This window comes from Rhodovulum imhoffii, assembly GCF_003046545.1.
GTDB lineage: Bacteria > Pseudomonadota > Alphaproteobacteria > Rhodobacterales > Rhodobacteraceae > Rhodovulum > Rhodovulum imhoffii.
Window position 1 is genome coordinate 221,232 of record NZ_QAAA01000001.1, and the last position, 54,627, is coordinate 275,858.

Annotated in this window: 60 protein-coding genes, 1 pseudogene and 1 riboswitch (2 of these 62 running past the window's edge); of the genes and pseudogenes, 42 read left to right on the forward strand and 19 right to left on the reverse strand. The window is 62.9% G+C overall.

Annotation, left to right across the window (positions count from 1 at the left end):
* The 10 genes from tatA to C8N32_RS01125 all read left to right on the forward strand — a co-directional run.
* Positions 1-97, forward strand: the 3' portion of a protein-coding gene (gene tatA, locus C8N32_RS01080; RefSeq protein ID WP_107890620.1) for a twin-arginine translocase TatA/TatE family subunit. 125 nt of this gene lie to the left of the window's left edge; 97 of the gene's 222 nt are visible here — the last part of the coding sequence; the start codon falls outside the window, past its left edge; the stop codon is at positions 95-97.
* Between the two features lie 15 nt (positions 98-112).
* On the forward strand, positions 113-529 hold the full coding sequence (tatB, locus tag C8N32_RS01085) for a Sec-independent protein translocase protein TatB (protein ID WP_107890621.1): 417 nt from the start codon (positions 113-115) through the stop codon (positions 527-529).
* Entirely contained in the window at positions 526-1,380 is an 855-nt protein-coding gene (gene tatC / locus C8N32_RS01090; protein ID WP_107890622.1) for a twin-arginine translocase subunit TatC, read from the forward strand. The genes tatB and tatC overlap by 4 nt, the downstream gene beginning before the upstream one ends.
* Positions 1,377-2,213 (forward strand): ATP-binding protein, encoded by an 837-nt coding sequence (locus C8N32_RS01095; protein WP_107890623.1) that lies wholly within the window; start codon positions 1,377-1,379, stop codon positions 2,211-2,213. Before tatC ends, C8N32_RS01095 begins: the two co-directional genes overlap by 4 nt.
* Positions 2,214-2,242: 29 nt before the next feature.
* Positions 2,243-2,431: riboswitch (cobalamin riboswitch) on the forward strand.
* 90 nt (positions 2,432-2,521) lie between these two features.
* Positions 2,522-3,535: a FecCD family ABC transporter permease gene (locus C8N32_RS01100; RefSeq protein ID WP_107890624.1), complete on the forward strand. Its 1,014-nt coding sequence runs from the start codon at positions 2,522-2,524 to the stop codon at positions 3,533-3,535.
* The gene (locus C8N32_RS01105; protein ID WP_107890625.1) at positions 3,532-4,290 is read left to right on the forward strand and encodes an ABC transporter ATP-binding protein; all 759 of its coding nucleotides are present in this window, start codon (positions 3,532-3,534) and stop codon (positions 4,288-4,290) included. The genes C8N32_RS01100 and C8N32_RS01105 overlap by 4 nt, the downstream gene beginning before the upstream one ends.
* A 196-nt stretch (positions 4,291-4,486) precedes the next feature.
* Positions 4,487-4,888: a MotA/TolQ/ExbB proton channel family protein gene (locus C8N32_RS01110; protein ID WP_425319725.1), complete on the forward strand. Its 402-nt coding sequence runs from the start codon at positions 4,487-4,489 to the stop codon at positions 4,886-4,888.
* Entirely contained in the window at positions 4,888-5,274 is a 387-nt protein-coding gene (locus C8N32_RS01115; protein WP_107890627.1) for an ExbD/TolR family protein, read from the forward strand. Before C8N32_RS01110 ends, C8N32_RS01115 begins: the two co-directional genes overlap by 1 nt.
* Positions 5,274-5,639, forward strand: coding sequence for an ExbD/TolR family protein (locus C8N32_RS01120; RefSeq protein ID WP_244905883.1), 366 nt, complete (start codon positions 5,274-5,276; stop codon positions 5,637-5,639). The genes C8N32_RS01115 and C8N32_RS01120 overlap by 1 nt, the downstream gene beginning before the upstream one ends.
* Positions 5,636-6,418, forward strand: coding sequence for an energy transducer TonB (locus tag C8N32_RS01125; protein WP_107890628.1), 783 nt, complete (start codon positions 5,636-5,638; stop codon positions 6,416-6,418). Before C8N32_RS01120 ends, C8N32_RS01125 begins: the two co-directional genes overlap by 4 nt.
* On the opposite strand, the gene C8N32_RS01130 is transcribed toward C8N32_RS01125, so the two are convergent.
* From C8N32_RS01130 to C8N32_RS01150, 5 genes are read right to left on the reverse strand one after another with little or no spacing between them, the layout of a single operon-like run.
* Positions 6,357-6,599, reverse strand: coding sequence for a formate dehydrogenase subunit delta (locus C8N32_RS01130; protein ID WP_107890629.1), 243 nt, complete (start codon positions 6,597-6,599; stop codon positions 6,357-6,359). The genes C8N32_RS01125 and C8N32_RS01130 overlap by 62 nt on opposite strands.
* Positions 6,589-7,341, reverse strand: coding sequence for a formate dehydrogenase accessory sulfurtransferase FdhD (fdhD, locus tag C8N32_RS01135; RefSeq protein WP_107890630.1), 753 nt, complete (start codon positions 7,339-7,341; stop codon positions 6,589-6,591). Before fdhD ends, C8N32_RS01130 begins: the two co-directional genes overlap by 11 nt.
* The gene (fdhF, locus tag C8N32_RS01140; protein WP_107890631.1) at positions 7,338-10,181 is read right to left on the reverse strand and encodes a formate dehydrogenase subunit alpha; all 2,844 of its coding nucleotides are present in this window, start codon (positions 10,179-10,181) and stop codon (positions 7,338-7,340) included. Before fdhF ends, fdhD begins: the two co-directional genes overlap by 4 nt.
* Entirely contained in the window at positions 10,178-11,683 is a 1,506-nt protein-coding gene (locus C8N32_RS01145; protein WP_107890766.1) for an NADH-ubiquinone oxidoreductase-F iron-sulfur binding region domain-containing protein, read from the reverse strand. Before C8N32_RS01145 ends, fdhF begins: the two co-directional genes overlap by 4 nt.
* Positions 11,680-12,147, reverse strand: a complete 468-nt coding sequence (locus C8N32_RS01150; RefSeq protein ID WP_107890765.1) for a formate dehydrogenase subunit gamma — start codon at positions 12,145-12,147, stop codon at positions 11,680-11,682. The genes C8N32_RS01145 and C8N32_RS01150 overlap by 4 nt, the downstream gene beginning before the upstream one ends.
* Before the next feature lie 223 nt (positions 12,148-12,370).
* Between C8N32_RS01150 and nadA the strand changes: the two genes are divergently transcribed.
* The 6 genes from nadA to C8N32_RS14825 all read left to right on the forward strand — a co-directional run bounded on the left by nadA (position 12,371) and on the right by C8N32_RS14825 (position 18,722).
* A complete protein-coding gene (gene nadA / locus C8N32_RS01155) occupies positions 12,371-13,405 on the forward strand; it encodes a quinolinate synthase NadA (protein ID WP_107890632.1) in 1,035 nt (344 codons plus the stop codon).
* A 2-nt stretch (positions 13,406-13,407) separates the two neighbouring features.
* Positions 13,408-14,964: an L-aspartate oxidase gene (locus tag C8N32_RS01160; protein WP_107890633.1), complete on the forward strand. Its 1,557-nt coding sequence runs from the start codon at positions 13,408-13,410 to the stop codon at positions 14,962-14,964.
* Positions 14,961-15,806: a carboxylating nicotinate-nucleotide diphosphorylase gene (gene nadC, locus C8N32_RS01165; protein ID WP_107890634.1), complete on the forward strand. Its 846-nt coding sequence runs from the start codon at positions 14,961-14,963 to the stop codon at positions 15,804-15,806. Before C8N32_RS01160 ends, nadC begins: the two co-directional genes overlap by 4 nt.
* A 110-nt stretch (positions 15,807-15,916) precedes the next feature.
* Positions 15,917-16,936: a GSCFA domain-containing protein gene (locus tag C8N32_RS01170; RefSeq protein WP_107890635.1), complete on the forward strand. Its 1,020-nt coding sequence runs from the start codon at positions 15,917-15,919 to the stop codon at positions 16,934-16,936.
* Positions 16,933-17,724 carry an SGNH/GDSL hydrolase family protein gene (locus tag C8N32_RS01175; RefSeq protein ID WP_107890636.1) on the forward strand — a complete coding sequence of 264 codons (792 nt, stop codon included), beginning with the start codon at positions 16,933-16,935 and terminating at the stop codon, positions 17,722-17,724. The genes C8N32_RS01170 and C8N32_RS01175 overlap by 4 nt, the downstream gene beginning before the upstream one ends.
* A 335-nt stretch (positions 17,725-18,059) precedes the next feature.
* Complete coding sequence (locus C8N32_RS14825; protein WP_146159665.1) at positions 18,060-18,722, forward strand: hypothetical protein; 663 nt, start codon at positions 18,060-18,062, stop codon at positions 18,720-18,722.
* Between the two features lie 392 nt (positions 18,723-19,114).
* Here the strand turns inward: C8N32_RS14825 and C8N32_RS01190 are convergent, their stop codons facing one another.
* From C8N32_RS01190 to C8N32_RS01205, 4 genes are all read right to left on the reverse strand, one after another.
* Positions 19,115-19,798, reverse strand: a complete 684-nt coding sequence (locus C8N32_RS01190; RefSeq protein WP_107890639.1) for a response regulator transcription factor — start codon at positions 19,796-19,798, stop codon at positions 19,115-19,117.
* Entirely contained in the window at positions 19,795-21,450 is a 1,656-nt protein-coding gene (locus C8N32_RS01195; protein WP_107890640.1) for a sensor histidine kinase, read from the reverse strand. The genes C8N32_RS01190 and C8N32_RS01195 overlap by 4 nt, the downstream gene beginning before the upstream one ends.
* Positions 21,451-21,643: 193 nt before the next feature.
* Positions 21,644-22,435 (reverse strand): ABC transporter permease, encoded by a 792-nt coding sequence (locus C8N32_RS01200; RefSeq protein ID WP_107890641.1) that lies wholly within the window; start codon positions 22,433-22,435, stop codon positions 21,644-21,646.
* Positions 22,432-23,178: an ABC transporter ATP-binding protein gene (locus tag C8N32_RS01205; protein WP_107890642.1), complete on the reverse strand. Its 747-nt coding sequence runs from the start codon at positions 23,176-23,178 to the stop codon at positions 22,432-22,434. The genes C8N32_RS01200 and C8N32_RS01205 overlap by 4 nt, the downstream gene beginning before the upstream one ends.
* Positions 23,179-23,302: 124 nt before the next feature.
* Between C8N32_RS01205 and C8N32_RS01210 the strand changes: the two genes are divergently transcribed.
* The 6 genes from C8N32_RS01210 to C8N32_RS01235 all read left to right on the forward strand — a co-directional run bounded on the left by C8N32_RS01210 (position 23,303) and on the right by C8N32_RS01235 (position 29,206).
* Positions 23,303-23,743 carry a GFA family protein gene (locus C8N32_RS01210; protein ID WP_107890643.1) on the forward strand — a complete coding sequence of 147 codons (441 nt, stop codon included), beginning with the start codon at positions 23,303-23,305 and terminating at the stop codon, positions 23,741-23,743.
* A 231-nt stretch (positions 23,744-23,974) separates the two neighbouring features.
* Positions 23,975-24,703 carry a response regulator gene (locus tag C8N32_RS01215; protein ID WP_107890644.1) on the forward strand — a complete coding sequence of 243 codons (729 nt, stop codon included), beginning with the start codon at positions 23,975-23,977 and terminating at the stop codon, positions 24,701-24,703.
* 10 nt (positions 24,704-24,713) lie between these two features.
* The gene (locus C8N32_RS01220) at positions 24,714-25,880 is read left to right on the forward strand and encodes an FIST N-terminal domain-containing protein (protein ID WP_244905884.1); all 1,167 of its coding nucleotides are present in this window, start codon (positions 24,714-24,716) and stop codon (positions 25,878-25,880) included.
* A gap of 5 nt (positions 25,881-25,885) precedes the next feature.
* Positions 25,886-28,138: a PAS domain-containing hybrid sensor histidine kinase/response regulator gene (locus C8N32_RS01225; protein ID WP_107890645.1), complete on the forward strand. Its 2,253-nt coding sequence runs from the start codon at positions 25,886-25,888 to the stop codon at positions 28,136-28,138.
* A 46-nt stretch (positions 28,139-28,184) separates the two neighbouring features.
* Positions 28,185-28,859 (forward strand): hypothetical protein, encoded by a 675-nt coding sequence (locus C8N32_RS01230; protein WP_107890768.1) that lies wholly within the window; start codon positions 28,185-28,187, stop codon positions 28,857-28,859.
* A complete protein-coding gene (locus tag C8N32_RS01235) occupies positions 28,856-29,206 on the forward strand; it encodes a hypothetical protein (protein WP_107890646.1) in 351 nt (116 codons plus the stop codon). The genes C8N32_RS01230 and C8N32_RS01235 overlap by 4 nt, the downstream gene beginning before the upstream one ends.
* A gap of 13 nt (positions 29,207-29,219) precedes the next feature.
* Here the strand turns inward: C8N32_RS01235 and C8N32_RS01240 are convergent, their stop codons facing one another.
* Positions 29,220-30,032, reverse strand: a complete 813-nt coding sequence (locus tag C8N32_RS01240) for a quinoprotein dehydrogenase-associated SoxYZ-like carrier (RefSeq protein WP_107890647.1) — start codon at positions 30,030-30,032, stop codon at positions 29,220-29,222.
* 124 nt (positions 30,033-30,156) lie between these two features.
* Between C8N32_RS01240 and C8N32_RS01245 the strand changes: the two genes are divergently transcribed.
* Complete coding sequence (locus C8N32_RS01245; RefSeq protein WP_107890648.1) at positions 30,157-31,194, forward strand: quinoprotein relay system zinc metallohydrolase 2; 1,038 nt, start codon at positions 30,157-30,159, stop codon at positions 31,192-31,194.
* Positions 31,195-31,203: 9 nt separating this feature from the next.
* Here C8N32_RS01245 and C8N32_RS01250 read toward each other — a convergent pair whose 3' ends face one another.
* Complete coding sequence (locus C8N32_RS01250; RefSeq protein WP_107890649.1) at positions 31,204-31,821, reverse strand: hypothetical protein; 618 nt, start codon at positions 31,819-31,821, stop codon at positions 31,204-31,206.
* A 146-nt stretch (positions 31,822-31,967) separates the two neighbouring features.
* Here C8N32_RS01250 and C8N32_RS01255 point away from each other — a divergent pair, with 146 nt between their 5' ends.
* From C8N32_RS01255 to C8N32_RS01285, 7 genes are all read left to right on the forward strand, one after another.
* Positions 31,968-33,080: an S-(hydroxymethyl)glutathione dehydrogenase/class III alcohol dehydrogenase gene (locus tag C8N32_RS01255; protein ID WP_107890650.1), complete on the forward strand. Its 1,113-nt coding sequence runs from the start codon at positions 31,968-31,970 to the stop codon at positions 33,078-33,080.
* Positions 33,081-33,084: 4 nt separating this feature from the next.
* The gene (gene fghA, locus C8N32_RS01260) at positions 33,085-33,915 is read left to right on the forward strand and encodes an S-formylglutathione hydrolase (RefSeq protein WP_107890651.1); all 831 of its coding nucleotides are present in this window, start codon (positions 33,085-33,087) and stop codon (positions 33,913-33,915) included.
* Between the two features lie 18 nt (positions 33,916-33,933).
* Positions 33,934-34,335 carry a c-type cytochrome gene (locus C8N32_RS01265; RefSeq protein WP_107890652.1) on the forward strand — a complete coding sequence of 134 codons (402 nt, stop codon included), beginning with the start codon at positions 33,934-33,936 and terminating at the stop codon, positions 34,333-34,335.
* Positions 34,336-34,452: 117 nt separating this feature from the next.
* Positions 34,453-36,255 (forward strand): lanthanide-dependent methanol dehydrogenase XoxF5, encoded by a 1,803-nt coding sequence (gene xoxF5, locus C8N32_RS01270; protein ID WP_107890653.1) that lies wholly within the window; start codon positions 34,453-34,455, stop codon positions 36,253-36,255.
* An 83-nt stretch (positions 36,256-36,338) separates the two neighbouring features.
* Positions 36,339-36,854: a c-type cytochrome, methanol metabolism-related gene (locus tag C8N32_RS01275; RefSeq protein ID WP_107890654.1), complete on the forward strand. Its 516-nt coding sequence runs from the start codon at positions 36,339-36,341 to the stop codon at positions 36,852-36,854.
* Positions 36,835-37,674 carry a substrate-binding domain-containing protein gene (locus C8N32_RS01280; protein WP_107890655.1) on the forward strand — a complete coding sequence of 280 codons (840 nt, stop codon included), beginning with the start codon at positions 36,835-36,837 and terminating at the stop codon, positions 37,672-37,674. The genes C8N32_RS01275 and C8N32_RS01280 overlap by 20 nt, the downstream gene beginning before the upstream one ends.
* The gene (locus tag C8N32_RS01285; protein WP_107890656.1) at positions 37,671-38,219 is read left to right on the forward strand and encodes a PQQ-dependent catabolism-associated CXXCW motif protein; all 549 of its coding nucleotides are present in this window, start codon (positions 37,671-37,673) and stop codon (positions 38,217-38,219) included. Before C8N32_RS01280 ends, C8N32_RS01285 begins: the two co-directional genes overlap by 4 nt.
* A gap of 12 nt (positions 38,220-38,231) precedes the next feature.
* On the opposite strand, the gene C8N32_RS01290 is transcribed toward C8N32_RS01285, so the two are convergent.
* Genes C8N32_RS01290 through C8N32_RS01305 form a run of 4 tightly spaced genes read right to left on the reverse strand, consistent with a single transcriptional unit; the run spans position 38,232 to position 41,002 of the window.
* Positions 38,232-39,041: a quinoprotein dehydrogenase-associated SoxYZ-like carrier gene (locus tag C8N32_RS01290; RefSeq protein WP_107890657.1), complete on the reverse strand. Its 810-nt coding sequence runs from the start codon at positions 39,039-39,041 to the stop codon at positions 38,232-38,234.
* Positions 39,038-40,003, reverse strand: coding sequence for a YncE family protein (locus tag C8N32_RS01295; protein ID WP_107890658.1), 966 nt, complete (start codon positions 40,001-40,003; stop codon positions 39,038-39,040). The genes C8N32_RS01290 and C8N32_RS01295 overlap by 4 nt, the downstream gene beginning before the upstream one ends.
* Positions 39,966-40,511 carry an SRPBCC family protein gene (locus tag C8N32_RS01300; RefSeq protein WP_107890659.1) on the reverse strand — a complete coding sequence of 182 codons (546 nt, stop codon included), beginning with the start codon at positions 40,509-40,511 and terminating at the stop codon, positions 39,966-39,968. Before C8N32_RS01300 ends, C8N32_RS01295 begins: the two co-directional genes overlap by 38 nt.
* The gene (locus C8N32_RS01305; protein WP_107890660.1) at positions 40,508-41,002 is read right to left on the reverse strand and encodes a DUF3280 domain-containing protein; all 495 of its coding nucleotides are present in this window, start codon (positions 41,000-41,002) and stop codon (positions 40,508-40,510) included. Before C8N32_RS01305 ends, C8N32_RS01300 begins: the two co-directional genes overlap by 4 nt.
* Before the next feature lie 132 nt (positions 41,003-41,134).
* Here C8N32_RS01305 and C8N32_RS01310 point away from each other — a divergent pair, with 132 nt between their 5' ends.
* The 12 genes and pseudogenes from C8N32_RS01310 to C8N32_RS01365 all read left to right on the forward strand — a co-directional run.
* Positions 41,135-42,328 (forward strand): ABC transporter substrate-binding protein, encoded by a 1,194-nt coding sequence (locus C8N32_RS01310; protein ID WP_107890661.1) that lies wholly within the window; start codon positions 41,135-41,137, stop codon positions 42,326-42,328.
* Between the two features lie 13 nt (positions 42,329-42,341).
* Positions 42,342-43,313, forward strand: coding sequence for a YVTN family beta-propeller repeat protein (locus C8N32_RS01315; RefSeq protein WP_107890662.1), 972 nt, complete (start codon positions 42,342-42,344; stop codon positions 43,311-43,313).
* Positions 43,314-43,330: 17 nt separating this feature from the next.
* Positions 43,331-43,768 carry a cupredoxin domain-containing protein gene (locus C8N32_RS01320; RefSeq protein ID WP_107890663.1) on the forward strand — a complete coding sequence of 146 codons (438 nt, stop codon included), beginning with the start codon at positions 43,331-43,333 and terminating at the stop codon, positions 43,766-43,768.
* A gap of 13 nt (positions 43,769-43,781) precedes the next feature.
* Positions 43,782-44,030 (forward strand): hypothetical protein, encoded by a 249-nt coding sequence (locus C8N32_RS01325; RefSeq protein WP_107890664.1) that lies wholly within the window; start codon positions 43,782-43,784, stop codon positions 44,028-44,030.
* Between the two features lie 28 nt (positions 44,031-44,058).
* Positions 44,059-45,021, forward strand: a complete 963-nt coding sequence (locus C8N32_RS01330) for an ABC transporter substrate-binding protein (RefSeq protein ID WP_107890769.1) — start codon at positions 44,059-44,061, stop codon at positions 45,019-45,021.
* A gap of 6 nt (positions 45,022-45,027) precedes the next feature.
* Positions 45,028-45,777, forward strand: a complete 750-nt coding sequence (locus C8N32_RS01335; protein ID WP_107890665.1) for an ABC transporter permease — start codon at positions 45,028-45,030, stop codon at positions 45,775-45,777.
* On the forward strand, positions 45,774-46,415 hold the full coding sequence (locus tag C8N32_RS01340) for an ABC transporter ATP-binding protein (RefSeq protein ID WP_170106703.1): 642 nt from the start codon (positions 45,774-45,776) through the stop codon (positions 46,413-46,415). Before C8N32_RS01335 ends, C8N32_RS01340 begins: the two co-directional genes overlap by 4 nt.
* A gap of 273 nt (positions 46,416-46,688) precedes the next feature.
* Positions 46,689-47,783, forward strand: a complete 1,095-nt coding sequence (locus C8N32_RS01345) for an ABC transporter ATP-binding protein (RefSeq protein WP_244905885.1) — start codon at positions 46,689-46,691, stop codon at positions 47,781-47,783.
* Positions 47,784-47,845: 62 nt separating this feature from the next.
* Positions 47,846-48,949 carry an extracellular solute-binding protein gene (locus C8N32_RS01350; RefSeq protein ID WP_107890667.1) on the forward strand — a complete coding sequence of 368 codons (1,104 nt, stop codon included), beginning with the start codon at positions 47,846-47,848 and terminating at the stop codon, positions 48,947-48,949.
* Positions 48,950-48,999: 50 nt separating this feature from the next.
* A complete protein-coding gene (locus C8N32_RS01355) occupies positions 49,000-49,287 on the forward strand; it encodes a DUF1330 domain-containing protein (protein ID WP_107890668.1) in 288 nt (95 codons plus the stop codon).
* A complete protein-coding gene (locus C8N32_RS01360) occupies positions 49,284-50,861 on the forward strand; it encodes an ABC transporter permease (protein ID WP_107890669.1) in 1,578 nt (525 codons plus the stop codon). The genes C8N32_RS01355 and C8N32_RS01360 overlap by 4 nt, the downstream gene beginning before the upstream one ends.
* Before the next feature lie 19 nt (positions 50,862-50,880).
* A pseudogene (locus C8N32_RS01365) lies at positions 50,881-51,726 on the forward strand (ABC transporter permease); the annotation flags it as partial.
* Here the strand turns inward: C8N32_RS01365 and C8N32_RS01370 are convergent.
* The 4 genes in view from C8N32_RS01370 to C8N32_RS01385 are tightly spaced (at most 9 nt apart) and all read right to left on the reverse strand, a layout consistent with a single transcriptional unit that may run on beyond the window.
* Positions 51,723-52,652, reverse strand: coding sequence for an AEC family transporter (locus tag C8N32_RS01370; protein ID WP_107890671.1), 930 nt, complete (start codon positions 52,650-52,652; stop codon positions 51,723-51,725). The pseudogene C8N32_RS01365 and the gene C8N32_RS01370 overlap by 4 nt on opposite strands.
* Positions 52,652-53,452 carry an MBL fold metallo-hydrolase gene (locus tag C8N32_RS01375; protein WP_107890672.1) on the reverse strand — a complete coding sequence of 267 codons (801 nt, stop codon included), beginning with the start codon at positions 53,450-53,452 and terminating at the stop codon, positions 52,652-52,654. The genes C8N32_RS01370 and C8N32_RS01375 overlap by 1 nt, the downstream gene beginning before the upstream one ends.
* Positions 53,449-54,258, reverse strand: a complete 810-nt coding sequence (locus C8N32_RS01380; RefSeq protein WP_107890673.1) for a TatD family hydrolase — start codon at positions 54,256-54,258, stop codon at positions 53,449-53,451. The genes C8N32_RS01375 and C8N32_RS01380 overlap by 4 nt, the downstream gene beginning before the upstream one ends.
* A gap of 9 nt (positions 54,259-54,267) precedes the next feature.
* A protein-coding gene (locus C8N32_RS01385) for a DNA polymerase III subunit delta' (protein WP_107890674.1) crosses the window boundary here: on the reverse strand, positions 54,268-54,627 show its end. 741 nt of this gene lie beyond the right edge of the window; 360 of the gene's 1,101 nt are visible here — the last part of the coding sequence; its start codon lies beyond the right edge, outside the window; the stop codon is at positions 54,268-54,270.

Genomic DNA, 54,627 nt, shown 5'->3' on the forward strand with positions numbered 1-54,627 from the left:
GGGCGTGCGCGAAGAAACGGAAGAGGCGGCGAAAAGTCTCGAAAGCGCACGAGACGTGACGCCCGAGGAAACCGGCAGGCAGAAAGACGAGGCGTAAGCCCCGGGGCATCTCATGTTTGATCTTGGCTGGACCGAACTTCTGGTCATCGGCATTGTCGCGCTGATCGTGGTGGGGCCGAAAGACCTGCCGGGGCTGTTTCGAACGCTGGGGCGGTTCACCGCCAAGGCGCGCAATATGGCGCGTGAATTTCAGCGCGCGATGGATCAGGCCGCCGACGAGGCGGGTGTCAAGGAAACCGCGGAGGAGTTGCGCGATATCGCCGACCCCCGCAAGATGGGACTCAACGCGCTGGGCGATGCGGCCGAGAAATTCGAAAAATGGCAGCCACCCAACCCGGCCCGTGGCCCCGCCACCGCCGAGATGACCGAGGAACGCGCTGCCAAGGCCGAAAAAATCCGCGCTGCCGCCGCCGAGAAAGCCGCCGCCCGTCAGGCCGCCGATGCCGCCGATCCCGAGAGAGACGCATGAGCGAAGACGATCTGGACCAAAGCGCGGCGCCGCTGATTGAGCATCTGGCTGAACTGCGTACCCGGCTGATTTATTCCGTCGCGGGGTTCGTTGTGGCGATGGTGGCGTGTTTCACGGTCTGGAACCCGGCGTTCAACATCCTCACCCGACCGATCTGCGGCGCGCTGGCAGAGCGGGGTCAGGATTGCGGGCTTTACCTCATCAAGTTGCAGGAGGGGTTCTTCGTCGCCATCCAGATTTCGCTTCTGGGCGGTTTCGCGCTCGCCTTTCCGTTGATCGCGTTCCAGATGTGGCGTTTCGTGGCGCCGGGGCTTTACAGGTCCGAAAAGCAGGCCTTCCTGCCCTTTTTGCTGGCCTCTCCGTTGATGTTCTTTCTTGGGGCGTCTTTCGCTTATTTTGTGGTCATCCCGCTGGCATTCGATTTTTTCTTGAACTTCCAGCAGGTTGGGCAGCTTGAAGCCGGGGGCGAAAGTGCCACCGCGGGTATCACCTTTCAGGGGTCCGTGCAGGAATACCTGTCTTTGACCATCAAGTTCATCCTGGCCTTCGGGCTGTGTTTTCAGCTTCCGGTGCTTCTGACGTTGATGGGGAAGGCGGGGTTGGTCTCTGCACTGGGGCTTGCGACGGTCCGCAAATACGCGGTTGTCGGGATCCTGGTGCTGGCGGCTCTGGTGACGCCGCCGGACGTGATTACTCAGGTCATCCTGTTCGTGGTGGTTTACGGCCTGTATGAGGTCTCGATCCTGTTGGTCCGCCGGGTGGAACGCAAGCGTGAGGCGGAACTGCGCGCGCAAGGCCTTTGGTTCGATGATGAAGAGGATCTCGAAGAATCCGGGGCCGAGCGCCGATGACGGACCCGCTGATCCGCATCGCCCAGGCGCTGGAGCGACTTCGCCCCGCGCCCGCCAGTGTCCCCGATTTCGAGGCCGCCGAGGCCTTCGTGTGGCGCACTTTTCCCGATGGCCTTGCACCTGTTGCACAGGTAAACCGGGTGGATCTGGCGTTGTTGCGGGGCATCGACCGCGCCCGGGATACGCTTCTGGCCAATACCCGCCATTTCGCGCAAGGGCTTCCGGCCAACAATGCGCTGCTGTGGGGCGCGCGGGGTATGGGGAAGTCCAGCCTCGTCAAGGCTGCGCACGCGCAGATATTGGACGAGGGGCACGCGGTGAAGCTGGTTGAGATCCAGCGTGAGGATCTGCCGTCGATCGGGCGTCTTCTGGGGCTTTTGCGCGCGGCGCCGCATCGCTTCGTGTTGTTTTGCGATGATCTTTCGTTTTCTCATGATGACCAGCATTACAAGTCGCTCAAGGCGGTACTGGACGGTGGGGTGGAGGGGCGCCCGGGGAACGTGGTGTTCTACGCCACCTCGAACCGGCGTCACCTGATGCCCCGCGACATGATCGAGAATGAGCGCGGCTCCGCCATCAACCCATCCGAGGCGGTGGAAGAGAAAGTTTCCCTTTCGGACAGGTTCGGTCTCTGGCTGGGCTTTCACGCCTGCGACCAGGATGAATTCCTCGCCATGATCGAAGGTTACTGTCTGGCCTATGGGGTTGAGATCGAGCCTGCCGTGTTGCGCTCCGAGGCGATCGAGTGGCAGGCCACGCGCGGCGCGCGCTCTGGCCGGGTGGCGTGGCAGTATTTCACCGATCTTGCGGCGCGCAGGGGCGTACGGCTTTAATCCGGTGTTTTCTTCGCTGACGAATTCAGCTAATCACAAAGGGCTTTGGTGTCCGGCGTTGCCGGACGAAAAGGGAACGCGGTGCGCCTTTGGCAATTCCGCGGCTGCCCCCGCAACTGTAGGCGGAGAGCGCGGCTGACAACGCCACTGGGAAACCGGGAAGGCCAGCCAAGCGACGACCCGCAAGCCAGGAGACCTGCCAGGGCATTCACCCTTTCCGGGCGCGGGGCGCGCCAAGGAAGCGGCCAGACCGCAGAGGTGATACACACCGTCTGCGGGGAATCCCGCTGAATGTCACAGGGGGAAACATGGCTGGCAAACCTTCCCTGCTCAGATCCGGGTCCGCCGTGCCGCTGGCGCTGGGCGGGGGCGTGGCGTTTTTGTTTGTGGCCTCGCTTCTGGTCGGGCCAGCGGGGCTGCGGGTGGACCAAAGCCTGACGGCGCTGATATCCGGACAGGGGGATGCCGCCGTTCTGGTGATGCGCGAAATCCGCCTGCCGCGTGCCATTCTCGCGGTCCTGGTGGGGGCAAGCCTGGGGCTTTCGGGGGCGGCGCTGCAAGGGTATCTGCGCAACCCGCTGGCGGAGCCGGGCCTGATCGGCGTTTCTGCCTCGGCGGCGCTGGGCGCGGTTCTGGCGCTGCAAACCGGGCTCGCAGCCAGTTTCGTGCTGGCCTTGCCCTTGATGGCGCTTGCCGGGGCGTTGGGGGCGGTGCTGTTGCTGGTGCTTTTGGCGGGTCCGCGCGGGGGGGCGTTCACGCTGATCCTTGCGGGGATTGCCCTCTCGGCGCTGGCGGGTGCGCTGACGTCTTTGGTGCTGAACCTTTCGCCCAATCCCTATGCCGCTTCGGAAATCGTATTCTGGATGATGGGGTCCCTTGCGGACCGGTCCTTTACCCATGTCTGGCTGGCGCTGCCGCTGACGCTTTTGGGCTGGTCGCTGTTGCTGCCGCTGGGGCGTGGGCTGGAGGCGCTGACCCTTGGGGAGGATGCGGCGGAGGCGCTTGGCGTCCGTCTGACCCGCCTGCGGCTGCGGATGGTGCTTGGGGTCTCGGCTTGCGTCGGGGCGGGGGTGGCGGTGGCCGGGGCGATCGGCTTTGTCGGGCTGATCGTACCGCATGTGCTGCGTCCGCTGGTGGGGGCACGTCCGGGGCGGCTTCTGGGGGTCTCGGCGTTGGGGGGGGCGGCGCTTTTGCTGGCCGCCGACCTGGCCGTGCGCCTGATTGTGCCGGAGCGGGATCTGAAGCTGGGCGTTTTGACGGCGCTTCTGGGGGCCCCGCTTTTCCTGCACCTGATCTTTAGAACCCGGGTGAGGGCGGAATGACCGTTCTGGAGCTTTCCGATCTTTCCGTCCGGCGGCAGGCACGCGAGGTGCTGAGCGGTATCAGCGTGACGCTGCGTCCGGGGGAGTGCGTGGGCCTTGTCGGTCCGAATGGTGCTGGCAAGACGACGCTGATGCGCGCGGCGCTGGGATTGTTGCCGCATGAGGGGCGTTCCAGCCTTGCGATTCTGCCGCAGCACACGCGCGCGCGCACCGCAGCATGGCTGCCCCAGATGCGGGAAATCGCCTGGCCCGTCAGCGTGGAAACCGTGGTCGGGCTGGGGCGCACGCCGCATTTTCGCACCCGCCCCGCTGCGCAGGACAGGGCGGCGGTTGCGGATGCTCTGGCGCGGATGGGTCTGGCCGCCTACGCCGAACGAACCGCGCTCCGCCTTTCGGGGGGGGAGCAGGCGCGGGTTCTGATCGCCCGTGCATTGGCGCAGGAGGCCCCGGTTCTGTTGGCCGATGAACCGATTGCCGGGCTCGACCCGGCCCATCAGTTGTCGACGATGCGGATTTTTGCCGATCTCGCGGGCGAGGGGCGCGTGGTTTTGGTTTCACTGCACGATCTCGGCCTTGCGGCGCGGTTCTGCACACGGCTTTTGCTGCTTTCTGGCGGGCGGCTGGTGGCCGATGGGCCGCCGGGGGCGGTCCTGACCCCGCAAAACCTTGCGCATGTGTTCGGGGTGCGCGCCTTCATGGCGGAAACTCCGGACGGACCTGTGTTTCAGCCCCTGGAGGTGGTGGAAATTGATTGAGTTCTTGCATCAGGGCGGCCCGGTTCTGTGGGGGATTGCCGGCCTTTCGGTCATTACGCTGACGCTGATCATATGGAAGCTTTGGCGCCTTCTGCTTTGTGGGGCCTGGGCGGGGGGGGGCGCGGAACGCGCGGTTGCGCTTTGGCAGGCGGGGCAGGCGGATGCGGCGCAACAGGCGGTTGCGGGCCGGGCGGGGATGCGGGCACGTCTGGTGCGTGCGGCTGTCACGGCGCGGCAGACGCGGCCCGAGGCAAAGGCGCGGGAGGAAACGACCCGCGTTGCCCGTGCCCTGCTGGCCGAGGCCCGCACCGGCCTGCGCGCACTGGAGGTCATCGCGACGGTTGCGCCCCTTCTTGGCCTTCTGGGTACCGTTCTTGGCATGATAGAGGCCTTTCGTGTGCTGGAAGCTTCAGGCGCACGGGCCGATCCGTCCGCGCTTGCGGGGGGGATATGGGAAGCCCTGCTGACCACAGCGGCGGGGATGGCTGTTGCGATTCCCGCCGCGCTGGCGCTGAGCTGGTTCGAGTCGGTGATCGACCGGGCCGGGCATGAGATGGAAGATCTCGCCACCCGGATCTTTCTGGGCGGAGAGGCGTGATGTTCAGTTTTGTCATGCCGCGTCCGCCCCGCCGGTCGAGCCTGACGCCGATGATCGATGTGGTGTTCCTGTTGCTGGTGTTTTTCATGCTTGCGGCGCGGTTCGGTATGGAAACCGGGCTGGAGATACGCCTGTCCGGGGCGCCGGGGCCGTGGCAAGGTCCGCCCCGGCTGGTTTCGGTTCTGCCCAGGGGGGTGGAACTGAACGGCGTTCCGGTCGGGGCGGAGGCCTTGCCGGGCGCGCTTGACGACCTGACCGGCAGCCGAGCCGACACGGTGGTCTTGCGCCCTGCGCCGGGTGTGGATGTGCAGCGGTTGGTGACAGTGATGGCGGCCTTGTCCGGGGCCGGGTTCACCGGGCTCGCGGTCATGGAGGGGGCACGATGATGAAATTTACTCAGCCCCGCCCGCGCCGTGTGGCGGAAAGCGTTGTGCCGATGATTAACGTCGTGTTCCTGTTGCTGATCTTTTTCCTGATGAGCGCGCAGATCGCCCCCCCCGATATGGGGCAGGTTTCGCCCCCCGAAGGGCCGGGGGAGAATCTGCCCGAGGCAGGCGATGTCCTGGTCGTGGATGCGTCCGGTCGCATGACGTATGGCCCGCTACAGGGGGACGCGGCGCTGGCCGCTCTTGAGGGGGGGGTGATCTTGCGCGCCGATGCGGCCTTGCCCGCGCAGGATCTGGCACGTCTTCTGGCACGCCTGGCCGCGGCGGGGCATGGAGACCTGCGCCTTGTGACGGTGACCCCATGAGGACTGTTGCCGAGATCGTGCTGATCCTGCCGGTTGCCGCCGGGTTGCACATGGCGGCGTTTGGGTTGGCGGGGACGCCGGGGGGGGGAGCGCGCGGGGGGGAACGGGGGGAAAGTGTTCTATCGCTGGCCGCCGTGACACCTGGACTGCGGCAGCTTGCCGAAAGTTGGGAAACCGCACCCCCTGTTCGGGCAGATCCGCCGGCCATGCGTGTCCCGGCTGTGGCGGATGTGGCGCCGATGCCTCAAACGGGGAGTGCCCGTCCGAAAACGGCAGAACCGGTCGTCCTCGCGCCCGGGCAGCCAGACACCACGCCGCAGATTGCACCGCCTTTGCGGGCGAAACCCGCCCCCGTCAGGCCGCAGGCCGGGCAGGTCGCGCGTGGGACGGGCGGTGCGCCCAGGGCCGCCCTTGCCACGCCCGCCCCGCAGGCAGGGTTGTCGCCCGGACAAGAGAAAAGTCTGCGTGTCGATTGGGGCCGGGCGATTCTGACCCGGGTCAGCCGCAGCCATCGTTATCCGCAGGGTGCGGTACGGGATCGCATGCAGGGGCGCGCGTTGGTGGAACTGGTGGTGGCCCGCGATGGCCGGCTGGTGTCCGTGCGCCTGGTGCAAAGCACGGGGGCGGCGGTGCTGGACAAGGCCGCGCTTGCGGCGGTGCGCGGTGCGGGGCGTTTTCCGCCCGCGCCCAAAGGGCTGACGCAGGGGCGTTACAGTTTTACGATTCCGCTTCGGTTTGCCCCGCCGCGCCAGGCGGGCGGATCAGCGGCCCGGCCCTGAGAACTGCGGGCGGCAGGCGGCTGTCCTGGGTTTCGACCAGGCTCAGCAACGTTCCGCGCATCTGTGGAGGCCAGAAATCATTGATATGGCCGGCAACGGCCCTGGCCTGTGCGTCAGGCGATAAATGGGCGAAGGCGTCCACGATCTGCCCGGCCATGCGAATGAGCTTTTCAGACGACATGACTTGCCCCTCCCGAGATTCGCTCTGGGTGTGTGAAGACCTCAAGCGTGCCGTTCGCGCGGCAGGCAAGGGTCAGGCCGCAGGCCTGTGCCACGCTGACGGCCAGTGCCGTGGGGCGGGAGATCGACACCAGAACCGGTGCGCGGGCCAGAACCGCCTTTTGCACCATTTCGATCGAGACCCGGCTGCTGAGCAGCACCGCGCCTTCTGCGCAGGTCTGCCCGACCCGGGCGCGGGCGCGGGCGCCGATCAGCTTGTCCAGCGCGTTGTGGCGGCCGATATCCTCGCGCAGCAAGAATGTGCCGGACGCGTGAAAGGCCGCCGCGTGGGTCGCACGGGTAGAGGTATGGAGCGGTTGGAAGCGGCGCATGCTGTTCAGCGCGTGCATCAGGGCGGATCTGTCGAACCTCGTGTCGCCGGAAAGGGCCGGCAATGGGCGCAGGGCGGCTTCGAGACTTTCCACCCCGCACAGGCCGCAGCCCACAGGGCCGGCCATTGTGCGGCGGCGTGTGCCAAGGGTGGCCTTGGCTTCCGGCGAAAGCCACAGGCGCATCTCCACTCCCAAGGGCTGGTCGTGGCGCTCCAACCGCGTGATCTGGGCTGGTGAGGACACGATCTGCTCGGACAGGGAAAAGCCGATGGCAAAATCGGTCAGATCGCTGGGCGTGGCCATCATTACCGCCTGCGTCGTTCCGTCATAGACCAGTGCGACGGGGGTTTCCTCGGCCAGCGCGCGCGTCACTGGCCGGGTTCCAGCATCTTGCGTAGGCCGGCACTTTCCCTGTCATAGCGGCGCTGCCAGTCGCTGGGGCCGTTGGCTGGACGGACCTGCACGGCGGTCACCTTGTATTCGGGGCAATTGGTGGCCCAATCGGAATTGTCGGTGGTCACCACGTTGGTCTGGGTCTGCGGGTGGTGGAAGGTGGTATAGACCACTCCTGGCGCGATGCGATCGCTCAGCGTTGCCCGCAGGGTGGTTTCGCCGCTGCGCGAGGCCAGGTTCACCAGCATACCTTCCGAGATACCTCTCTGTTCCGCGTCGTGGGGGTGAATCTCAAGCACATCTTCGTCATGCCAGGCGGTATTGGCGGTGCGTCGCGTCTGGGCGCCGACATTGTACTGTGTCAGCACCCGGCCCGTGGTCAGGAGAAGCGGAAAGCGCGGGCCGGTCCGTTCATCCGTGGGAATATATTCGGTGACCATGAAGTGCCCGCTTCCGCCTGCAAACCCGGCTTCGTGCATCACCGGCGTACCCAGGGGAGCATCGGCGTTGCAGGGCCACTGGAGAGAGCCTTCGCGCTCCAACAGGTCATAGCTGACACCGGCAAAGGCCGGAACGCTTGCGGCGATCTCGTCCATGATCTCGCTGGGGTGGGTATAGGCCCAGCCCGCGCCCATCGCGTTGGCCAGCGCCTGTGTGGCCTGCCAGTCCGCCAACCCGCCCTTCGGTGCCATCGCCCGGCGTATGCGGTTGATGCGGCGCTCGGCGTTGGTAAAGGTGCCGTCCTTTTCGAGAAAGCTCGCGCCGGGAAGGAACACATGGGCATAGTTCGCGGTCTCGTTCAGGAACAGGTCGTGGACGATGACACACTCCATCGCGGCCAGCGCCTCCGCTACGTGGGAGGTGTCCGGATCCGATTGCAGGATATCCTCGCCCTGAATGTAGATCCCCTTGAACTCCCCTGCACGTGCCGCGTCCAGCATGTTGGGCAGGCGCAGGCCGGGTTCATCGGAGAGCGAAACCTGCCAGAGCCGCTCGTAGGTTTCCCGTGCGGTGCGGTCGCGCACATGGCGATAGCCGGGAAGTTCGTGCGGAAAGCTGCCCATGTCGCAACTGCCCTGCACGTTGTTCTGGCCGCGCAGGGGGTTAACCCCCACGCCGGGACGCCCGATATTTCCGGTTGCCATGGCGAGGTTGGCAATCGCCATCACTGTGGTTGATCCTTGTGCATGCTCTGTTACGCCCAGACCGTAATAGATCGCCGCGTTGCCATTGGCATAGGCGCGGGCGGCGGCGCGCAGGTCTGCCGCAGGCACGCCCGTCAACTGCGCGGTCGCCTCGGGGGCGTGGCGGGGTTCGCGCACGAAGGCGGCCCAGTCGGCATAACTCTCGCCATCGCAGCGGGTCCGCACGAAGGCTTCATCGGTCAGGTCTTCGGTCACCAGAACATGTGCGAGCGAGGTCAGGACGGCGACGTTCGTCCCCGGTCTCAGGGCAAGGTGATAGGCCGCGTCGATATGGGGGCTGCGGACCATGTCGATCCGTCGCGGGTCGATCACGATCAGGGTTGCGCCCTGACGCAGCCGCCGCTTCAGCCGGCTGGCGAAAACCGGGTGTCCGTCGGTTGGATTGGCACCGATCAGCATGACCACGTCGGCGTGTTCGATGCTGTCGAAATCCTGTGTGCCGGCCGAAGTGCCGAAAGCCGTTTTCAACCCATAACCGGTCGGGGCGTGGCAAACCCGCGCGCAGGTGTCCACGTTGTTGGTCGCAAAGACCGCCCGCACGAGCTTTTGCACAAGATAGGTTTCCTCGTTCGTGCAGCGCGAAGAGGTCAGCCCGCCCAACGATTGTGCCCCGTAAGCGCTCCGGATGCGGGTCAGCCGCGCGGCGGCGAAGGAAAGGGCCTCATCCCAGCCGACCTTGCGCCACGGGTCGCTGACGGTCTCGCGGATCATTGGGTCCAGAATGCGGTCGGGGTGGGTGGCGTAGCCAAGGGCGAAACGGCCCTTGACGCAACTGTGGCCGCGATTGGCCTTTCCATCCTTCGCGGGCACCATACGTACCAGGGTGTCGCCCTTCATCTCGGCCCGGAAGGAACAGCCGACCCCGCAATAGGCACAGGTGGTCAGGACGGTATGATCCGGCAGCCCTTGTTCGATAACCTCGTTTTCCATCAGCGTTGCGGTGGGGCAGGCCTGTACGCAGGCGCCACAGCTGACACATTCGGAGGACAGGAAGTTCGGCCCGCCCGTTGCGACGCGGCTGTCGAAACCACGCCCGGTGATCGTCAGGGCAAAGCTGCCCTGGATTTCCGCGCAGGCACGCACGCAGCGGGAGCATACGATACATTTCGACGGGTCATAGGTGAAATAGGGGTTTGAGCAATCGGGGGCCTGATAGCGCGGGCTTTCCGGTGTCGTATGGGAGGCGCCCGGCGCATACCGCACCTCGCGCAGACCGACGGTTCCGGCCATGTCCTGCAACTCGCAATCGCCGTTCGCCGAACAGGTCAGGCAGTCCAGCGAGTGGTCGGAGATGTAAAGCTCCATCACGTTGCGGCGCAAATGGGCAAGACGCTTTGTCTGGGTGCGCACCTGCATGCCCTCGGCCACGGGCGTGGTACAGGAGGCGGGCGTGCCGCGCCGCCCCTCGATTTCGACCAGGCAGAGGCGGCAGGAGCCGAACGGCTCCAGCCGGTCGGTCGCGCAGAGCCGGGGGATGTTGATGCCCGCCAATGCCGCCGCCCGCAGGATGGGGGTGCCTTCGGGCGCCGATACGGGCAGGCCGTCGATCGTCAGTCTTACGAAGGAGCCGCAGGTCGGGGGTGTGCCGAGGTCCGGCTCTTTGCGGGGGGTCATTGGGCGGCCTCCTGCACAGGCGTGAAGTCTTCGGGGAAGTGGCGCAGGGCCGAAAGCACCGGGTAGGGGGTAAACCCGCCCAATGCGCATAGCGAGCCTTCGCGCATGGTTTCGCACAGATCTTCGATCAGGGGCCGCGCCGCGGGGTCGCCCGCGCGCAGACGGTCGAGCGTTTCTGTCCCGCGCACAGCCCCGATCCGGCAAGGCGTGCACTTTCCGCAGCTTTCCAGCGCGCAGAACTCCATGGCGAAGCGCGCCAGCGCCAGCATGTCGGCCGTTTCATCGAACACCACCATGCCCGCGTGCCCGATCAGCCCGCCCTGATCGTCGAACGCTTCATAGCACAAAGGCGTGGTAAACTTGTAGGGCGGGAAATAGGCCCCCAGAGGCCCGCCCACCTGAACGGCCTTTACCGGACGGCCGGTGGCGGTCCCGCCGGCGATGTCGGTCACAAGCTCTGCCAGTGTCATGCCGAAAGCGGTTTCGAACAGTCCGCCCCGGCGGACATTCCCGGCAATTTGAACCGGAATCGTGCCGCGCGACCGGCCCAGTCCGAAATCACGGTAGAACCCGGCCCCCCTGGCCATGATCGTGGGGGCTGCGGCCAGAGTCAGCACGTTGTTGACGACCGTCGGGCAGTTCAGGAAACCTGCATGCGCGGGCAGCGGGGGTTTGGCGCGCACCACGCCGCGCTTGCCCTCCATCGAATTGAGCAGCGCGGTTTCCTCGCCGCATACGTAGGCACCCGCGCCGAGGCGGATCTCAATGTCGAAGGCTCGGTTCAGCACTCCGGCGCGGCGGGCAATTTGCAACGCCTGCGATAATGTGGCGTGGGCCTGGGGATATTCGGAGCGCAGATAAACATAACCTCGCGCCGCCCCCACGGCACGCGCGGCGATGGCCATTCCTTCAATCAGCAAGAAGGGGTCGCCCTCGATCAGCATGCGATCGGCAAAGGTGCCGCTGTCGCCTTCGTCGGCGTTGCAAACAATGTATTTTCGCGTCCCATTGGCCTTGTAGACGGTTTCCCATTTGATGCCGGTGGGAAAGCCCGCGCCGCCGCGCCCGCGCAGACCGCTTTCGGTAATGTCGCGGATGATTTCTTCGGGGGAGAGACGCAGGGCGTGCTCCAGCCCGTTCAGCCCCCCGGCCGCGCGATAGGCGTCGAGATTCAGGGGGTCGTTCACGCCGCATCGGGCGAAGGTCAGCCGGGTCTGGCGGTTGAAGAACGGTATTTCATCGATTTTTCCAAGGCTTTTTGGGTGGGTGTCGAAGTTGTCCAGCAGTTCCGGGACATCTTCCGGCGCCAGAGGGCCAAAGCCGAGCCGTTCCCCCTCCTGTTCCATTTCCAGTAAAGGTTCCAGCCATGCCATCCCGCGCGATCCGGTTCGGATCAGGCGTATCTCCACCCCCCGGCGCGCGGCCTCGTCCTTGAGGGCACGGGCCACGGCATTGGCGCCAACCGCCAGCGCGGCGGCGTCCCGGGGCAGGTAGAGCGTCAGCATTGCGGCTCCTCCAGCGCGGTGCGCAGGGCGGCATCAGTCAGCCGCCCGAGGGGCAGACCATCCAGCAGGGCCGCCGGGGCGCAGGCACAAAGGCCAAGGCAATAGGCGAACTCCACCGTCAGCGCGCCATCGTCGGTGGTGCCGGGCCGCTCCAGTCCGAGATGGGCGAGAATACGTTCGATCAGCGCCGGCGCCCCCATCGCCTGACAGGCTTCGGCCCGGCACAGACGCAAAATGCGCCGCCCCGGCGGCGCATCGCGGAAATCGTGGTAAAAGCTTATCACGCCGCGCAGTTCCGCATCTGAGATGTTCAGAACCTGGGCAATTTCAGGCAGGGCTTCTGCGGGGATGTGGCCGAACCGATCCTGTACCGCGTGCAGAAGGGGCAAAAGGGGGCCTTCCGCCTGCGCATGGCTCATGGCGATCGCGCGAATCTGCGCGAGTGTATCAGTTTGGGTCATGGCACCCCCTCCCTTGGGCGGCATGAGACGTTCTGCGTGGCGGGGTGCGGGAAATCAACTCCCACCATGGTCGTAAGTTTGTAGCAGGTTCGGCCCTTCATATTGTCAAAAAACGACTCCGGAAGACCTGAAAGGGAAACTTTGCTGCGTCTGCGGCAAGAGAAGGTCTGGACGCCGGGGGAGGATTGAGTTAGCGCTAACGATCCGTTTGGAAGGGGAGCCCATGCTCGATACCGACAGCGCCGCTGACGATCTGGCGGAAATCTACGACCTTGCGCCCAGCCTTGAAAAGGCCGAAGCCACCCGCGATATCCACGCCCGCGTGGCGCATGTGATCCCATGGGCGGACTGGGCCATCCACGCCCCCTACATCGTTGCGATCAATGCGCTTAAGAAAACGCGCAACGCCGTCATTCTCGGCCATAACTACATGGCCCCGGAGATCTTCCACGGCGTTTCGGATTTCGTTGGCGACAGCCTGCAACTGGCCATCGAAGCCACGCGTACCGAGGCGGAGGTGATCGTTCAGTGCGGCGTGCATTTCATGGCGGAAACATCCAAGGTGCTGAACCCGTCCAGAACGGTCCTGATTCCCGACATGGGGGCGGGTTGCTCCCTGGCCGAGTCCGTCACGCCGGAAGACATCGCCGCCCTGCGTGCGCGCCACCCAGGCGCGCCGGTGGTGAGCTACGTGAACACTTCGGCGGCTGTGAAGGCGGTTTCCGATATCTGCTGCACCTCCGCCAATGCGCTGCGGGTTGTGGACGCGATGGAAGGCGACACCGTCATCATGGCCCCGGACCGGTTCCTGGCCCAGAACGTGGCGCGGGAAAGTTCCAAGAAGGTGGTCTGGGCCGAAGGCGCCTGTATGGTCCATGAGCTGTTTACCCCCGAAGACCTGCGCGAATGGCGCGCGCAGGAACCCGACGGCAAGATCATTGCCCATCCCGAGTGCCCGCCCGAAGTCGTGGCGGAGGCCGACTTTTCCGGCTCCACCAGCGGTATGGTGACCTGGTTGCGCGATCACCGTGCGCAAAAGGCCCTGTTGGTTACGGAGTGTTCCATGGCCGCCAATGTTGCGGGGGACCTGCCCGAGGTCAGCTTTGCCAAGCCCTGCAACCTGTGCCCGCACATGCAAAAAATCACCCTTCCGAAGATCCTGCACGCCTTGCATTACGGTGAGGATGAAGTGACGGTGGATCCGGCGCTGGCCGAAAAGGCGGCCCGCGCGGTGCAACGCATGATCGACCTGGGCTGAGAATGACCGCCTTTGATACGGACCGTGTCGTGATTGTCGGCGCGGGGATAGCCGGTTTGACGGCGGCGCTGACTCTGGCGCCACGCCGGGTTCTTGTGATCTCGCCTGCGCCGCTGGGGCAGGGGGCGGGCTCGGCCTGGGCGCAGGGGGGGGTTGCGGCGGCGGTGGGGCCCGGCGACACGCCAGAGGCCCATGCCCGCGATACGGTTGCCGCAGGCGCGGGCGTGGTGCGCCCGGATGTCGCCCTGCATATCGTCGGCGCGGCCGGTGAGATGATCGAGACGCTCGCCGGTCTTGGCACACCGTTCGACCGTGACGAAGCCGGGCAATTCCTGCTGAACCGTGAGGCCGCCCATGCGGTGGCCCGCGTGGTCCGTGTCCAGGGGGACCAGGCGGGGCGGGCGATCATGACGGCGCTGGTGAGGGCGGTGCGGGCGCAACCTTCCGTGCAGGTAATGGAGGGGGCCTTTGCCGAACGGCTGTACCTGGACAAGGGGCATGTTTGCGGGGTTTGGCTGGCCCCCGAGGGCGCGCGCCCGGTTCTGGTGCGCACCCCGGCGGTGATCCTGGCGGGCGGCGGCGCGGCAGGGCTTTATGCCGCGACGACCAATCCCCCGGCGATACGCGGCCAGATGCTTGGCATGGCAGCGCGCGCGGGAGCGCAGATCGCCGATGCCGAGTTCGTGCAGTTTCACCCGACCGCGATCGATACCGGCGGAATCGGCACCCTGCCCCTGGCGACGGAGGCGTTGCGGGGCGCGGGGGCGGTGCTGATCGATTCCGAGGGCCGCCGCATCATGGAGGGCCGGCATGACCTGGCGGATCTTGCGCCGCGTGATATCGTGGCGCGCGCGGTTTTCGCCTGTCACCGTGCCGGGGGGCGTCCGATGCTGGATACACGCGGTGCGCTGGGCCAGCGCCTGCTGCGCGATTTTCCCACCGTGGCCGAAGGGTGCGCGAAGGCGGGCATCGACCCGGTGACACACCCCATCCCGGTGGTTCCGGCGGCGCATTACCACATGGGGGGAATCGCGGTGGATGTCAGGGGGCGCTCCAGCTTGCCGGGGCTGTGGGCCTGTGGGGAGGCGGCGCATACGGGGATGCACGGTGCGAATCGGCTGGCTTCGAACGGGTTGCTGGAGGCGCTCGTACTGGGCCGGGCCGCCGCGCGTGACGTGGCCGGGCAGGTGCCTGAAACCCCGGCCGGGCCGGTGGACCTGTGCTTTGCCCCCGGCGGTGCGGTCCTGCCCGCCGCCGCCATCGACGGGTTGCGTGCGGTGATGAGCGCCGAGGTCGGTGTCTTGCGCGCCGGCGGTGGCTTGCGCCGCGCGTTGTCCCGTATCGCCGCGCTGGAGACCGAAGCCTCCGAAGCCGACTCCTTCCTGAACATGACCGCAGCGGCAACGCTGATCGCGGCTGCCGCGCTGTGCCGCATGGAATCGCGGGGCGCACATTTCCGCACCGATTTGCCGGATTCCGACCCGGCACAGGCCCGCTCCGTGCGGATGACCCTGACCGAAGCCCTTTCCCATCGCCGTCAAGCCGAGGACCTCGCATGACCCTGCCGCTGCCCGCCCTGATCGTTGAACCTATCGTGCGCGCTGCACTGCTGGAGGACCTTGGCCGCCAGGGTGACGTAACCAGCCGCGCGGTTCTTCCGCCGGGCGCTGTCTGCACCGCTTCCATGAAGGCGCGGGCGGCCGGGGTCGTCTCTGGCGTCTCCGTCGCGGCACTGGCGTTTCGACTCGTCGATCCGGGGCTGGAGTTGACCGTGCTTCGCCCCGATGGCAGTTCCTGCGCCGCGGGAGAGGCTGTCCTGACGGTTTCGGGCAATGCGGTTTCCGTTCTGACCGGGGAGCGGGTGGCGCTGAATTTTGCCGCCCGCCTGTCCGGCATCGCGACGGTGACGGCCGCCCATGTGGCGCAGACGCGCGGGACCGGCGCGCGGGTGGCCTGTTCGCGCAAGACGACGCCAGGGCTGCGGGCGCTGGAAAAACAGGCCGTGCTGCACGGGGGCGGGGTGAACCATCGCTACGACCTGTCGGATGCGATGCTGATCAAGGACAATCATATTGCGGTCGGGGGCGGGGTGGCACAGGTTTTGCGCGCGGCGCGGGCGCGGGCTTCTCACATGATGCGGATCGAGATCGAGGTGGACAGCCTTGCCCAGCTTGAGGACGTTCTGACCACCGGCGGTGCCGATGCCGTGCTGCTGGACAACATGGACAGCGCGACTCTGCGTGAGGCCGTGGCGATGGTCGGCGGTCGTCTGATCACCGAGGCGTCCGGTGGTATGACGCTGGCGCGCATTGCGGAGGTCGCGGCGACGGGCGTGGATTATATTTCATGCGGGGGATTGACCCATTCCGCCCCCGCCCTCGACCTGGGCCTTGACATCTGACTTTTGTGGACGGAAAAATTTTAAGCAAAATCAGTCTTCTGGGCGGTTTCGCGCCGTGTTAGCTCGCCTGACGGGTGGCGCAAAGGGCCGCCCGGGAGAGTGCCCGCGCGATGTCTTATACCGATCTTCCCGACCGATCTTTCTGGAAACGCTGTCGGAGCCGGCCGGATTTCCGCTTTGGCGAAATCTGGCAGCCCGCTTTCGCGATTGATCCCGGTATGCCGGTCAGCACGGCGGGGAGTTGTTTCGCTCAGCATATCGGGCGGGAATTGCGCGCCTCGGACGCCGCTTTCGTCGACATGGAGCCGACCCCTCCGGGTATGTCCGGGGCCACCGCCGCGCGGTTCGGTTTTGGGCTTTATTCGGCGCGCTACGGAAACGTTTATACCACGGCCCAGCTTTTGCAGCTGGCCGGGGATGCCTTTGCCGCCCGTTTGCGCCCGGAGACGTTTTTCGAAAAGGACGGCGCGTGGTTTGACGGTTTGCGCCCGCGGATCGAGCCGGGCGGGTATGCCACCCGCGATCTTCTGGAAGCCGCGCGCCTGTCGCATTTGCGCAAGGTGCGGCAGATGTTTGAAAACAGTGCCGTTTTCATTTTCACTCTTGGCCTGACCGAGCGGTGGGAAGATGGCGAAACGGGCAGTGTTTTTCCCCTTTTTCCGGGTGCGGTGGATGGGGCTTTCGCCCGGCCTGCCCATCGGTTTCATAACGCCCGCGTGACGGAGGTGATCGCCGAGCTGGACCGCTTCATCACATTGGTGCGGGGTCACAATCCTGAATTGCGCTTTCTCTTCACCGTGTCCCCGGTGCCGCTTGTCGCGACGGCGACCGGAGGGCACGTCTTGCCTGCCACGGTCGGTGCGAAGGCGGTTCTGCGCACGGCTGCCGGGGAGGTTCAGGCGTGTCACAAGGGTTGCGATTATTTTCCCGCCTATGAGATCGTGACCGCCAGCCCGTTTTGCGGCGACGCCTTTGAAGCGGACCGGCGCAGCGTCAAGCCCGAGGTCGTGCGGCGTGTCATTCGGGTTTTCCTGACCGCGCAGGGGCTGACGCCATGCTGTGCGGAACCGGGCCCCGACGCCTTTGATGCAGTGTGCGAGGAAATCCTGCTGGATGCGGTGCGGCGATGAAAATCTGTGTTTTCGGAAATTCCCACACCGCCTGCCTGATCGAGGCGTGGCGGGCCGTGCGCTTGGGGGGTGAAATGGATTTCTTCGTTCAGGCCGGGACGGGGCCCGCAGGCATGCAGCTTGCCGATGGCCGGATCGAACCGGAGAGCGCCCGCCACCGTGCCTTTCTGGAACGTCTGGGCCTGCCGGTCCGGCTTGATCTGACGCACTATGATGCGCTGGCGGTTGTGGGGTGTGGGATCAGCAAGTTCCGGCTGACCGATGTGCTCAACTGCTGTCACGTGCTGGGGTGGCCCTGTCCGAACCCTTCGGACCTGCCCGTGATTACGGAGCCTTGCCTGCGTGCGGCTTTGTCCGACGCGCTTGCCGGGACGACAGGCGCTTCTCTGGTGCGCCGATTGCGGGCGGCGCGGGCCGATGTGCCCGTTTTCGCGATTCCCCAACCCGCCCCGTCGGAACGTTTGCTGAAAATGAGGTGTACCGGTGGGGGGTTTCGTCGTTTGATCCGGCAGGGGCTGGCGCTGCACGCGGCGGAGGTGTTCCGGCAGGTTGCGCGCGCGGTCTGCTCGGCGGAGGGGGCGGTGTTCCTGCCTCAGCCGGACGCTACGATGACCCACGGGATTCTGACGACCGGGTCGTTTTCCACCGCCGCGACGCGGCTGGTCGATCTGAAAACGCCGCACCCGGATCAGGATATCCTGCACGCCAACGGGGCCTACGGTGCCGTTGTGCTTGAGGCGCTGCAAGCCGCCCTGAGGCAGGGTGGGAAGCCCTGTATTCCCCGCTGAAACAGGCAAGGCGGTTACCCTGTCTTTACCGGCCTTTGGCAGTCTGGCATGTGGAGGTGCCGCATGCCGAATGTTTACCTGATTGCCGGGCAAAGCAACGCCGTCAACCTGTCCGATGACCTGCGGGCGGAGATCGAAGCGCATGATCCGGGCAGCATCGTCATATCGGTGGCCGCGGCCGGAGCCCCGCTGACCTGGGCGCGTGCCGGCGCCGACTGGGCGCAGGACGATGATCTGCGGGATGCGTTGTACAGCGCACTTGAGGGGGCGCTTGCCGCGCCCGATGCGCAGTTCAAGGGGATAATCTGGGTACATGGGGAGGCCGATACGCTGGAATGCGCGCGCAGCGGGTCCTATGCCGAAATGGCGGACGAACTTTTCAATGGACTCGGGAATCATCTGCGCGCCACCTTTCCCGACCGGCGGAGGCGCTGGGCGCGTTCGATATCTCTGTCCTGCAACTTTCCGGTCAGGCTCCGGCGGGCCCGAGCCGCGAGAACTGGAAGCGCATCATCGAAGAACAGCAGGATCTCGCCGAAATCCATGACCGTATCAGCCTGGTCGACCCTGATGGCGTGGCCCGCGATCACGCCATTTCCCCGGATCGGATGTTTCGCGACGATCTTCATTACAGTGATGCGCTTTTGGATGCTCTGGCGGGGGAGCTTGTCGGCAACTTGTCGGGGCGTGTGGAAGCGGAGCCTTTGCCGGATGCAGAGACCGTTTTGCACATCATGTCCCGGCTCTTCGCCTATGGCGGACGCCGTCTGGAGGAAGAGAGCGACTCGCCGGAGCCGGGCGCCCTTGCGGGCGATAGGGAAGGAGAAGTGTTTCACTTCCGCAGTGATATCGGCCCTGAACACGTGCAAGATCCCTACATAAGTGAGAGTGCTGCTCTCCAGCCCGCGATGTATTTGTCTGCGACACTGTTCGAGACGCCGGATTTCATGGCATCTGCGGAGGCCGACTTCTATGCCGAGGATGTCTTTTTGATCTGATCTGTACACCCATGGCAAATGTGCGGGCTGTTTTGTTTGTCCCGCTTCTGTCCGATGGCTGCGGTATAGGAAACCGGGGGGTGGCGGGCCGCGCGTCACGCGCGATTATCCCCGCAAGTGGGAAATGGCCTCTCAGGGGCGGCTTGTCATGACGGTGGGCACGCGGTGTAATTTCTTCAGGAAAAGAATATTTACATGGTGCAAGCCATCTTTGCCCAGAGTCCAGATCCTGTCGGATTTCCCGACAGGGGATTCGATGCGGGCGTACCGCCTGATCGGGTGCAATCTAAGCGGAACCGGGGGACAGGGCTGGCCGCCTGTGCCCGTAAGGTTGCCGGGGGTGGGCGATACCCGGCAGGTGCGCTGCGGGCCTTTTCCCGGCCGGGCCGGGCTTAGCCCCGGTCGCAGCGGGGGATCAGGCCGTCGATCTGAAAACCCTGATTGCGCAGGGTTCTGATCTCAAAGCCAAAATCGTCACGTTTCAGCTTTTTGCGCAGATAGCCGATATAAACATCTACAACGTTCTCGCTGACCGAGCCGTCGACCGCCCAGAGCGCGTCGAAAATCGTCCCGCGAGGCAGGGGGCTTCCGGCGTTACGGATCAGCAGCACCAGCAGCGCGGTTTCGCGTTCGGTCAGGTCCGCCCGGGCCCTCCCGCGCGACAGGGAACGCGCGCTCAGGCATAGCGTGGCGGGCAATGGCTGGGTCTGTTCTGCCCGCAGTTCCTGCACCTTGAGCCTGGCCACCAATTCATCGAGGCTGAAGGGCTTGACTACATAATCGTTTGCGCCAGCCTCCAGCCCCGCGGCCCGGTCTTCGACATCGGACAGGGCGGACAACATCAGGATCGGCAGTGTTGCGCCCCGTGCGCGCGCGTTGCGCACCAGGTCCTGCCCACTGTCGGCGCCCAGCATGACATCGACGATCGCCACGGAAAACGTACCGCTTTCCAAAAGCTCAAGCGCATGGTCGGCCCGGTTAGAGGCCTCTGCCTCATACCCGAAAAGGTGAAGGCCCCGCACCAGCGCCGAGGTGATTTCCGGGTCGTCGTCGACGATCAGAATACGGTTTTTCATGCGTTACTCTCTGGCTTCGCGCGGGGCAGGCGCACCGTGATTTTCGTGCCCGCGCCATTGCCCAGGGCGTCTTCACGGGGCAGGGGGCTGGTCAGGATGATCTCGCCGCCATGTTCCTCGACCACCCAACGGGCAAGCGCCAGGCCGATCCCGAATCCCTGCGGCCCACCGTTTCCACCTTGGGCAAAACGGTCGAAAATGCGTGCCTGGTCCGCCGGAGCGATTCCGTTTCCATTGTCGATGACGGAGATTTCAACGCTATGCGTTTCGTACGCGGCGCTCAGGGCAATACGACCGCCGGGGCGGGCGTGACGGATGGCATTGCGGATCAGGCTCACCAGCACCTGACGGATCCAGTTCGCATCGGCGCTCAGCCGGAGGGGGGGCGGGGTGCCGATGACGAATTTCATCCCGGCACTGTCGATTTCGGCGGCGACGTCTTGCTGTATCTCATCGAAAAGGCGCGTCAGGAGAACCGGCTGGGGATCCAGTTGCAACCTTCCGCTTTCGGATCGGGCCACTCGCAGCAGATCCTCGATACGGCGTGTCAGGCGTGCCGCGCGGGACTCGATCGTTGCGAAGGCGCTGCGCGGATCTTCTGTTCCCTCGGCTCCGATCCGGGCTTCCATCAGGATGACGGTCAGAGGGGTCCGAAGCTCGTGGCTGACATCGGCAAAGAACCGGCGGCGGTTTTCGTCAATTTCAGCCAGACGGGCATTGGCGGTGCGCAACGCTTCGGTACGCCGGGCGATGGTTTCGTTCAGGCGCAACCATTCAGCCTGAACCGCGCTGTGCCTTACAGACAGGGCAGAGGCCATGCGGTTGGTTTCCGCGTAGAGGTCCCCGATCTCGTCGATGTCGCCGGCGGGCAGACTGATGGCAAAGTTTTCCTGCCCGATCTGGTGCGCGGCCCGGCGCAGGGTGTCCAGCCGTGCGAATTGGGGCCGGATCAGGGCAAAATAAAAGGCAGCCACGGCCAAAACCGTCAGGGTGGCGATGGCAATGGCCGTCAGCCTGAGTACTGTGCGCTGGCTTTCGAGACCTGTCAGGATTTCATTACGTAACAGGAGTTCCGTATTGACGGCCTGCGCCAGCAATGGATCGAAACCCGCAGAAAAAACATCGATCGTGGTGCGCAACGCTGCGGAGTCGCGCCCTTCCGCCGCCAGCGCGCGGGTTGTGTTTTCCAAAAGTGCTTCCATCCGGGCAAGGCCGAGCGATTGCGTGCCGTAACGGGACTGGTCGTCCAGGCTCATCGTTTGGGATTTTGCAAGCGCATGTTCGAGGTCACGGTGCAGCGCGGCAAATGTCGTGTGCAACAGGCCGGAGATTGGTTGAATCCGCTCCTCGCGGGCCGCGGCGGGCAGGTCGCTCTGGACCGCCTCGCTCGCGATGACCAGATAGGTTGCCGCCTGGGCGGACAGCGTGGCATAGGCATCGATGCGGGCTTCTGCGGCCAGTGCCTTGTCCAGATGTGTCGCGACCTCCTCCATCCCGATCCACAGAATCGCTGCGGTCAGGAGTGTGCCGCCCCCCAGAAGCGCGGCCCCCAGCGCCAGCCGTGCCTTGAGGGACCGGAGCCAGGGAAGCCGGCGGCGCGAAAGCCCGGTTGCGCCGGCGTTGTGGGCGCTGTGGGGAGATGTCTCGTCCATACGTGCTCCCAGGTCCGCATATCGGGTTTGAGGTCATCGGGTTTGCTGGCCGCGCGTGCGAAGGGCGGCACGGGAGGAATGCAAGAAACCATACTGGCCGGATTTTTGTTTGTCGCCTGCGATGTCCGTGCCGCGTACACTGGCGGAAACTGGCGGTAAAGCCCGGCCCCTGCTGAAAAGCCGCGGGTGAGGGTCAGGGTTTGCGCCTGTTCAGGCCGCGGGCAGGGTCATACGCCCAGACTGCCAGCGCGGTGAACACCAGCGCGGATGTGGCCACCCATGCCAGCGCCCCCCAGTCGACCTGAAGATACAACGAGAACCGGATCAGTTCCACGACATGTGTAAACGGATTGCCTGCGCAGATATCGCGCAGCAATGACGAGCTTTCGGCCATTTTCCACAGTGGATAGAGGGCCGATGACAGGAAGAACATTGGAAAGATGACGAAGTTCATGATGCCGGCAAAGTTTTCCAGTTGCCGGATGAAACTGGACAGCAGCAACCCCAGTGCGCCCAGCATCATCCCGCCCAGGGCCAGTGCGGGCAGAACGGCGGCATATCCGAGGGGCGGCATGACAATGCCAAACAAGGCGGCTATCGCAAGGAACACGTATACCTGGAGGATGGAGATCGCCGTTGCGCCTGCCAACCGCGAGACCAGCAACCACCAGCGTGGGAAAGGGCTGGTCAACAGAAGCCGCATGGATCCCATCTCACGGTCGTAAACCAGGCTGAGCGAGCTTTGCATCCCGTTGAACAAGAGCATCATCGCGCAAAGACCGGGCATGATATAGGTCTCATAGGTGATATAGGTCTGGTATGGCGGGATGATTGACAGCCCCAATGCGGCGCGAAACCCCGAGGCGAACACCAAAAGCCAGACCAGAGGGCGCACAAGCGCGGCAAAAAACCGTTCCCGCTGATGGACGAAGCGCAGGAATTCGCGTGCGATAATGGCCCGGCTTACCCCCCAATACCCGTTCATTCCGCCCCCCCGGTTCGTTTGAGGAACCAGTCTGACAGGGGGGCGCCCTGGCGGATATCTCCGGTTATGCCCGCGGCGACGATCCGCCCCCGATGCAGTACCAGGAGGCGGTCCTCATCGCGGACCTCATCTGTGAGATGCGTTGTCCACAGGACGCAAAGCCCCTGGAGGGCGAGGTCGTGCACATGATCGGTGATGGACCGGCGTGCGGCGGCATCCAGCCCGACTGTCGGTTCATCCAGCAACAGCACTTTTGGGTCGTGCAGCAGCGCGCGGGCCAGTTCCATCCGGCGACGGTGCCCGCCGTTGAGGTCCCGGGCCTTTTCATCAGCCCGTTCGCGCATGCCCAGACGGTCGAGCGCGGCGTCGATACGGGGTGCCATCTGCGCCGGTGACAGGCCGTGGAGGGCCGCGAAATAGGCCAGATTTTGCCGCACCGACAGATTCAGATCCAGGGTCGGCTGTTGAAACACCACCCCAAGCCTGGTTAACGCGGCCCGCGGTGTCCGGGCCAGGTCATGCCCGCAGATGACGATCCGGCCTTCCCGTGTGACCAGAAGACGGGTCAACAAGGCGATAAGCGTGGATTTCCCTGCCCCATTGGGGCCTAGCAACGCAGTGAACGCGCCCGCTCGTACGTCAAGCGACAGGTTATCCAGCGCCACCTTCGCACCGTAGCGAAAGGTCACGTTGCGCACGCTCAGCCCGCTGTCCGCATTTTCGGTTTTATTCGGTCCGGTCATATCGATGTCAGAGCTTGCCCGGCGTGCCCGGCCTTTTCAAGCAAGGTGCGATACACACCTTAGTACGAATTGACGGGAATCACCGCAGGGTCTGAACTTGGAATCTCAAAAAAGGGGGAGTTTCATGGCGGATCATAAGTATCAGGGGGGCTGCGCCCATGTCACCGTCTATGCGGACGCGGAACCCATCGACAACCATGAGTGCCATTGCAACGTCTGCAAGTCGGTCACCAATCAGCAAACGACTCATGTGGTGTTTTTCAACCATGCCGAACTGAAGGCTTCGGATGAAAGTAACATGAAACGTGTACCGTTCAATGCAGCCAATCCCGACGGGCCGCTTGAAATCTGCCTGTGCAAGGATTGCGATGCCGTGCTGATGCTTGATGACAGGCAGAAACGCATTCGTGTCGCGGTGCCGAACATCATGGGATACAATCCAGCGCCGCCCGCCGCTTCTTATCACGCGTTCTGGGACCCTTCGAAAGGGTATCCGAAACCCGATGACGGGCGGCCGGTCTACGATGGCTTGCGTCCGGATTTCGTATGGCCTCCGGGCGCCTGACGCCTTGGCATGCGTTCCCGTGGCGGTCCTTCGCGGAGGGGGTGCCACGATACAGGCAAAGCGCGTGCGCGTGTCCGGGGCCGGAACGATTGAGGCTGATGGTCTGGTTCCCTTGCCGGAATGTATGTTCCGGGAGGGGGCTGTCGGCGGGCCACCGATCGGGGGGAGCCACATACTTGTTGGAAACAACGATCGGTTCCGATAGCCTTGCGCGTGGGAGGATCAACTGTCATGGCGCTTACAAACCCGTCTTTGACAGGGCGGCCGACGTGCATCCTGATCATCGACGACCATCCGCTCTACAGCGATGCGCTGGCCTCTGCCTTGCAGATGTGCTTCGAGGGATGTGCAATGCACCGCGCCTCCAGCATGGAGGAAACCGTTGCGGTTCTGGAAAGCGGTGTTGCGCCGGATCTGATCATGCTGGATTTGAAGCTGCCTGACGTGAACGGGATTTCAGGCTTCGAAAAGTTGCGGCAGCGGATGCCAAGGGCGCGTATCCTGGTAATTTCGTCCCTGGCCTCGGTGGAACTTGTGCAATCTCTTCTGGATCGTGGCGCGATGGGGTTTTTGCCCAAGGAAAGCCCGGCTTCGACCCTGCGCCATGCGGTCTCGGAAATCGCTTCGGGCCGACGCTACGTGCCCAGGGAATACCTTGCGCGCTTCGGCGGGCAAAGCGCCCGTTTCGACAACGGTGCCGATGTGTTCCAAACCAGCCAGGTGCTTGCCAGCCTGACGCCACAGCAAACCCGGATTCTGAAACTGATCCGCGCGGGGAAGCCGAACAAGCAGATCGCGTATGAACTTTCCCTGGCCGAGGCCACGGTCAAGGCTCACATCACGGCATTGTTGCGGCGACTGGGGGTACGCAACCGAACCCAGGCCGCCGTGATGGTCGAGGAACTCGAGGCACAACAGGCGGGCAATGAACAAGAGGTTCGGACTTTTTTGAGAAACTGACGGGGCCAAGGTGAACGAAAGGGTAAAAGAGGGAAAACCGCATTATCTCTCGATCGGGCGTGCTGTTTCGCAGGTGGCCGAAGATGCGGTCGTCAGGGCTGTAGAGGGCCTGGAAGGATCGCAGGCCTGTTTCGTTCTGGCCTTTGTCCCGGCCCATCTGGACATCGACGAAACCGTTGCGGCGCTGGGGCGCCATTTGCGGGGAATCCCCGTGTATGGTTGTACCACTGCCGGGCAGATCACGACGCAAGGATACGAAAGTGATGCGCTGCTGTTGCTGGCTTTTCCGAAGGAACATTTTCGCTGCGCATCGCTCCTTTTCTCGGATCTGGCACCGATTTCGGCGCCTGCAATTGGCGCGGCCGCCCAGAAACTGGCAGAGAAATTCCGCCATACAGTTGGCTGGAACCGCCTGGCCCTGATTTTCGCGGACGGCCTTTGCAAGCAGGAAGACCTTTTGGCCTCGACGCTGGAAACCGCTCTGGACGGGCTGCCGACCTTTGGCGGGTCGGCGGGCGATGGGTTCAGGTTCGAACGGACTTTTGTTCTGCATGGCGGGCGGGCCCATACCGATGCGGCGGTCCTGATCCTGCTGGAAACGGATCTGGAGTTTCAGGGGCTTGGCTTCGACCATTTCCTGCCTGTCGGCCGGCAGGTTGTCATTACCGGGGCAGATCCCGAAGAACGGCGCGTCTACGAGATAAATGGCGCCCCGGCCGCACTGGAATATGCGCGCCTTGTCGGCTGCTCTGTCGACCAGTTGTCCCCCGAGATTTTCGCCGAGAACCCGATGCTCCTGCGCCACAACCGGAAATACTACATCCGCGCTGTCCGCAACGTTTCCGAAAACCACGCCATTTCCTTTCTGGCGGCCATTGACGACGGGCTGATCCTGACCCTTGGGCGCGGACAGGCAATCATTGAAACGCTGGAAAGCGAACTTGACCTGGCCAATGACAATGGCAATCCACCGGATTTCATTCTTGGTTTCGATTGTGCCCTTCGAAAGCTCGAGATCGAACAAAAGCAACTCCACGAGCCGGTATCCGGCATTCTCAGGAAGCGGCGGGTCTTTGGCTTTAACACCTATGGCGAACAAAATTCCGGGGTTCACATCAACCAGACCTTTGTGGGCGTTGCTTTCTTCGAACCCCAGCCCCGGGCGCTGAACCTGTGAGTGAGATGACAGACCCTTCCGAACCGCCCGAGGTTCGGCTTGAGCGGCTGGAGAAAATCATCGACGCACTGATCCGCCGTGCCAACCGGCAAGACGATATCGGCCCTGCCGCCTTTCGGGCGTTCCAGTCGGCGATTGAGCTTCAGGAACGGGTGGAGGCCCAGACCCGAGATCTCGAGCGTGCGGAAACCGAGCTGGAGAGCGTGCGTTATGAACGCGAACGCACGCGGCGCAGCCTGGTTGATGCCTTGTCGTCCATGGCCGAAGGGTTTGCCCTTTTCATGGATGGAAAGCTGCATGTCACAAATGGCTTCATGGCCAACCTTTTGCCGGATCGCGCCGAAGATTTCGTTCCGGGTCTGGGGGTCAGCGGGTTTTTCAAACTGATTGCCGAAAGCAATGCCTTTACCTCTGCGGACCGTAACCTGCGTGAGGTTGGTGCACGTCTGTCGCGTCAAAACATGCAGGAGGACATGAAGGTTGTCGTGGAGCTGTCCGGGGACCGCTGGTACCAGTTGAACGCCCAGCACACGTCCGGTGAGAACCTTGTCCTGCTGATGACAGAGATCACCCAATTGGTGCGCCGCAACCGGCAGGAAAAAGAAACCCTGATCGATCTGCAGGAGGATTATCTGCGCGCGGTTTTCCAGCACATGAGCCCGGGCGTGTGCACGATTTCGGCGCAGGGTCAGATCTTGCTGTTGAACTTTCAGTTTCATGAACTGCTGGGAATTCCGCCCGCCGATCTGAAACCGGGTATGCGCATGGGCAAGATGATCGATCTGCTCAAGATGCGGGGCCTGTTGAGTGCGAGTGATGAGTTTCGGCTCAGCGTGTGGCGTAACGAGTTGCGGACACGGGGACAGGTGCGACGCCGGATCCGTCCCGGCGCGGGAAAGGTGTTGGAAGTCCGTGCCACCCGGTTGCCCGGCGGCGGCTTCGTTGTCGAGGTCAGGGACGTGACGCTTGAGGTGCGGACCACCGAAATGCTGGAAGAGCGTGTCAAGGAGCGCACGGTCGAACTGACCATGGCCAATGAAAGGCTGAGGATGGAATATCGCGAAAAAGCGCGGGTCGAGGAAGAACTGCGCATCGCGCGTGACCGGGCCGAAGCGGCGATTTCTTCCAAGACGCGGTTTCTCGCGGCGGCCAGCCATGACCTGTTGCAGCCGATCAACGCGGCGCAGCTTTTGATTTCGACGCTCCGGGAAACCACCCGGCAAAGTGCCTTCCACCCGATGGTGGAGCGGTTGTTCGGGGCCTTCGGGTCGGTGGAACAGTTGTTGCGCTCCTTGCTGGACATTTCCAGGCTCGAAAGCGCAGATGCCGATGCGGTTTCGATCGAACCGATCCGCCTGGATACCTTGATGAGCGGGATACAAGGCGACCAGGCGTTGATGGCAGAACAGAAGAACATCCGTTTCGATGTCGTCTTGTCTTCTGCTGTCGTGATCTCGGATTCGATCTACCTGTTGCGGTCGATCCAGAACCTCGTGGTCAATGCGATCCAGTACACGCCGCCGGGCGGGCGGGTGCTGGTGGGGTGCCGCCGGAAAGGCAAAGAAGTCGAGCTTCAGGTCTGGGACACCGGAATCGGGATTGCGCGGGCCGATCAGCTGCGGATCTTCGAGGAATTCACGCGCGGCGAAGGCGCCGGGCTGAGCGCGGGTGTCGGGCTGGGCCTGTCGGTCGTCGACCGGGCTTGCAGGCTTTTGGGGCACAAGCTTTTCGTGCGTTCCGCACCGGGGGTCGGGTCGATGTTCTCGATCACCATGGGCGTGGCCGAAGACGCACCCAGGCGGGGGGAGCCGCCGCGCGCGCTGACGCAGTCCGAAGACCTGAGGCTGGATCACATTGTGCTTGTGATAGAGAACGACGAGGACGTCCTTTACAGCACTACCAAATGGCTTGAACAGGCGGGCGCAAGCGTTCAGCCGGCCCGTTCGGTCCGCGAGGCGATCGAATTCGTCAACGACATGGGAATGCCCCCCGACATCATCCTGGCGGATTATCAACTGGATCAGGGAGAAACCGGGGTGGAGGCGATCTCATGCGTGCGTGCTTTGACCAATGCCCATGTTCCGGCAATCATGATTACGGCGAACCGCAGTGAAAGCCTGCGTGAGGCGGGTTTGCTCAATGACGTGTCGGTGATGGCCAAGCCCGTCAAGATGGCGCGCCTGAAGCAGCTCATCGACTGGAAGATCAAAATGAAGGGAAGGCGCAGGCTCGGGGGCACCGATAAAAGTCGGCAGTGACTGCTGTGCCGGACGGTATAAACTCGGACCCGGGAGGAATAGCATGATGAAACGACCGATCATCGCCGTGGCCGTGGCGCTTGGTGCCGCTATGGGGGCTGCCCTGGCCGCCGGGGCGCAGGAGACGAAGAGCTACGATCTTCTGTTTCGCAACGGAACGCTGGACACCGTGGGTCGGGATGCCGCGCTGGTCTATCGCCGTGAGGTAACCAGCCCGCTGGTTCCAGGCGCCGAAACCCGCGATAGCGGGCATGTCATGCTCAGTTTCAGTGCGGATGACATGTCGATGGTGGAACTGACACTGAAACAGGCGGGCGGGGATCGTGTCCTTGGGCGGTTTCCGGCCAGCGTTGGCAACCCGATGATCATGTATTTCTACGAAAGCGTCATCCGCGACATGGCCGAGGCGGCAGGCGGCAGTCCGTTTTACATCCGCAATCGGGTCAAGGAGGCGCTCGGCTCCCCCGCCGAAACACAGGCCGGTCAGGCCGTCCTGAACGGCCGGGTCATTCCGACCACCACGATCAGCCTGCGGCCTTTCGAATCCGATCCCAACCGTGACCGCATGAAGGGCTTTGACGATCTGGTGCTGCGTGTGGCCATGTCGGATGAGGTGCCCGGCTGGTATGTCAGCCTGATCGCGGAGGCTGGCGACGCCCGGACGCACGCCCAAGTCTACCGTTCGGTTCTGATTCTTGAAGGGGTTGGAGACACGCAATGAAACCGATATGGGCAAGCCTTCTTCCGGCGCTTCTGGCGGGCGCCGCCCTTGCGCAAGACGAGGCGGCGCGTTTGAATGACTATCCCACCGAAGCGCGTGCGGATTATGTTTTTGCCTGTATGGCCGCCAATGGTCAGAGCCGTGAAATGCTGTCCCGCTGTGCCTGTTCGATCGATGAAATCGCGGCGATCCTGCCTTACGAAAAGTACGTGCAGGCGGAGACGGTCCTGTCCATGCGCCGCGTCGGAGGCGAGCGCATGGCGATTTTCCGCAGTTCCGCAGAGGCCGAACACATGGTGGCCGATCTCAGGCGTGCACAGGCAGAGGCCGAACTGGTCTGTTTCTGACCCGCGCGCGTTTTCAGGTGGCAGGATTCTTGAGAAGGGTCGTTTCGAACCTGTTCCCCTCGGTGTCGGTGGCCTTTACCGTCAGCGAAGGTGCGCCATTGTCCAGATAGGAAAAACGGAACACCGGGTTTTCCGAAATCGAAATTCCGCCATCCATGGTGAATAAAACGTCTTCCCCCTGCCAGACTTCCAGGTGGTCTATGAAATGTGCCGGGATGAACAACTGCGTGATCTGATCCCGCTGAAGACCGGAATAATTCGGGTGGCGCACCATAACTTGTGCCTGGCGGCGCGCGGTCGAGACTGCGGGGGTGTCGCCGGTGTCGAACATTCTCAGCTTCATTTCGCCCATCGTGGCCAGCGCGACCTGCGGATCGCGCGAGGCCGGTGCCGAACAGCCACCGGAGGCCTTGACGTAGCGACCCGTCATGAACAGCCCGTTTTCCGTTTCGGCGATGACACGAATGTTGGAATACTGGTTCACACGCACGCGCATCTCGAAATCAAGCGGCGCCATCGCTTCGGAAAACGTGAAGGTTCCGGCGACCGGGGCGGGGTTTTCGTCGACGACAACGGAGATGTCCGTGATCGTTTGCGCCGGGTCTGTCTGGGTCAGAGTCACCGGGACGGTTGCGGCGTCATGCGCGCGGTAGGGGGCATCGACCACAAGCAACGTATCGCCATTCGCTGTTTCGGCATCCCCCAGAATGTCGTAGCGCAGGTCGTCCCATGTCGGGCTTTCGGCCAGCGGGTTGGGCACGGTCTCTGCGGCGGCGGTCGAGACCTGTACCACACAGGCCGCGACAGCGAGAAATCTCAGGGCCATCGCGCATCTCCTCACATGCGGCTTCGCCCGAATGCATATCACCAATTGCGGCTAGTGTATATCTGGACCTTTGTATGGGCCTTGTGCGCTAACTTGAAAGATAGAGTTTTACGGGGCCCTTGCAATGTATGAAGCCGTGATCGCCGTTTGCCTTTCCATCGCGCCGGGGACCTGCCGCGACCAGCTTTTGCCGGGATACGAAGCCCCGGACGCCGCCGCGTGCCAAGCCGCCCTGGCGGCACGGCCTCCGGAACTTCCCCCTGCGGGGGTCTTGTCCGGTGCCGCACGATGTGCTCCCGCGGGGGAGACCATCCCGTTTGAGGAGGTCGCGCCAGGATTGTTCGTGCATGCCGGCCTTGTTGAAGAGCCGGATGAATATAACCTCGGGGATGTTTCCAATATCGCCTTCATCGTGGGGCGCGAAAGCGTTGCGGTGGTCGATACCGGCGCCGCCCGCTGGATCGGAGAAGCTCTCTGGCGCAGTATCCGCGCCCGAACCGCCAAACCCGTCAGCCATGTCATACTGACCCATATGCACCCCGATCATGTCCTGGGGGCCGGACCCTTTGTCGAGGCCGGCGCCAAGGTCGTTGGTCATGCGGACCTCCCACGTGCTTTGGCCGACCGGGCCGGGAATTATCTTGAAAGCCTAGAACGCCTGATCGGGTCCGAAAGCTTCCTGGGAACGGCCCCTCCGCTGATTTCCGAAACGATCGGCGGGAGGGCCGAGATCGATCTGGGGGGACGGGTTCTTGATCTGGAAGCATGGACTCCTGCGCACACGGTTGCGGACCTGACCGTGTTTGACAGGGTTTCGGGTGTGCTTGTGGCGGGGGATCTGATGTTCGACCGTCATACCCCGGCGCTGGATGGCAGCCTTGTAGGATGGCGGCGCGCCCTGTCCGACCTGAAGACGCGGGATCTGGCGGGAATCGTGCCCGGACACGGGGCGGCCTTGCTGGACTGGCCCGAAGGGGCGGAGGGTTTGCAGCGTTATCTGGATGTGCTGGAGCGTGATACTCGCACCGCCCTTGAACGCGGTGAGCGGCTGGGAAAAGCCGTCACGGCCATTGCCGCTGCCGAAGCCCCGAACTGGGACCTGTTCGAGGCCTATAACATGCGCAATGCAACCGTTGCCTACACGGAACTCGAATGGGAATAGAGGGCGGCGCTATTGCGGTTCGTCCACAAATGTCTCCAGCAACTGGCCGATGGCGAATAATCTGCGCTCAATGATCTGCGGGGTTTCGCACAGATAGGCGATCGATTTCTGGCGGTCGGTATAGATGACCTGATCCCAGTCCAGCCGTTCCTCCAGGATGTCCACCCTGTCGAAATCGGGGCTGTCCAGCGCCATTTGCCGGTCCAGTTCCAGGCGGGTCTCGTCAATCTGCCCGGCCAGGGCGATCTGGCTTGAAGACAGCTCCCCGATGCCGGCGACGATCCGTGTCCTGCGTTTTGACAGGGAGTCGAAGCTGTGGCGAAACACGCGGCCCATCACATCCGCCCCGTTGCCATGCCGGGCGGCGAAAGCCTCGACCCGCGGGCGCAGGTCTTCGGGGTCTACACGCCGGAGCGACAAGGAGTCCGCCAATGCCGCAGCATCCGCCGACAGGGCCGCTGCGGCCGGATCTTCCGGTATCGGGTGCTGCCACATCAGTCCGATGGAAAGACGTTCGACCTTGCGCTGAATGCACGGCCACGAAGGGTCGGAGAAATCCGCCGCCCCGGCGGGCAGCGTTCCGAGCAGAACAAGGGCGAAAGCCCGCAAAGGTTTCTGGATGTTCATGGTCCCTCCCGTTGGCCAAGTATGGCGCCAGTCCGGGGGCGCGTCCATCGGGGCGAGTATACACCTTTGTATTATTGTCCGACTTCGAGGCTGGCTCTTATATTCTAAGAAACACCCCAAAAAGGGGGCTTTGGGAGGATATCGATTTGAGAACACGCGCTGCGGTGGCCGTTGAAGCCGGCAAACCTCTTGAGATCATGGAAGTGGAACTCGACGGCCCGAAAGCCGGAGAGGTTCTGGTCGAGATCAAGGCGACGGGTTTGTGCCATACCGATGAGTTCACCCGGTCCGGGGACGACCCCGAAGGTATATTCCCGGCGATTCTGGGCCACGAGGGGGCCGGGGTGGTTGTCGAAATCGGTGAGGGGGTAACCTCGCTTGAGGTCGGGGACCATGTGATCCCGCTTTACACCCCCGAATGCCGGGAGTGCGAATATTGCCTGAATCCCAAGACGAACTTGTGTCAGTCGATCCGCGCAACACAGGGGCAGGGGCTTTTGCCCGACGGGACCACCCGGTTCCGCATGCTCGACGGAACCCCCATCCACCATTACATGGGGTGTTCGACCTTTGCCAATCACACGGTGGTGCCGGAGATCGCGCTGGCCAAGATTCGCAAGGACGCCCCGTTCGACAAGGTGTGCTATATCGGGTGCGGCGTCAGTACCGGCATCGGCGCGGTGATCAACACCGCCAAGGTAGAGATCGGCAGCCGCGCCGTGGTCTTCGGCCTGGGCGGTATCGGCCTGAATGTCATTCAGGGGCTGCGCCTGGCCGGGGCCGATCAGATCGTGGGGGTGGATCTCAACGACGACAAGGCCGAGATGGCCCGCCGCTTCGGGCTGACCGATTTCGTCAATCCTTCCAAGGTGGAAGGCGATATCGTCGCGCATCTGGTCGAACTGACGAAGGGGGGGGCCGACTACACATTCGATGCTACGGGCAATGTGAATGTCATGCGTACGGCGCTGGAGTGCGCGCACAAGGGCTGGGGGGAGTCGATCATCATCGGGGTCGCCCCCGCTGGGGCGGAGATCTCCACCCGGCCCTTCCAGCTGGTCACGGGCCGGATCTGGCGGGGGACCGCGTTTGGCGGTGTCAGGGGCCGCACCGAAGTGCCGAAGATCGTGGACTGGTACATGGACGGCAAGATCGAGATCGATCCGATGATCACGCACAAGCTGTCTCTGGATCAGATCAACGAAGGGTTCGAACTGATGCACAAGGGCCAGTCGATCCGCGCCGTAGTGGAGTTCTAGGCCCATGGGACTTGATGTCGTCTCTGAAAATCGCAGTTTCGGCGGCATTCAGGCGGTGTATTCACACGACTCCGTCGCCTGCGATTGCAAGATGACCTTCGGGGTTTTTCTGCCCCCGCAGGCCCGGTACGGGCCCGTGCCGGTTCTGTGGTATCTGTCGGGGCTGACCTGCACGCACGAAAACGCCATGACGAAGGGCGGCTTCCAGGAGCATGCCGCAAGGCATGGGCTTGCAGTGATTTTTCCCGACACCTCCCCCCGAGGGGAAGGCATCGCCGATGACGAGGCCTATGATCTGGGGCAGGGCGCGGGATTTTACGTCAACGCGACCGAAAAACCCTGGGCGCCGCATTTCCGGATGTATGACTACATCGCCGAGGAATTGCGCGCGCTCGTGACCAGCCAGTTCCCGGTCACGGATCGCCACGGGATTACCGGCCATTCGATGGGGGGGCATGGGGCGATCACCATGGCCCTGCGCAACCAGGACATGTTCGCGTCTCTTTCCGCCTTCGCGCCGATCGCGCATCCGACCCAGTCGGACTGGGGGCGCAAACAGTTGAGTGCGTATCTGGGCAATGACGAGTGCGGGTGGGCCGAACATGATTCCACGTTGCTTCTGGAGGAGCACGGCTGGAAGGGCGACCTGTTGATCGATCAGGGTTCGGCGGACCAGTTTTTGCCGCTTTTGAAGCCGGAAGCTCTGGCCAACATGATGGCCTTGCGCCGGCAATCGGGGGAGATGCGAATTCAGCCGGGATACGACCATTCTTATTTTTTCGTGAACACGTTTGCGGGCGATCATGTCGCCTGGCACGCGGCACGCTTGAAATAACACAGGAGGGACAAGCAGATGAACCGAATTCTCACGGCCGTATGCGCGTTTGTGACCTTGCCGGTTATGGCCGTCGCCGACAGCTCCGATCAGGAAGCCGCCGCGGCGGGCGAAAGGATTTTCCGCAAGTGCCAGGCCTGCCACATGGTCGGTGCCGACGCCGTGCACAAGACCGGCCCGGTGCTGAACGGGGTCGTCGGCCGGCCGGTCGCCGTTGTCCAGGATTTCGGGTATTCCGATACGCTGCGTGCCCTGGGGGCGGAGGGCAAGGTCTGGACGCCTGAAGAACTGATGGAGTTCCTGGCCAAGCCGAAAGACTACGCCAAAGGCACAAAGATGACTTTTGCCGGACTCCGGAAAGAGGAAGAGCGGGCACACGTTATCGCGTATCTTGCAACCTTTATCGCCGAAGACGGCTAGCAAGAGCGGGATTGGCCGACCGGGCCATCAGAGTCCGGCGGCACCAGATGCATCCGATCAAGGAGGGTCGGTTGCCAACAGACGGCGCAGGGCGCCGTACTTACGGGAGGAACTCGAATGAGAAAGCTAACGCTTTTTGTTTCCGGGATCGCTCTTTGCGCGGCCACTACCGCCTTTGCAAATGACGATCTTGTCAGCCAGATGGGGAACCCGTCGCAATGGGCTATCCAGACCGGCGACTACAAGAACCAGCGGTTTTCGCAACTCGATCAGATCAACGCCGGAAATGTCGGGGATCTTCAGGTTGCGTGGACATTCTCGACCGGCGTGCTGCGGGGCCACGAAGGGTCGCCCCTGGTTATCGGCGATATCATGTATGTCCACACGCCGTTCCCGAATATCGTGTATGCGCTGGATCTGGCCAACGATGGCAAGATTCTCTGGAAATACGAGCCCAAGCAAAACCCCGACGTCATTCCGGTGATGTGCTGTGACACTGTGAACCGCGGCGTCGCCTATGCCGAGGGCAAGATCTTCCTGCATCAGGCCGATACCAAGGTTGTCGCGCTGGACGCCAAGACGGGGGAAGTGGTCTGGGAGGTCCAGAATGGTGACCCGACCATAGGCGAAACCAACACCGCGACCGTTCTGCCGGTCAAGGACAAGGTGATCGTCGGCATCTCGGGGGGCGAATTCGGCGTGCGCGGCTCCGTGACCGCCTATGACATGAGCACTGGCGAGCTGGTGTGGCGCGGTTATTCGATGGGGCCGGATTCGGACATCCTGTTCGACCCGGAAAAGACCACCCATCTGGGCAAGCCGGTCGGCGCGGATTCAGGGACCAATACCTGGGAAGGCGATCAGTGGAAAATCGGCGGCGGCACCACCTGGGGCTGGTACTCCGTCGATCTGGAAGAAAACCTGATGTACTACGGATCGGGCAACCCCTCTACGTGGAACCCGGCCCAGCGTCCGGGGGACAACCGGTGGTCCATGACCATCTTCGCCCGCGATATCGATACCGGCGTGGCCAAGTGGGTCTACCAGATGACCCCCCACGATGAGTGGGACTACGATGGCATCAACGAGATGATCCTGACCGAGCAGACCGTGGATGGCGAGATGCGCAAGCTTCTGACCCATTTCGACCGGAACGGTCTGGGCTACACCCTCGACCGTGTGAGCGGGGAACTGCTGGTGGCCGAAAAATACGATCCGGCGGTCAACTGGACGACGGGCGTGGATATGGACCCCGGCTCCGACACCTATGGGCGTCCGGCCGTCGTGGCCCAATACTCCACCGAACAGAACGGCGAGGACGTGAACTCGACCGGCATCTGCCCGGCTGCCCTGGGAAGCAAGGACCAGCAGCCCGCTGCCTATAGTCCGAAGACGGAAACGTTCTACGTGCCGACCAACCATGTCTGCATGGATTATGAGCCGTTCCGTGTCAGCTATACTGCGGGCCAGCCCTATGTGGGGGCAACCCTGGCGATGTATCCGGCCCCCGACAGCCACGGCGGTATGGGCAACTTCATTGCCTGGGATAACCTCAAGGGTGAAATCAAGTGGTCGATCCCCGAGCAGTTCTCGGTCTGGTCGGGCGCTCTGGCCACGGCTGGAGACATTGTCTTCTACGGTACGCTTGAGGGCTACCTGAAAGCGATCAGCGCCGAAACGGGCGAAGAACTTTACAAGTTCAAGACCCCGTCCGGGATCATCGGAAACGTCATGACGTACGAACATGGCGGGAAGCAGTACGTGGCGATCCTTTCGGGCGTCGGGGGCTGGGCAGGGATCGGTCTCGCGGCCGGTCTGACCAACCCCAATGACGGTCTGGGTGCCGTGGGCGGCTATGCGGCCCTGAGCGATTATACCGCTCTGGGCGGTCAGATGACCGTTTTCGCACTGCCCGACTGATCCGGCCTGCGAAGACGACTGACGCAACGTGGCTGGTGCCGCACAGGATGCGGTGCCAGTCGCTAACAAGTTGAGAATCCGACATGAACGCACCCACAAGACTTCTGGCCGCGTGCCTGATGACGGCGGTTCCCTTTGCCGTGCAGGCGCAGGAGATCGACAACCTGACCGCTGTTTATTCCGAAGACGGGCGGTATTTCACGGAAGATGACGTGCCGACCTACAACGTTGCCGAGGATGGCACTGTCGACTGGCTGACCTATTCCGGCTTTCGCCGGTATCATTCGGAATGCCATGTGTGCCACGGTCCGGAGGGAGAAGGGTCGAGCTACGCCCCGGCTTTGAAAAAATCCGCCATCGACATGGATTATTATGAATTCCGGGATGTCGTCACGAACGGGCGCACCAAGGTGAACGCCGCCGAAAACTTCGTGATGCCCGCGTTTGGCGAAAATCCCAACGTGATGTGTTACCTTGACGACATTTACGTTTACCTCAAGGCCCGGGGCGCCGATGTCGTGCCGCGCGGGCGCCCAGGCAGGAAAGAGTCGAAATCCGACGTGATCCGCGAGGACGAAAATGCCTGCCTGGGCCACTAGCCTGCGGGCCCTGATCTGCCTCGCGGCGATCGGGGCGGCAAGCGTCGGGGCCGCGCAGACTTCGGACCTGGTTTCCCGAAATGCGTTTCGTGTATGCGCGGATCCGGCGAATTTCCCGATATCGGACAAGGCAGAAGCCGGGTACGAGAACGAACTGGCCGGGCTTTTCGCGCAAAAGCTCGGCCTTCCTGTCAGGTACACCTGGTTTCCGCAGGCAACGGGGTTTATACGCAATACGCTGAATGCCCGGCAGTGCGATGTGGTCATCGGCTACGCGCAGGGGCATGAACTCGTCCTCAATACCAACCATTACTTCACCTCGGTCTATGTGCTGATCGTGCCCCGGACCGGCGATCTTGCCGGGGTGGAGACCTTGGACGATGGCAGGCTGAAAGGCCGGCGGATCGGTATTATTGCCGGTACCCCGCCTGCCGCGCATATGGCGCGCAACGGTCTGATCGGTATGGCCCGGCCCTACAACCTTGTGGTGGACCGCCGCCATGAAAACCCGGCGCAGGACATGCTGGATGACCTCGGGGCGGGCAGGATCGACGCCGCGATCCTCTGGGGGCCTTTGGGCGGGCCGCTGGTCAAGTCCTCCTACCCGGAAATGAAGGTCATTCCGCTGGTCGGGGAAACCCTGCCGCCGCGGCTGTTCTTTCGTATAACGATGGGGGTCCGGCAGGGCGAAAAGGTCTGGCAGCGCAAACTGAACGGATTGATCCGCCGCCATCAGGAGGAAATTGATGCCATATTGATCGAGGCCGGTGTCCCGCTGGTCAACGATCTCGGCTCCGGGGTTCTGGAGCCCCGGAAATGATTGTCCGCCAGTGTATTGCGGCTCTGCTCCTGTGTGCCGGATCTGCGGTGTCGGCGGAAATGGTGGCGGAGCCGGACAGTTACCGGATGGACGCCTATCGCAGTCCTGTGCCCGCAACGCTCAATGGCGGAACGGTTATCGGCCCCGAAGCGGCCTACGCCTTGTGGCAGAGCGATGCGGCCGGGTTCATCGACGTTCTGCCACAGGCGCCCAGACCGGAAAACCTGCCCGAAGGGACAATCTGGCGCGACAAGCCGCGCGTGTCCATTCCCGGTGCGATCTGGCTGCCCAATGTGGGGTATGGGGCGATTGCAGATGTCACGGCGGCCTATTTCCGGCGCGGGCTCGACAAGGCAACCGGGGGGGACCCGACCCGCCCGATCGTGATCTTTTGCCTTGAAGACTGCTGGATGAGCTGGAACGCTGCCAAACGGGCCGTGGAGTGGGGCTACTCCGACGTGTATTGGATGCCGGAGGGCACAGATGGCTGGAAACTCTGGGGATATCCCCTGGCGCGGATCTTGCCGGAACGGCCCCAACCCTGACGTCCCTGCGGCTCAATACCCTTCCAGGGTCTTGTGGGCATGGGTGATCGTGCCGCCGGTATCTGTCATTGTGACATCCACCGATTGTGTTCCGGACGGCACAGAAAGGCCGATGCGCGGGTTCTCGGAAAGTGAAATCGACCCGGTCATCCGGGCGTAGCCGCCCCCGTTCACACCGATATCGAGCGTTTCGATATAGCGCATCGGTGTGAACAGCAGCGAAACCTGATCCATCTGCATGCCCGAATGGGAAGGGTGATCCAGAGTCACGTCAATTTGGTTCAGCCTCTGCGTCAGGGTTGAAGGGGAGCCGCAGCATGTGTTGTCGGGGACCCGCCCGGCCAGTTCGATCCGCATCTCGCCCAGGGTTTGCAGCGCCAGTTCGGCATCGGTGCCGGGGGGGGCGGAGCATGCGCCCTGGCCGGTGGTCTTGACGAAGGTTTCGGCCACGAACAGGCGCCCATCCGTGGTTCGGGCAACCACATGCAAAGGAGTCGGCCCGTTGATCCGCATGGTGACATCGAAAAAGAAGCGCGTCGGTGCCGTGGCAAGCTGAAACACCGCCGAAACGGGCATGGGGTTCTCATCAAGGATCAGGGTTATCTCGCGCAGTTCCGTCCCCGCGGGGGCGGTGACGAGCGCGGCAATGTCCGTGCGCGCATCGTCGGAGGTGCGATAGGGCACATCGATCGCGATCAGGCCGGACCCGTCCAGAAGAAACCGCTCCCCATACAGGGCATGGCGAATATCGTCCCAGGCCGCTTCTGCGGCGAAGGCCGGGGCGCATACGATCAGGCCGATGGCCAGAACAAGACGCTTCATTTGACGTCTCCAGGGGCAAGAAAGGTGCCGAAGGCGCGCGGCCCGTCACATGTATCGAAAGTTTCCCTAACGTCGAGCGTATCCGCGTCGATGGTCATCAGGGTATTTCCGAACCAGTTGACCAGTACGATGAACTTGCCGTCGCCTGTGGTATCGATCCCTTCGGGATAATCCCCGACGTCTATGCGGCCCACTGCCGAAAGATCTTTCAGGGCGATCACGCTGACGGTGTTATGGTACTGGTTGGTTACGAAAGCGCGGCCATGGGCGAAGGCGATTGCGTAGGGACGCTCACCGACCGGCACGGTTGCAAGAAGGATGCGTTTTCGCGGGTCGATCACGCTGACATCGTTGCTGCCGACATTGGCGACGAACAGCCGCCCGTCGGGTGCAAAACGCAGGCCGTAAGGGCGGCTTCCAACGGGAACTGCACCCAGCCGGACAAGAGACCGGGCATCGAACAGCGATACCTGGTCTGCGCCCTTGTCCGCGGAGGCGAGAAAAAGCCCATCTTCCGACAGGGCGATGCCGGCGGGGGATTTGCCGGTGGCAAGTTCTGCAAGTGTGGCCAGCGTGGCGGCCTCCAGAACCCAGAGCCGGGCATTGAACCAGTCGGACACGAACAACCGCCCACGTTTCGCATCCAGGGCGATGCCCGTTGGCCCCCCCTCCAGCGTGGTGTGGGCCAGAGCCTTCCCCGTTGCGCGGGCCAGACGGTGGACTGCCTTGGCACCGGGCGCGACGATGTAAATGTCGTCCCGCTGACCGATGGCCACCCCCGCCGGCTGGCCGGGTATGGGCCAGAGTGCGCCGCTTTCCCCGGTATCGAGGTCCGTAACGCCGACCTCTTGCGAAGACTGGCAAGTGATGTATGCCGTTTCCGCATGCGTTGCGCCTGCCGTGCCAAGGCAGACGGCTGCCAGCCTAAGAGCCCGCAACGCCGAAACGGTCAACCAGCGCATCGAGACCCGCCTTGTAAACATTCATCACGGCGACCACCGCAGCATCGTCATTCAGGTGTTCCGGCGGATCGTTGTTGGGATAACCGCGATAGAACGCGCCGCGCCATTCGATCAGGGTTCCGCCATCTTCCCGCGGGCTGACCTTCAGGTGCGAGGAGTAGTTCGTCACGGGCAGAACATCGACGGAAACTTCGGTTATACGGTAGGAATAGGTCATCTTTTCGGCGTCGTGTTTGTAAAGCACCTCGTCGATCCGGGGGCCGTTCGCATCGCCCAGGGTCAGGATTCGGGTGGCGTCGATCGCGTTGCCGTTCGTGCCTGTCGTTGCAAAAACGGCGGGATGCCAGGACATGTCCTGAAAATTCCCGATTACCGCCCAGACCTCTTCGGGGCTGGCCGCGACCGCGACGGAGAGCGTGACCTTCTGGCGGGTCGGGCCGTGGGCCAGAACCAGCGACGGCGAAACTACAAGGGCGGCAGTCGCAGCGATGACCGTTCTTCTTTTCATTGGGGGCTTTCCTCCTCCTTGAATATCCTGTTGTCCAGGATGTAGCGCATTCCACGGCGCCAGCTTTCGTCCGTGTTGCCCCGGATATCGACGACGGCGCCGCGCACCATGGTCCCCGTCCGGGTTTCCCGCATTTGCAGGTTCAGTGTCAGAATGAGGTTGGAAACTTTCTGAACCTCGCCGACCAGCGCATAGTCCGCCCCAAGCCTGGCCGCCATTCGCGTATCGCAGCCATAACACTTTGCGGGGTTTTTAACCCGGTTCAATTCCTCCGCCACCGGGCTCAGGTCGACCAGCAGGTAGCCTTCGGACCGGAAGCGGGCTTCCACCATGTCGTGGAGCATCTGTACGCGTGCGACCTCCTCCGGGTTTTGCCCCAGTTCAGCGGTTTGCAGCGAGGTGTCCAGCATGTGCATGCCGAAAAAGGCGACCTTGCTTCCCGCCAGTGCGGGGGCCGCCAAGAACGCAAGCAAAAGGACCAGAACACGCATCAAGCCTTCTTAATAAATAAGAGTCGCGGCCCATGATGACCCGGCTAAGCTTGCTGAACAACTTGGCCAAAGGTAGCGGCTGATCTTTGTCCCGGACATGCGATAAACGATGCGACCGCATGGGAGGGAGGCATGGTGCGTCACGTTCTCCATCTTGTTTTTCCGGCACTTTGCCTGTGGGCGCTGACCGGTGTGCAGGCCGGTGCCCTGGATGTGCGTGCGGCCGTGCTGCGGATCGATTACCAGGTTCGGCTTCCGGTTTCGCGCTTTGAACTTTTACCCGCAGACAGGGGATTTGCTGGCGCGACCCTTGCGAACGAAGACAACAGCACCACCGGCGGTTTTCTGGGGCATCGCTATGAAACCGTGTTGCGGGCTGTCGCTCCTGACGGGGCGGATGCCGCGCTGGAGGATATTCTGGCAGAGGGGATACGTTTTGTGGTGGTTATCGCCCGGGCCGACGATCTTTTGCGGCTGAGCGACCGGGCCGCGCAGTCGGGGGCGTTGGTTTTCAATGCCCAGGCCCCGGACATGGCACTGCGTGACGGGGATTGCCGTGCCAACCTGCTGCATACCGCGACCAGTTTGCAGCAACAGGCCGATGCGATCCTTCAATTCGCGGTCTGGAAAAAATGGACGCGCCTGGTGCTGATATCTGGGTCCAACCCCGCCGATATCGCCATGGCCGGAGCCTATCGCGAGGCGGCGGCCAAGTTCGGCGCAACCATCGTCGGGGAACGTGTGTTCGAGTATTCCGGCGGCACGCGGCGTACCGATTCCGGGCATGTTCTGGTCCAGCGGCAGTTGCCGGCCTTCATGCAGGACCTGCCGGAGCATGACGTGGTGATCGCCGCCGATGCCAGCGATTATTTCGGCCCATACCTGACCTATCATCTTTGGACACCGCGCCCGGTGATGGGGGCGGCTGGCTTACGCCCGGTGCAGATGCATGGCGGCCATGAAGCATATGGCGCCACGCAACTTCAGAATCGTTTCGAAGCCATCGCCGGGCGATACATGACCGATATCGATTACAATGCCTGGATCGCCCTGCGTGCGCTGGGCGAAGCGGTGACGCGAACCGGATCGGCCGCCCCTGAAACGGTCAGGGGGTTTCTTTTGTCGGACCAGTTCGAACTGGCGGGATTCAAGGGACATCAGGTCGATTTCCGCGACTGGAACGGCCAGATGCGGCAGGAGGTGATCCTTTTCGACGGGCGGATCACCGTCAGTGTCAGCCCTCAGGACGGGTTTTTCCACCAGACAGCTTTGCAGGACACGCTTGGGCGCGACCGGGCAGAATCCGCTTGCGAGATGTTCAACTGACCGGGAGAGCCGCATGAAACACCTTCTCGTATCAACGGTCCTCGTCTTTGGCGCTGCCACGCCCGGATTCGCGGGGAAGGCGTTTGTCACAAACGAACGGGGCAATACGATCACCGTCGTCGATACGCAAACCTGGGAAGTGACCGGAGAGTTTTTCGGCGGCAACCGCCCGCGAGGCATCACCGTCAGCCCGGACGGAACGCGGCTTTATGTCTGTGCTTCCGACGACAATCTCGTAAGGGTATTCGACACGGCAACTTATCGCGAATTGCCAAGCCTGCCGTCCGGTCCGGACCCGGAACTGTTTGTGATCGAACCCTCGGGCAAGCGCCTTTATATCGCGAACGAAGACGACAATCTCGTCACGGTGACGGATACCGAGGACCGTACGGTTCTGGCCGAAATTCCGGTCGGGGTCGAACCCGAGGGCATGGGCATCAGCCCCGACGCGAAATGGGTCGTCAATACGTCCGAAACCACCAACATGGCGCATTTCATTTCCACCGAGGATTACGAGATCAAGCACAACGTTCTGGTCGACCAGCGCCCGCGCTTTGCCTTGTATACCGCGGACGGAACGCGCCTGTTCGTCACGTCGGAAATCGGCGGGACGGTCACGGTCATGGATATCGACGGGCAGGGCAAGCCGACGGTTGCCGGAAAAATCTCCTTTGAAGTCCCTGGCGTTCTGCCCGAGTGGCTGCAACCCGTCGGGGCCCGTGTGACGCAGGATGGCCGGCGCCTGTTCGTGGCGCTTGGCCCGGCCAACCGGGTGGCGGTTGTGGATGTCCAAAGCCTCGAGGTCACGGATTACATTCTGGTAGGTCAGAGGGTGTGGCAACTGGCGTTCACGCCCGATGAGAAATACCTCCTGACAACCAATGGGAACTCCAACGACATCACGGTCATCGACGTGAAACGGGAAAAAGCCCTGCGTTCGGTCCCGGTGGGGGATCAGCCCTGGGGTGTCGTGGTTATCGACTGATGCGAAGGAGCAGACACATGAACCCCTTTCTTGCCCTTGTATTCGCCCTTGGCCTTGGTGTGCCCGCCGCGGCTGCGCCACTTTGTGACGATCTCGGTTTTGCGGGGCTTCTGGCCAAGTGCAACCGGGGCGAAACTCTCAAACTCACGCTGGCATCGGGCAAGCCCCTGGGGGACGATGCGATCCTGCAGTCGGGCGCGTATTACAAGCTTGAGATCACGGCGGACGGTTCGGCGGAACTGGCGGTCGAGGGGCCGGGCTTCTTTCGCGCGATCTGGATGAACGAAATCGTGATCAACAAAATCGAAATCCGCCCGATGGCCATAGAGTCCATCGAGTTCGACAAGGCCGGAACCGCCGAGTTGTCTTTCATCGCGATCAAGCCGGGAACGCATGTGCTGCGTATTCCCGGCACGTCCGGGGACAGTCAGCAGGTCCGCTTCACCATTCAGTAGGGAGACCGTTCACATGAAAAGGCTCACGGCACCGTTTTTTGCCTTTTGTCTTGCCGCTTCCGGACAGGCTGGCGAAATCGACCCCATGACCATCGGGAAGATCGAGGCCTGGCTTGCCTCGATCGACTGCCAGATGGACCCCGACGATATCGAGCGCGAGGACAGCGGTTACGATCTGGATGACGTGATCTGCAAGGGTGGTCAGCAATTCGACATCACGCTGGATGAAAACCTGAACGAAACGGGGCGCCGTGCCGAGTAAGGCTTGAGGGAGGACCAAAATCTTGAAGATTTTCAAATATCTTGTCACCATCTTGTCTGTTCTGGGCGCGCCGGCGTTTGCCGAAGGCGATTTGCCCGTGATCCGTGCGGCGGTTCTCAAGATCGGTACCGTCAACTGGGAGCTTGCGACGATCGCCCAGCACGGCCTTGATGAAAAGCATGGCTTCACGCTTGAAGTTCAGCCTTACGCCGACAACGCCGCCACGCGCATCGCCGTCGAAGGGGGGCAGGCCGATATGGCCGTTGCCGACTGGATCTGGGTTGCCCGTCAGCGGGCCGATGGGAAAGATTACGTGTTTCTTCCTTATTCGCGTGCCGTGGGGGGCGTTGTGGTGCCCAAGGACAGCCCGGCCACCAGCCTCAGGGATCTGGCAGGGGGCAAGATCGGCATTGCCGGGGGGCCTCTGGACAAGTCCTGGCTGATCCTGCGCGCTTATGCCCGACAGGAATACGGTCTGGACCTCAAGGCGGAAACCGAACAGGTCTTTGGGGCGCCGCCGCTGATCTTCAAGTCCGCCTTGGGCGGCGAGTATGCGGGAGCAATCAACTTCTGGCACTTTCTGGCGAAAATGAAATCTTCCGGCATGCGGGAGCTGATCTCCGTCGAAACCGCCGGCCAGGCGCTGGGTCTCGACCCGGACATGCCGCTTTTGGGCTATTATCTCAAAGAGAGCTTTCTGGCCGATCGGCACGGCCTGGCGCAAGCCCTGTTCGAGGCCAGCCGGGAGGCCAAAGAGCTGCTGAGAAGGTCCGAAGACGCATGGCAGGCGATCCGTCCTTTGATGAACGCCAGGTCCGACGCCCAGTTCGCGCAACTCAAGGCGGACTGGATCGCGGGCATTCCCGAACGGATGCCGGTCGATTCAACCGCCGCAAACAATTTTCTGGCGCTGATGGCAGATCTTGGGGGGGAGGAACTTGTGGGCAAGGCCGCGACCGTTCCCGCCGGGCTGTTCGCGAATGTCAGATAGCCCCCCATGCCGACCTGTCGTTTCATACCTGTGCTGTCGATCACGGGGCTGCTTGGTGTCTGGATAACGGCAGCCCTTCTGACAGGGGACCCGCGCATTCTGCCGATGCCGTTCGACCTGGTGCCCGGCTTCGTGCGCGAAATTTCCTCGGGGGAGTTGCCCCGGCACCTCGGAGCCACCCTTGTCCGTGTCCTGTGGGCTTTCGTGCTGGCCATGGGGCTGGGCCTTGCGCTTGGTCTTGCCATGGGGCGTTCCCCGGCTTTGAACCGATGGCTCGACCCCTGGCTGGTAATCTTTCTCAACCTGCCGGCGCTGGTTCTGATCGTGTTGTGCTACCTGTGGATCGGCCTCAATGAAACCGCCGCCATCCTTGCCGTCACTCTGAACAAGGTGCCAGGCGTCACCACCGTCATTCGCGAAGGCGCCCGTGCGCTCGACCCAGACCTGGATGCCATGGCGAAGGTCTATCGCATGTCTTGGTACGTGCGCCTGCGCCATGTCGTCTTGCCCCAACTGGCCCCGTTTGTCATCGCGGCGGCCCGGTCCGGCGTCGCCGTGATCTGGAAGATCGTTCTCGTGGTTGAGTTTCTGGGGCGCTCGTCTGGAATCGGATTCCAGATTCACCTGTATTTTCAGCTTTTCGACGTCCCGATGGTGATGATCTACGCGTTTTCCTTCATCGCCGTGATGCTGCTGGCCGAATGGGTATTCCTGCAACCCTGGGAGCGGCGCGTGGCCCGCTGGAGGTGGGCGTGATCGCGGTTGATATCCGGTCCAAAACGTTCGGCGGCAATGCCGTCCTGGGCCCTGTTTCCTTTTCCATCGCGCCTGGTGAAACGGTTGCGCTTGTCGGGCCGTCCGGGATCGGGAAGTCCACGCTGCTCCGGATTGTGGCCGGGGTTGATACGCAATTTCGCGGCACCATCGCCCGCCCCGGTGCGATGGCAATGGTGTTCCAGGACCCTACTTTGCTGCCGTGGCGCAGTGCCATGGATAATCTGCGCACGGTGCATCGCGGGTTGACCCGGCAGGCGGCGGCGCGGGCGATGGCCGAAACAGGCCTGACCGGCAAGGAAGAAATGTTCCCCGGCCAGTTGTCGCAGGGGCAAAGGCGCCGTTTGGCCCTGGCGCGGGCGTTCGCAGGGCAGCCCGAGCTTCTGATCATGGACGAGCCCTTTGTCTCGCTGGATGCCGAAACGGCGGAAACCATGCTGGCGCTGACCGAGAACCTGATCGCGCATCATCGCCCGGCGACCTTGTTCGTCACCCATGCGCAGAACGAAGCGGAAAGACTGGCCACCCGGATTCTGACGCTCGTTCCCGGCCCTGAGGGCGCGGTGCTCGGGACGTCCTGTCAGAGGTTCCGGGTGCGGGAAAAACATACGGCGGGGTGACCGGCCCCGTTGGGGCAAGGCTGTCCTGGCGCTCGATTCGGCATGGGTGGCCACGGCGTTTTGTCAGCAGGCCGGCCGGTTAAAATTCAGGCGCCTTTCAAAAGAATGATTAAATATCAATATTTTGATAAAACATTCGATCCCGTTTGCGGAACCGCACGCGAAGCATTTCAAAGTTACGCGTTGAACTCCGTGCACAGGATGTTACCGTTCCCGAAGGGTAAAGGCCCGCAAGCGCCGAAGAGCGTGGCAAAAAAACAGGGAGTCGTTTGTGTGACCGAAGCCGACGCCGGTTTCGTGGTTTTTGACCGCGTGCAGAAAAGTTACGATGGCGAAACGCTTGTCGTGAAGGATCTGAACCTTTCCATCGGAAAGGGGGAGTTTCTGACGATGCTGGGGCCCTCCGGGTCCGGCAAGACGACCTGTCTGATGATGTTGGCAGGGTTCGAAAGCGCCACCCACGGTGAGATTCTTCTGGACGGGCACCCCATCAACAACATTCCGCCTCACAAGCGGGGCATCGGCATGGTGTTTCAGAACTATGCGTTGTTCCCGCACATGACGGTGGCCGAGAACCTCGCCTTTCCGCTGGAGGTGCGCAAGATCGGCAAGTCCGAGCGCGAAGCGAAGGTGAAGCGCGCGCTGGAAATGGTGCAGATGGGGGCTTTCGGCGGGCGCCGGCCCGCACAACTGTCGGGGGGACAGCAGCAGCGCATCGCGCTGGCGCGTGCGCTGGTGTTCGAGCCGGAGCTGGTGCTGATGGACGAACCGCTCGGCGCGCTGGACAAGCAGTTGCGCGAGCACATGCAATTCGAGATCACGCGCCTTGCCCATAGTCTTGGGATCACAACCGTTTACGTGACCCATGACCAGACCGAGGCGCTGACCATGTCGGACCGTGTCGCGGTGTTCGATGACGGGCGCATCCAGCAGCTTGCCCCCCCGGATCTGCTTTACGAGGCGCCGGAAAACAGTTTTGTCGCTCAGTTCATCGGTGAAAACAATACCCTGGAAGGCACGGTGGAAAATATCACCGACGGTGTCGCCGTCGTGCGCCTCGATGACGGGGAACTGATAGACGCCAAGCCCGTGAACGTCTCAAAGCCGGGGGAGCGGACGCTCGTGTCGATCCGGCCGGAGCGGGTGGAAATCGACAAGTCCCGCCTCAGCCCCGGTGTGCACACCGTTCACGCCGAGGTGCTGGAGTTCATCTACATGGGCGATATCTATCGTACCCGCCTGCGCGTGGCCGGAAACGAGGATTTCGTCATCAAGACGCGCAACGCGCCCGATCAGCGCCGCCTTCGCCCCGGCGAGCACATCGAGATCGGCTGGCTGCCCGAGGATTGCCGGGCGCTTGACGCCTGAGCGCCGCCCGTATCCCCGGCGGGTGGAAAGAAAAACAAGGGGATCAACACGGAGAGATACGCATGAAACGCAAAACCATTCTTTTCACGACCTGTGCGGCGCTTGCCGCGCCCGTGGCTCTTGCCGCAGAGATGTCCGGTTCCATGACCGTCGTGTCCTGGGGCGGGGCCTATCAGCAAAGTCAGATCAACGCCTATACCGAGCCGTACAAGGCGATGCATGACGGGCTGGAGGTCATCTGGGACGAGAGTTCCAACGAAGCCGTCGCGAAGTTGCGCGCGATGAATGAGGCCGGGAACATCACCTGGGATCTCGTGGATGTGACCGCTGCCGATGCCATGCGCCTGTGCGATGAGGGGCTGGCGATGGAAGTCGACCATGATGAAGTTCTTGCCCCGGCGCCGGACGGGACCAAGGCTTCGGAGGATTTCGGCGAAACGCTGGTAAGCGACTGTTTCATCCCGCAGATCGTGTATTCCACGACTTTCGGGTACCGTACCGACATGGTGGGAGAAACCCCGCCAGAAAGTGTCTGTGCGATTTTCGATACCGAAACCTATCCCGGCAAGCGCAGTCTCGAAAAGCGCCCCATCAACAACATGGAATGGGCGTTGCTGTGTGACGGCGTCGCGAAAGAGGATATCTACGATGTCCTCGAAACCGATGAGGGGCAGGACCAGGCGCTTGCCAAGCTTGGCACCATCAAGGACGATGTGATCTGGTGGTCTGCGGGGGCCGATACACCGCAGCTTCTGGCCGATGGCGAAGTGGTGATGGGCTCTACCTATAACGGGCGGCTGTTCAGCCTGATCGAGGAGCAGGACCAGCCGGTTGCGATGCTCTGGGACGGGCAGGTCTATGACCTCGACGGCTGGATCATCCCTGCGGGCCTGCCCGAGGACCGGCTCGCCCGGGTGAAGGACTTCCTGTACTTCGCCACCGACACGCAGCGCCTTGCCGATCAGGCCAAGTTCATCTCCTACGGCCCGGCGCGCGTCTCGTCCGCGCCGCTGGTGGGCCAGCACGCGGAACTGGGCATCGACATGGCCCCGCATATGCCAACCGATCCGGCGAACGCGGCCAATACCTTCCTTCAGAACTACGAATGGTGGGCCGATTATCGCGACGACCTGGATGCCAAGTTCCAGGCCTGGCTTGCCAGGTAAATGCTTTGCCGGGCGCGTTCGCGCGCCCGGCGTCCAAAAGGAGGTGACCCATGCCCAAGGGCTACATTATCGGCCATATTACCGTGAATGACCCTGAGGCCTATGCCGAGTATATCCGCCGCGACACGCCCATCCTGACCCGGTTGGGCGGACGGTTCATCGTGCGTGGCGGACAGGCGGAGGTGGCGGAGGGGGCGGCCCATAAACGCCATGTGGTCATCGAGTTTCCCGATTACGCAACCGCCCGGGCCGCCTACAACGACCCCGGATACCAGGAGGTCGCCGCGATCCGGCGGGCCTCGGCGGAAAGCGTCATCATCTTGGTGGAAGGCGCATGAGCAAAGATGGCCCGGTCCTGGCCGCTGATGGCCGTCCGCTGAAACACAGCCTGCGGCGGGCCTTGCGCGCCGAAAAGATGCGTGCGCTGGCTCTGATCGCGCCGTTGCTGATTTTCATACTGATCACCTTCATCGCGCCGATCGGTTCGATGCTGTTTCGTTCCGTCGAGAACGAGATCGTGCCCGACACGTTGCCGCGCGCGACCAAGGCCTTGCAGGGTTGGGACCAGAGCGCGGGGATCCCGCCGGACGAGGACATCTTCGCCGCGATGGCCTATGATCTTGTCATTGCGGCCGAGCGCAAGCTGCATACCCGGCTGGGGACCCGGCTGAATTACGAATATACGGGGATCTCCTCGATCTTTCGCAAGACCGGGCGCCGGGTCGACGATTTCGGGGAAGCCTACCAGGATGCCCTGACCGGCCTGAACCCGGCCTGGAAATCGCCCGGAACATGGGTTTCGCTGATGACCGCGCCGGACGAACGCGCACGCCCTGGCGCGGCGGCGGAACTGTTACCCGAAACCTCGGACCTTTATCAGAGCTTTGCTCGTCTGGTGAGGGATGAAGGGGACGACCTTTCCGAAGAACGCCCTTGGGCACCGGTCTATGCGGCGCTTGTGCGCGATCTGCGCCAGACGGACCAGGCTGTTCTGGAGTCCTATTCCGGCCCGCAGGCCGCCTTGCTGAGCGAAGCGAAGGCCGCCTTGCCGGACTTCCCGGTCACGACCTTCCGTGAGGAGTTCCTGACTGCGGATGAGGGTTGGGCCGATCCGCAGGTCTGGGCCACGATTCAGGCCTTTTCGGGCGATTATACCAGCGGGTATTTCCTCAACTCCGTCGATTTGCGCAAGACACCCGATGGGGTGGCCCCGCAGCCCGAGGACGAACGGATCTATATCATGCTTTTCAAGCGGACGCTGATCATGAGCATGATCATCATGGGCAGCTGTGTGCTGCTGGGCTATCCCATCGCCTACTTGCTGTCCAACCTGCCGTTGCGCACCTCGAACCTGCTGCTGATCCTCGTGCTTTTGCCGTTCTGGACCTCGCTTCTGGTGCGCACCTCGTCCTGGAAAGTATTGCTGCAACAGCAGGGGGTCATCAATGACGTGCTCGTCTGGAGCGGCCTGATCAGCGACGCCGGACGGCTTGTGATGATCAACAACCAGACCGGCACCATCATTGCCATGACGCATATCCTGCTGCCGTTCATGATCCTGCCTCTTTACTCGGTCATGAAGACCATTCCGCCGACCTATGTGCGGGCGGCGAAATCGCTGGGCGCCACCAACTGGACGGCTTTCTGGCGGGTCTATTTTCCGCAATCGGTTCCGGGGATCGGGGCAGGGTGCATCCTCGTGTTCATTCTCGCCATCGGTTATTACATCACTCCCGAACTTGTGGGAGGGACGAAGGGCGTCTTCATTTCGAACCGGATTGCCTACCATATTTCCAGTTCGCTCAACTGGGGGCTTGCGGCGGCGCTGGGCAGTATCCTGCTGGCGGCCGTACTGATCCTGTACTGGGTCTATGACAGGCTCGTGGGTATCGACAACGTCAGCCTGGGATAAGAGAGGAGCCCCCATGGAACTACCCCCTTATGCCACCCTCGGGCAACGTATCTGGCACTATGGCTTCAAGCTACTGTGCGGGCTGATCTTTTTTTTCCTGATCGCGCCGATCCTCGTGATTATCCCGCTCAGCTTCAACGCCGAGAATTTCTTTACCTTCACCCCGGGCATGCTGGCCCTGGACGCCGATGCGTATTCGCTCAAGCACTACCAGGATTTCTTTACCAACCCGGACTGGCAGCAGGCGCTCCGCAACTCTCTGAGAATCGCACCGGTGGCGACACTTCTGGCGGTGTCTCTTGGGACGCTGGCCGCGATCGGGCTGAGCCAGCCGCATGTACCGTTCCGCCGGGCGATCATGGCAATCCTGATTTCACCGATGATCGTGCCGCTGATCATCTCGGCGGCGGGAATGTATTTCTTCTATTCCGATATCAGGTTGCAGGGCACCTATCTTGGTGTCGTGCTGGCCCATGCGGCGCTGGGTATTCCTTTTGTGATCATCACCGTCACAGCGACGCTTGTGGGGTTCGACCATTCGCTGACCAGGGCTTCCGCCAGCCTGGGGGCCGATCCGGTGACAACCTTTTTCAAGGTGCAGATGCCGCTGATCCTGCCCGGGGTCATTTCGGGGGCGCTGTTTGCCTTCATCACCTCGTTCGACGAGGTCGTGGTGGTGCTGTTCGTCGGTTCGGCCAACCAGCAGACTCTGCCGTGGCAGATGTTCACGGGCCTGCGCGAACAGATCAGCCCGACGATTCTGGCAGTGGCGACGCTCCTGGTGGTCATTTCCATCGCGCTGCTGACTATGGTCGAGGTTCTGCGCCGCCGGTCGGAAAAACTGCGCGGGATGAGCCCCGGCTAAGGCAGGATCGCCAGCCAGACCCAGATTGTCAGGATCGATGCCGCCGTGCCGATCAGAACAGAAGAGGCCGCGACCCGTTTCGCCGCTCCGTACATGTTGGCGAAGACATAGGCATTGATCCCCGGCGCCATGGACGCGGTCAGAACGGCCGACCGGAGTTGCCCCGTGCCCAGCCCAAGCGCGCCGCCCATCATCCATGCAATGCCGGGATGCAGCACCAGAGATGCCGCACAGGCCCACAGAATGACCCGAAGGTCGCCCTCGGGCCGGTAGCGCAGCAAGACACCGCCCAGCCCGAACAGCGCCGCAGGCAGCGCCGCGCGTGCCATCAGGCCCACCGCGTCCATGATTGGCACGGGCATCGACAGGCCGGAAAGATTTACCACCAGGCCCAGCGCGATACCGATGATCAGCGCGTTCCGGAACATGGCCCGCAAGACAGCCCCAGAGGTGCGCAGCACACCGCGTCCGCGGGCGCGCACGATCTCCATTGCCGTAATTCCAATGCAGTAGCAAAACGGCGAATGGATCGCGATGATGGCGTAGTTGGGTTCGAGTGCGCCGGCGCCGTAGGCGCGTTCGGTGATCGGCAATCCAAGCAGCAGCGCATTCGAGAAAAGTCCGATGAACCCGATGGCGACCGCATCTTCCAGGCTGCGCCCGAACAGGATCCGCGCCCCAAAGAGCGCAACACAAAACCCGGTCAGCGCACCTGTGTAAAAGCTGGTCAGCAGCCGCCAGTCGAAGTTCTGGTCAAGGTCGAGGGTTGAAATCGCCTGAAACAGAAGGCACGGGATAGCGAAGTTCTGGGTAAAGCGCATCAGGCCGTCGATGGCGTCGTCGGGCACAAGGCCCCGCCATGCAGCGGCATAACCGAAGCCCAGAACCAGAAAAACCGGCAGGATGACTTCGACCAGGATCTGCATCAGGGGGTCAGGCTCAGAACCAGGCCGTCATGGGCCGGCAGGACATGGGCCGGCGTTTCGGCGGCGATCGTGGCGTAATCCAGATCGATATGCATGTTTGTGAGCACGGCTTGTTCGGGGGCAAGCCTTTCAATCCAGGCGAGGGTCTTTTCCAGGTGCAGATGCGTCGGGTGGGGCGTGCGGCGCAGGGCGTCGATTACCAGAATTTTCAGCCCCCCCAGAATGGGCCAGCTTTCCTCGTACATCTCCGAAACATCGGGGATATAGGCCAGGTCTCCGATGCGAAAGCCCAGCGCGTCGATCGCGCCGTGATTTACCCGCACGGGCATCAGCGTTACCGCTCCGCCGGAGCCCTCGATCGTGACCGGGCCATCGATCGTATGCATTTCGAGAATCGGCGGATAAGGGGACCCTTTGGGCTGCACGAAAGCGTAGCCGAACCGGGAGTAAAGCGCATCCTGCGTCGCCCCATCGGCCCAGACGGGCAGGCGGCGGCGGGTGTTGAACACGATCTGGCGCAGGTCGTCGATGCCGTGCACATGGTCGGCATGGGCGTGGGTATAGATGACGGCGTCCACCTCTCCGATGCCGGCTTTCAGAAGCTGGGCGCGCAGGTCCGGGGTGGTGTCGATCAGCACGCGTGTGGTGCCGTCCTGCCCGTCCCGCTCGACAAGCATCGAGCAACGCAGGCGGCGGTTTCTTGGGTTTTCTGGATCGCATTCGCCCCAGTGGCCGCCCAGCCGCGGCACGCCCCCGGAGGATCCGCAGCCAAGAATGGTAAAGCGGAATCGGTTGGTCACGCCGCGTTCCTCCAGCGTGCGGCCTTGGTGAACAGCCGGTCGAAATTGGCCTGCGTACGGGCGGCAAAATCGGCATAGTCCAGCCCGAACACATCCGCACCGACATGGCCGGTATGAACGGTATGCGCGGGTTCGTTGCGTTTGCCGCGATGGGGCGGCGGCGCAAGGTAGGGGGCGTCGGTCTCCAGCAGGATACGGTCCAGCGGCGCGATGGCAAAGATATCGCGCAGATCCTGTGAGCGGGGGAAGGCCGCGATCCCCGACATCGACAGGTAGAAGTCAAGCTCCAGCGCCGCGCGGGCGAGGGCGGGGCCGGAACTGAAGCAGTGCATCACGCAGCCGTAAGCCCCGTTTCGGTATTCTTCCCGCAGGATGCGGGCCATGTCCTCATCTGCGGCGCGCGCGTGGACGATCAGCGGGAGGCCCGTTTCCCGTGCCGCGGCAATGTGGATGCGCAGGCTGTCCTGCTGTATTTGCGCCGAGTCGGCGGTGTAGTGATAGTCCAGCCCCGTTTCCCCGATACCCACGAATTTCGGATGCCGGGCGAGGGCGGCCAGATCCTCCACGGTCGCCATCGGTTCTTCGGCGGCGCTCATCGGGTGGGTGCCGGCAGCGTAGAAAACGGGGTCGAACGCCTCGGCGATGGCCCGTACCTGCGGCTCTGACTTCAACTTCGTGCAGATGGTTACCATGCGTGTCACGCCCGCCTGTTGCGCGCGTGTGACGACGTTGGGCAAGTCGTGGCTGAAATCGGGAAAATCGAGGTGACAATGGCTGTCGGTGATCTCGGGGGTCTGGTCGGTCATATGCTCGCCTCAGGCGACACACTTGGCCGCCGTTTCGTCCATTCTGAGCACGGTATCAAGGATGAGCGCCGCAGGGTCAAGGTTCACGGCCCGCCCCTGCCGTGCCCGTATGCCCAGCGTCTGCGCGGATTCGGCCCAGTGGCGCGCAATATCCGGGTTGGGGCAAAGGCGGGTGAGCAGCGCGGCCTCCCCCGGTGTGGCCTCCGGTGTGGGAGGGCCGGCAATGCCGGTGCGCGCGGTGCGGGCCAGGAACAGATCTACCAGCCCGAGGAACAGATCGAACCGGGCCTGTGCCTCACGTGCGGCGAGGGTTTGCGCCAGTTTGATCGCGCGGGCACGGTCCAGTTTCGGAATTCCCCCCATCAAGGC

Coding starts and splice junctions, on each gene's coding strand:
- C8N32_RS01335 (WP_107890665.1), top strand. CDS start 45,028: ATGCCGACCTGTCGTTTCATACCTGTGCTGTCGATCACGGGGCTGCTT.
- tatC (WP_107890622.1), top strand. CDS start 526: ATGAGCGAAGACGATCTGGACCAAAGCGCGGCGCCGCTGATTGAGCAT.
- C8N32_RS01310 (WP_107890661.1), top strand. CDS start 41,135: ATGGTGCGTCACGTTCTCCATCTTGTTTTTCCGGCACTTTGCCTGTGG.
- C8N32_RS01175 (WP_107890636.1), top strand. CDS start 16,933: ATGAAAATCTGTGTTTTCGGAAATTCCCACACCGCCTGCCTGATCGAG.
- C8N32_RS01100 (WP_107890624.1), top strand. CDS start 2,522: ATGGCTGGCAAACCTTCCCTGCTCAGATCCGGGTCCGCCGTGCCGCTG.
- C8N32_RS01325 (WP_107890664.1), top strand. CDS start 43,782: ATGAAAAGGCTCACGGCACCGTTTTTTGCCTTTTGTCTTGCCGCTTCC.
- C8N32_RS01095 (WP_107890623.1), top strand. CDS start 1,377: ATGACGGACCCGCTGATCCGCATCGCCCAGGCGCTGGAGCGACTTCGC.
- C8N32_RS01215 (WP_107890644.1), top strand. CDS start 23,975: ATGGCGCTTACAAACCCGTCTTTGACAGGGCGGCCGACGTGCATCCTG.
- C8N32_RS01290 (WP_107890657.1), bottom strand. CDS start 39,041: ATGAAGCGTCTTGTTCTGGCCATCGGCCTGATCGTATGCGCCCCGGCC.
- C8N32_RS14825 (WP_146159665.1), top strand. CDS start 18,060: ATGCGCGCGCAGCGGGTCCTATGCCGAAATGGCGGACGAACTTTTCAA.
- C8N32_RS01235 (WP_107890646.1), top strand. CDS start 28,856: ATGAAACCGATATGGGCAAGCCTTCTTCCGGCGCTTCTGGCGGGCGCC.
- C8N32_RS01285 (WP_107890656.1), top strand. CDS start 37,671: ATGATTGTCCGCCAGTGTATTGCGGCTCTGCTCCTGTGTGCCGGATCT.
- fdhF (WP_107890631.1), bottom strand. CDS start 10,181: ATGACCCCCCGCAAAGAGCCGGACCTCGGCACACCCCCGACCTGCGGC.
- C8N32_RS01350 (WP_107890667.1), top strand. CDS start 47,846: ATGAAACGCAAAACCATTCTTTTCACGACCTGTGCGGCGCTTGCCGCG.
- C8N32_RS01125 (WP_107890628.1), top strand. CDS start 5,636: ATGAGGACTGTTGCCGAGATCGTGCTGATCCTGCCGGTTGCCGCCGGG.
- fghA (WP_107890651.1), top strand. CDS start 33,085: ATGGGACTTGATGTCGTCTCTGAAAATCGCAGTTTCGGCGGCATTCAG.
- C8N32_RS01250 (WP_107890649.1), bottom strand. CDS start 31,821: ATGAACATCCAGAAACCTTTGCGGGCTTTCGCCCTTGTTCTGCTCGGA.
- C8N32_RS01160 (WP_107890633.1), top strand. CDS start 13,408: ATGACCGCCTTTGATACGGACCGTGTCGTGATTGTCGGCGCGGGGATA.
- C8N32_RS01295 (WP_107890658.1), bottom strand. CDS start 40,003: ATGCGCTGGTTGACCGTTTCGGCGTTGCGGGCTCTTAGGCTGGCAGCC.
- tatB (WP_107890621.1), top strand. CDS start 113: ATGTTTGATCTTGGCTGGACCGAACTTCTGGTCATCGGCATTGTCGCG.
- C8N32_RS01205 (WP_107890642.1), bottom strand. CDS start 23,178: ATGACCGGACCGAATAAAACCGAAAATGCGGACAGCGGGCTGAGCGTG.
- xoxF5 (WP_107890653.1), top strand. CDS start 34,453: ATGAGAAAGCTAACGCTTTTTGTTTCCGGGATCGCTCTTTGCGCGGCC.
- C8N32_RS01105 (WP_107890625.1), top strand. CDS start 3,532: ATGACCGTTCTGGAGCTTTCCGATCTTTCCGTCCGGCGGCAGGCACGC.
- C8N32_RS01225 (WP_107890645.1), top strand. CDS start 25,886: ATGACAGACCCTTCCGAACCGCCCGAGGTTCGGCTTGAGCGGCTGGAG.
- C8N32_RS01265 (WP_107890652.1), top strand. CDS start 33,934: ATGAACCGAATTCTCACGGCCGTATGCGCGTTTGTGACCTTGCCGGTT.
- C8N32_RS01320 (WP_107890663.1), top strand. CDS start 43,331: ATGAACCCCTTTCTTGCCCTTGTATTCGCCCTTGGCCTTGGTGTGCCC.
- C8N32_RS01230 (WP_107890768.1), top strand. CDS start 28,185: ATGAAACGACCGATCATCGCCGTGGCCGTGGCGCTTGGTGCCGCTATG.
- nadC (WP_107890634.1), top strand. CDS start 14,961: ATGACCCTGCCGCTGCCCGCCCTGATCGTTGAACCTATCGTGCGCGCT.
- C8N32_RS01115 (WP_107890627.1), top strand. CDS start 4,888: ATGTTCAGTTTTGTCATGCCGCGTCCGCCCCGCCGGTCGAGCCTGACG.
- C8N32_RS01315 (WP_107890662.1), top strand. CDS start 42,342: ATGAAACACCTTCTCGTATCAACGGTCCTCGTCTTTGGCGCTGCCACG.
- C8N32_RS01380 (WP_107890673.1), bottom strand. CDS start 54,258: ATGACCGACCAGACCCCCGAGATCACCGACAGCCATTGTCACCTCGAT.
- C8N32_RS01370 (WP_107890671.1), bottom strand. CDS start 52,652: ATGCAGATCCTGGTCGAAGTCATCCTGCCGGTTTTTCTGGTTCTGGGC.
- C8N32_RS01280 (WP_107890655.1), top strand. CDS start 36,835: ATGCCTGCCTGGGCCACTAGCCTGCGGGCCCTGATCTGCCTCGCGGCG.
- C8N32_RS01200 (WP_107890641.1), bottom strand. CDS start 22,435: ATGAACGGGTATTGGGGGGTAAGCCGGGCCATTATCGCACGCGAATTC.
- C8N32_RS01210 (WP_107890643.1), top strand. CDS start 23,303: ATGGCGGATCATAAGTATCAGGGGGGCTGCGCCCATGTCACCGTCTAT.
- C8N32_RS01245 (WP_107890648.1), top strand. CDS start 30,157: ATGTATGAAGCCGTGATCGCCGTTTGCCTTTCCATCGCGCCGGGGACC.
- C8N32_RS01275 (WP_107890654.1), top strand. CDS start 36,339: ATGAACGCACCCACAAGACTTCTGGCCGCGTGCCTGATGACGGCGGTT.
- C8N32_RS01360 (WP_107890669.1), top strand. CDS start 49,284: ATGAGCAAAGATGGCCCGGTCCTGGCCGCTGATGGCCGTCCGCTGAAA.
- C8N32_RS01150 (WP_107890765.1), bottom strand. CDS start 12,147: ATGACCCAAACTGATACACTCGCGCAGATTCGCGCGATCGCCATGAGC.
- C8N32_RS01190 (WP_107890639.1), bottom strand. CDS start 19,798: ATGAAAAACCGTATTCTGATCGTCGACGACGACCCGGAAATCACCTCG.
- C8N32_RS01170 (WP_107890635.1), top strand. CDS start 15,917: ATGTCTTATACCGATCTTCCCGACCGATCTTTCTGGAAACGCTGTCGG.
- C8N32_RS01240 (WP_107890647.1), bottom strand. CDS start 30,032: ATGGCCCTGAGATTTCTCGCTGTCGCGGCCTGTGTGGTACAGGTCTCG.
- C8N32_RS01110 (WP_425319725.1), top strand. CDS start 4,487: ATGCGGGCACGTCTGGTGCGTGCGGCTGTCACGGCGCGGCAGACGCGG.
- C8N32_RS01120 (WP_244905883.1), top strand. CDS start 5,274: ATGAAATTTACTCAGCCCCGCCCGCGCCGTGTGGCGGAAAGCGTTGTG.
- C8N32_RS01195 (WP_107890640.1), bottom strand. CDS start 21,450: ATGGACGAGACATCTCCCCACAGCGCCCACAACGCCGGCGCAACCGGG.
- nadA (WP_107890632.1), top strand. CDS start 12,371: ATGCTCGATACCGACAGCGCCGCTGACGATCTGGCGGAAATCTACGAC.
- C8N32_RS01305 (WP_107890660.1), bottom strand. CDS start 41,002: ATGCGTGTTCTGGTCCTTTTGCTTGCGTTCTTGGCGGCCCCCGCACTG.
- C8N32_RS01355 (WP_107890668.1), top strand. CDS start 49,000: ATGCCCAAGGGCTACATTATCGGCCATATTACCGTGAATGACCCTGAG.
- C8N32_RS01130 (WP_107890629.1), bottom strand. CDS start 6,599: ATGTCGTCTGAAAAGCTCATTCGCATGGCCGGGCAGATCGTGGACGCC.
- C8N32_RS01300 (WP_107890659.1), bottom strand. CDS start 40,511: ATGAAAAGAAGAACGGTCATCGCTGCGACTGCCGCCCTTGTAGTTTCG.